Annotated in this window: 40 protein-coding genes, 2 tRNA genes and 1 pseudogene; 20 read left to right on the forward strand and 23 right to left on the reverse strand. The window is 62.8% G+C overall.

All coding sequences use genetic code 11. From position 1 onward, the window contains the following. Together argS and EOB59_RS19410 are read right to left on the reverse strand one after the other, a co-directional pair. Positions 1-1028 (reverse strand): arginine--tRNA ligase (gene argS, locus EOB59_RS19405; protein WP_128289031.1); only part of this gene is annotated, 1028 nt, incomplete at its 3' end. 75 nt (positions 1029-1103) lie between these two features. Then, positions 1104-2318 carry a deoxyguanosinetriphosphate triphosphohydrolase gene (locus tag EOB59_RS19410; RefSeq protein ID WP_128289032.1) on the reverse strand — a complete coding sequence of 405 codons (1215 nt, stop codon included), beginning with the start codon at positions 2316-2318 and terminating at the stop codon, positions 1104-1106. A gap of 90 nt (positions 2319-2408) precedes the next feature. Between EOB59_RS19410 and erpA the strand changes: the two genes are divergently transcribed. The 4 genes from erpA (at position 2409) to EOB59_RS19430 (ending at position 4345) form a co-directional block, all read left to right on the forward strand. After that, on the forward strand, positions 2409-2756 hold the full coding sequence (erpA, locus tag EOB59_RS19415; RefSeq protein ID WP_013531288.1) for an iron-sulfur cluster insertion protein ErpA: 348 nt from the start codon (positions 2409-2411) through the stop codon (positions 2754-2756). A 1-nt stretch (position 2757) separates the two neighbouring features. Continuing rightward, positions 2758-3153, forward strand: a complete 396-nt coding sequence (locus EOB59_RS19420; RefSeq protein WP_127323280.1) for a VOC family protein — start codon at positions 2758-2760, stop codon at positions 3151-3153. Between the two features lie 17 nt (positions 3154-3170). Further along, on the forward strand, positions 3171-3965 hold the full coding sequence (gene xth, locus EOB59_RS19425) for an exodeoxyribonuclease III (RefSeq protein ID WP_127270660.1): 795 nt from the start codon (positions 3171-3173) through the stop codon (positions 3963-3965). Positions 3966-4090: 125 nt separating this feature from the next. Beyond that, on the forward strand, positions 4091-4345 hold the full coding sequence (locus EOB59_RS19430) for a hypothetical protein (RefSeq protein ID WP_245482753.1): 255 nt from the start codon (positions 4091-4093) through the stop codon (positions 4343-4345). A gap of 49 nt (positions 4346-4394) precedes the next feature. On the opposite strand, the gene EOB59_RS19435 is transcribed toward EOB59_RS19430, so the two are convergent. The 8 genes from EOB59_RS19435 to EOB59_RS19470 all read right to left on the reverse strand — a co-directional run bounded on the left by EOB59_RS19435 (position 4395) and on the right by EOB59_RS19470 (position 15293). Then, positions 4395-5234 carry a tetratricopeptide repeat protein gene (locus EOB59_RS19435; protein WP_127270686.1) on the reverse strand — a complete coding sequence of 280 codons (840 nt, stop codon included), beginning with the start codon at positions 5232-5234 and terminating at the stop codon, positions 4395-4397. Further along, a complete protein-coding gene (gene ilvD, locus EOB59_RS19440; protein WP_127270685.1) occupies positions 5221-6945 on the reverse strand; it encodes a dihydroxy-acid dehydratase in 1725 nt (574 codons plus the stop codon). The genes EOB59_RS19435 and ilvD overlap by 14 nt, the downstream gene beginning before the upstream one ends. A 305-nt stretch (positions 6946-7250) precedes the next feature. Continuing rightward, positions 7251-8498 carry an OmpP1/FadL family transporter gene (locus EOB59_RS19445; RefSeq protein ID WP_128289033.1) on the reverse strand — a complete coding sequence of 416 codons (1248 nt, stop codon included), beginning with the start codon at positions 8496-8498 and terminating at the stop codon, positions 7251-7253. Positions 8499-8853: 355 nt separating this feature from the next. Continuing rightward, the gene (locus tag EOB59_RS19450) at positions 8854-11637 is read right to left on the reverse strand and encodes a valine--tRNA ligase (protein WP_128289034.1); all 2784 of its coding nucleotides are present in this window, start codon (positions 11635-11637) and stop codon (positions 8854-8856) included. Between the two features lie 220 nt (positions 11638-11857). Continuing rightward, a complete protein-coding gene (locus tag EOB59_RS19455) occupies positions 11858-12682 on the reverse strand; it encodes a PopZ family protein (RefSeq protein WP_128289035.1) in 825 nt (274 codons plus the stop codon). 205 nt (positions 12683-12887) lie between these two features. Further along, the gene (locus EOB59_RS19460) at positions 12888-14279 is read right to left on the reverse strand and encodes a TolC family outer membrane protein (protein WP_127322716.1); all 1392 of its coding nucleotides are present in this window, start codon (positions 14277-14279) and stop codon (positions 12888-12890) included. 181 nt (positions 14280-14460) lie between these two features. Then, entirely contained in the window at positions 14461-15129 is a 669-nt protein-coding gene (locus EOB59_RS19465) for a protein-L-isoaspartate O-methyltransferase (protein ID WP_127267806.1), read from the reverse strand. Positions 15130-15219: 90 nt separating this feature from the next. After that, positions 15220-15293 (reverse strand) — tRNA-Cys (locus EOB59_RS19470). Between the two features lie 221 nt (positions 15294-15514). On the opposite strand from EOB59_RS19470, the gene EOB59_RS19475 reads away from it, so the two are divergent. Then, positions 15515-15718 (forward strand): hypothetical protein, encoded by a 204-nt coding sequence (locus EOB59_RS19475; RefSeq protein WP_128289036.1) that lies wholly within the window; start codon positions 15515-15517, stop codon positions 15716-15718. Positions 15719-15742: 24 nt separating this feature from the next. On the opposite strand, the gene EOB59_RS19480 is transcribed toward EOB59_RS19475, so the two are convergent. Next, on the reverse strand, positions 15743-16000 hold the full coding sequence (locus EOB59_RS19480) for a hypothetical protein (protein ID WP_024503836.1): 258 nt from the start codon (positions 15998-16000) through the stop codon (positions 15743-15745). Positions 16001-16223: 223 nt separating this feature from the next. Between EOB59_RS19480 and EOB59_RS19485 the strand changes: the two genes are divergently transcribed. Together EOB59_RS19485 and EOB59_RS19490 are read left to right on the forward strand one after the other, a co-directional pair. Continuing rightward, positions 16224-16298: transfer RNA gene (locus EOB59_RS19485), tRNA-Asn, on the forward strand. A 443-nt stretch (positions 16299-16741) separates the two neighbouring features. Next, on the forward strand, positions 16742-16990 hold the full coding sequence (locus EOB59_RS19490; protein ID WP_127272210.1) for a hypothetical protein: 249 nt from the start codon (positions 16742-16744) through the stop codon (positions 16988-16990). A 381-nt stretch (positions 16991-17371) separates the two neighbouring features. On the opposite strand, the gene EOB59_RS19495 is transcribed toward EOB59_RS19490, so the two are convergent. The 4 genes from EOB59_RS19495 to EOB59_RS19510 all read right to left on the reverse strand — a co-directional run bounded on the left by EOB59_RS19495 (position 17372) and on the right by EOB59_RS19510 (position 19184). Further along, positions 17372-17617, reverse strand: a complete 246-nt coding sequence (locus EOB59_RS19495; RefSeq protein WP_127397527.1) for a hypothetical protein — start codon at positions 17615-17617, stop codon at positions 17372-17374. 209 nt (positions 17618-17826) lie between these two features. Beyond that, positions 17827-18126 carry a DUF982 domain-containing protein gene (locus EOB59_RS19500; RefSeq protein WP_128289047.1) on the reverse strand — a complete coding sequence of 100 codons (300 nt, stop codon included), beginning with the start codon at positions 18124-18126 and terminating at the stop codon, positions 17827-17829. 44 nt (positions 18127-18170) lie between these two features. Further along, positions 18171-18524 (reverse strand): hypothetical protein, encoded by a 354-nt coding sequence (locus tag EOB59_RS19505; protein ID WP_245486675.1) that lies wholly within the window; start codon positions 18522-18524, stop codon positions 18171-18173. Positions 18525-18695: 171 nt separating this feature from the next. Further along, entirely contained in the window at positions 18696-19184 is a 489-nt protein-coding gene (locus tag EOB59_RS19510) for an Hsp20 family protein (RefSeq protein WP_127397528.1), read from the reverse strand. 222 nt (positions 19185-19406) lie between these two features. On the opposite strand from EOB59_RS19510, the gene EOB59_RS19515 reads away from it, so the two are divergent. The 3 genes from EOB59_RS19515 (at position 19407) to EOB59_RS19525 (ending at position 21187) form a co-directional block, all read left to right on the forward strand. Continuing rightward, on the forward strand, positions 19407-19838 hold the full coding sequence (locus EOB59_RS19515) for a cupin domain-containing protein (RefSeq protein ID WP_127322303.1): 432 nt from the start codon (positions 19407-19409) through the stop codon (positions 19836-19838). Positions 19839-19934: 96 nt separating this feature from the next. After that, a complete protein-coding gene (locus EOB59_RS19520) occupies positions 19935-20693 on the forward strand; it encodes a copper homeostasis protein CutC (protein ID WP_245481722.1) in 759 nt (252 codons plus the stop codon). Continuing rightward, entirely contained in the window at positions 20690-21187 is a 498-nt protein-coding gene (locus EOB59_RS19525) for a GNAT family N-acetyltransferase (protein WP_127810251.1), read from the forward strand. Before EOB59_RS19520 ends, EOB59_RS19525 begins: the two co-directional genes overlap by 4 nt. Positions 21188-21229: 42 nt before the next feature. On the opposite strand, the gene EOB59_RS19530 is transcribed toward EOB59_RS19525, so the two are convergent. The 4 genes and pseudogenes from EOB59_RS19530 to EOB59_RS19545 all read right to left on the reverse strand — a co-directional run bounded on the left by EOB59_RS19530 (position 21230) and on the right by EOB59_RS19545 (position 26371). Further along, the gene (locus EOB59_RS19530) at positions 21230-22252 is read right to left on the reverse strand and encodes an acyltransferase (RefSeq protein WP_127399156.1); all 1023 of its coding nucleotides are present in this window, start codon (positions 22250-22252) and stop codon (positions 21230-21232) included. Positions 22253-22520: 268 nt separating this feature from the next. After that, positions 22521-23318, reverse strand: a complete 798-nt coding sequence (locus EOB59_RS19535; protein WP_128289037.1) for a xanthine dehydrogenase family protein subunit M — start codon at positions 23316-23318, stop codon at positions 22521-22523. An 85-nt stretch (positions 23319-23403) separates the two neighbouring features. Continuing rightward, positions 23404-25751 (reverse strand): annotated as a pseudogene (locus tag EOB59_RS19540) (xanthine dehydrogenase family protein molybdopterin-binding subunit). A 122-nt stretch (positions 25752-25873) separates the two neighbouring features. Further along, positions 25874-26371, reverse strand: coding sequence for a (2Fe-2S)-binding protein (locus tag EOB59_RS19545; RefSeq protein ID WP_127272058.1), 498 nt, complete (start codon positions 26369-26371; stop codon positions 25874-25876). A gap of 264 nt (positions 26372-26635) precedes the next feature. Here EOB59_RS19545 and EOB59_RS19550 point away from each other — a divergent pair, with 264 nt between their 5' ends. Both EOB59_RS19550 and EOB59_RS19555 read left to right on the forward strand, forming a co-directional pair. Next, entirely contained in the window at positions 26636-27820 is a 1185-nt protein-coding gene (locus tag EOB59_RS19550; RefSeq protein ID WP_127329575.1) for an FIST signal transduction protein, read from the forward strand. 14 nt (positions 27821-27834) lie between these two features. Next, a complete protein-coding gene (locus EOB59_RS19555) occupies positions 27835-29175 on the forward strand; it encodes a hybrid sensor histidine kinase/response regulator (protein ID WP_127396088.1) in 1341 nt (446 codons plus the stop codon). Between the two features lie 33 nt (positions 29176-29208). Here EOB59_RS19555 and EOB59_RS19560 read toward each other — a convergent pair whose 3' ends face one another. Next, the gene (locus tag EOB59_RS19560; RefSeq protein WP_027039066.1) at positions 29209-29892 is read right to left on the reverse strand and encodes a response regulator transcription factor; all 684 of its coding nucleotides are present in this window, start codon (positions 29890-29892) and stop codon (positions 29209-29211) included. Positions 29893-30066: 174 nt separating this feature from the next. Between EOB59_RS19560 and EOB59_RS19565 the strand changes: the two genes are divergently transcribed. From EOB59_RS19565 to EOB59_RS19575, 3 genes are read left to right on the forward strand one after another with little or no spacing between them, the layout of a single operon-like run. After that, positions 30067-30762: a fumarylacetoacetate hydrolase family protein gene (locus EOB59_RS19565; RefSeq protein ID WP_128289038.1), complete on the forward strand. Its 696-nt coding sequence runs from the start codon at positions 30067-30069 to the stop codon at positions 30760-30762. A 4-nt stretch (positions 30763-30766) separates the two neighbouring features. Beyond that, positions 30767-31417 carry a maleylacetoacetate isomerase gene (maiA, locus tag EOB59_RS19570; RefSeq protein ID WP_128289039.1) on the forward strand — a complete coding sequence of 217 codons (651 nt, stop codon included), beginning with the start codon at positions 30767-30769 and terminating at the stop codon, positions 31415-31417. Further along, complete coding sequence (locus EOB59_RS19575) at positions 31407-31880, forward strand: DUF4262 domain-containing protein (protein ID WP_128289040.1); 474 nt, start codon at positions 31407-31409, stop codon at positions 31878-31880. Before maiA ends, EOB59_RS19575 begins: the two co-directional genes overlap by 11 nt. Before the next feature lie 2 nt (positions 31881-31882). On the opposite strand, the gene EOB59_RS19580 is transcribed toward EOB59_RS19575, so the two are convergent. Then, a complete protein-coding gene (locus tag EOB59_RS19580) occupies positions 31883-33124 on the reverse strand; it encodes an MFS transporter (RefSeq protein WP_128289041.1) in 1242 nt (413 codons plus the stop codon). A 102-nt stretch (positions 33125-33226) separates the two neighbouring features. On the opposite strand from EOB59_RS19580, the gene EOB59_RS19585 reads away from it, so the two are divergent. Both EOB59_RS19585 and EOB59_RS19590 read left to right on the forward strand, forming a co-directional pair. Then, on the forward strand, positions 33227-33688 hold the full coding sequence (locus tag EOB59_RS19585; RefSeq protein ID WP_127271974.1) for a helix-turn-helix domain-containing protein: 462 nt from the start codon (positions 33227-33229) through the stop codon (positions 33686-33688). 98 nt (positions 33689-33786) lie between these two features. Then, entirely contained in the window at positions 33787-34827 is a 1041-nt protein-coding gene (locus tag EOB59_RS19590) for a zinc-dependent alcohol dehydrogenase family protein (RefSeq protein ID WP_127329585.1), read from the forward strand. 121 nt (positions 34828-34948) lie between these two features. On the opposite strand, the gene EOB59_RS19600 is transcribed toward EOB59_RS19590, so the two are convergent. After that, the gene (locus EOB59_RS19600; protein ID WP_128289042.1) at positions 34949-35839 is read right to left on the reverse strand and encodes a DMT family transporter; all 891 of its coding nucleotides are present in this window, start codon (positions 35837-35839) and stop codon (positions 34949-34951) included. Between the two features lie 104 nt (positions 35840-35943). Here EOB59_RS19600 and EOB59_RS19605 point away from each other — a divergent pair, with 104 nt between their 5' ends. Both EOB59_RS19605 and cml read left to right on the forward strand, forming a co-directional pair. Next, positions 35944-37353 (forward strand): PLP-dependent aminotransferase family protein, encoded by a 1410-nt coding sequence (locus tag EOB59_RS19605; RefSeq protein ID WP_128289043.1) that lies wholly within the window; start codon positions 35944-35946, stop codon positions 37351-37353. A 213-nt stretch (positions 37354-37566) separates the two neighbouring features. Further along, positions 37567-38763: a CmlA/FloR family chloramphenicol efflux MFS transporter gene (cml, locus tag EOB59_RS19610; RefSeq protein WP_128289044.1), complete on the forward strand. Its 1197-nt coding sequence runs from the start codon at positions 37567-37569 to the stop codon at positions 38761-38763. A gap of 49 nt (positions 38764-38812) precedes the next feature. On the opposite strand, the gene EOB59_RS19615 is transcribed toward cml, so the two are convergent. Next, positions 38813-39706, reverse strand: a complete 894-nt coding sequence (locus EOB59_RS19615) for a LysR family transcriptional regulator (RefSeq protein WP_128289045.1) — start codon at positions 39704-39706, stop codon at positions 38813-38815. A 128-nt stretch (positions 39707-39834) separates the two neighbouring features. Between EOB59_RS19615 and EOB59_RS19620 the strand changes: the two genes are divergently transcribed. Then, positions 39835-41200 (forward strand): MFS transporter (locus tag EOB59_RS19620; protein WP_128289046.1); only part of this gene is annotated, 1366 nt, incomplete at its 3' end.

A 41200-nucleotide genomic window follows, 5' to 3' on the forward strand; every position in this document is an offset into this window, starting at 1 on the left:
TCCTTGAGGTAAGCGACGTCGGCGGCGAAATAGGTGAACGAGCCATCGGACTTGACCAGCGCCCGGTCCATGTCGTCGCCGACCGCGGTCGAGCGGAACAGCGTCTGCTCGCGGTCCTCCCAATCGTCGGGTTTCTCGCCCTTGGGCGGCGGCAGCTTGCCCTTGTAGATATGGCCCTTCAGCGTCAGATCGTTGATCGCAGAGCGGATCTTCCTGGCTTTGTCGGCGTGCAGCGTGCGCTCGGAGAAGAACACGTCGTGATGCACGTTGAGCATCGCAAGGTCCTCGCGGATCATCGCCATCATCGCATCGATGGTGCGATCCTTGACGATGGCGAGCGCCTCGTCATCGGGCATCTGCAGAAGCGAGCGGCCGAATTCCGTGACCAGCGCCTGGCCGACAGGCACCAGGTAATCGCCGGGATAGAGACCGGCAGGTATTTCGCCGATGTCGTCGCCCAGCGCTTCGCGGTAACGCAGAAATGCGGAACGGCCGAGCACGTCGACCTGCGAGCCGGCGTCGTTGATGACATATTCCTTGGTCACGTCGTAGCCGGCGAAGGCCATCAGATTGGCAAGCGCGTCGCCGACGACAGCACCCCGGCAATGGCCGACATGCATCGGCCCGGTCGGATTGGCCGAGACATATTCGACATTGGTCATCCTGCCGCCGCCAACCGTCGAGCGGCCATAGTTGCGGCCCTCGCCGAGCAGTGCGGTTAGATGTGCCTGCCAGAAGCCGTCCTTCAGCCTGAGATTGACGAAACCGGGCCCGGCCACTTCCGTCGCCGCGACATCCTTGTCGTCACGCAGCGCCTGCGCCAGTCTTTCGGCCAGCGCGCGCGGTTTCTGGCCGGTCGGCTTGGCCAGCACCATCGCCGCATTGGTAGCCAGGTCGCCGTGGCTGGCGTCGCGCGGCGGCTCGACGGCAATGCGCGACAGGTCAGGCGAAACGCCGTCTTTGTCTTTCAGATCAAGCGCTTCGACGGCTTTTATGATTCGCGCGGTGAAATCGGCGAAGATGTTCATTTGTGTGACTCTGGGGTCTGGCTCTGGCGGCTTTGCAGCGAATCCGGCTCGTTGGCCGGCAAAATCGAGCCCGCCCTAGCCCAATTCAGGCGTATGGTCAAACAAACGCCGGTGTTCCTTGAGCGCGTAGGTGTCGGTCATACCCGCCAGGAAGTCGGCGACGCTGCGCGCCTTGATGCGGTCGTCGGCCCGATCCAGCCCCTCGCGCCAGCCGTCCGGCATGGCGCGCGGATCGGCGAAATAGGCGTCGAACAGATTTTTGGCGATCTGCTCGGCGTCCGCGCGCACCCGCATAACCTCCGCGTGCCGGTAGAGGTGCTTGTACAGGAAGGCCTTCAGTTCTTTCTCCAAGGCAGCCATTTCGGCCGAGAAAACCACCATCGTCTCGCCAGCTGCCCTCACCGCATCTGCGCTCCGCGGCCTGATGCGATCGAGATTGGCGGTCGTCGACTTGATCACGTCCTCGACCATGGCGGTGATCTGCCGCCGCATCAGCTCGTGGCCGGTGCGCACATCATCGAGGGAGGGATAGCGTGCCCGAACGCCTTTCAGGATCGTTCCCGGCAGCAAAACCGTCTCCAGCATGTCCAGCGTCAAGAGCCCTGCCCTCAAACCGTCATCGATGTCATGCGTGTTGTAGGCTATATCGTCGGCGATCGCCGCGCATTGCGCCTCGATGCCGGCGAACCGGTCGAGTTCGAGATCGTGCAGTTCAGAGTAATCACGGATCGCCTGCGGCACCGGCCCTTTCAGACCCTTGCCGTTGGCGTCCGTCAGCGGCCCGTTGTGCTTGACCAGGCCTTCCAGCGTTTCCCAGGTCAGGTTGAGCCCGTCGAATTCGGCGTAGCGCGCCTCCAGCCTCGTCACGATGCGAAGCGATTGCGCGTTGTGGTCGAAGCCGCCCCAGGTAACCATCTTCTCGTTCAGCGCGTCCTCGCCGGTGTGGCCGAAGGGCGTGTGGCCGAAATCATGCACCAGCGCCACCGCCTCGGCGAGATCCTCGTCGCCGCGCAGCGCCCGTGCCAGGGCGCGCGCGATCTGCGCCACTTCGATCGAATGGGTCAGCCGGGTGCGATAGTGGTCGCCTTCATGCGCGATGAAGACCTGCGTCTTGTGCTTGAGCCGCCGGAACGCCGTCGAATGGATGATGCGGTCACGGTCACGCTGGAATGGCGTGCGGGTCGGGCTTTCCACCTCGTCGAACAGCCGTCCGCGCGACTTTGCCGGATCGCAGGCATAGGCGGCGCGCGGCCGATAGCCGAATCCGATGTCGCCCAACTCGTTGGTCATGGCTGATGCTGCCGCAGTTGACTTAGCCAGGTTGACTTGGCCCCTCGCGCTTCATACCTATCATGTGAAACCGAAAGCAAGGTGACGCCCATGGGCGCTGATGCCAAGACTGCCATGAAAGTCGATATGACCGAGGCCGCCGCCAAGCGGATCGCCAGGATTGTCTCGAACGAGGCCGGCAAGACGGCGCTGCGCGTGTCGGTCGAAGGCGGCGGCTGCTCAGGCTTCTCCTACAAGTTCGATCTGGTCGATACGCGCAATGACGACGACGTCGCCATCGAGAAGGACGGCGCCACAGTGCTGATCGACGATCTGTCGCTGGTCTATATGGGCGGCTCTGTGATCGATTTCGTCGACGATCTGATGGGCCAGTCGTTCCAGATCCGCAACCCGAACGCCGTCGCCTCCTGCGGCTGCGGCACGAGTTTCTCCATATAGAATGCCTGCTATCGGTGCGGTCCGTCAGATCGCGCTGTCGGCTGGCCGTGATCTCGACACCACGCTGGCTTTCTGGCGCGACGTGCTCGGCATGGCGGTTCATGCGCGCTTCGATCCGCCGGGCATCGCCTTCATCATGGCCGGCGATATTAGGCTGCTGTTCACTGACGGCATACCGGCCGGAACCGTCTATCTCGACATATCCGGCCTCGATGACTTCCATGCCTCTGCGGTCGCGGCAGGCGTACCCTTCACCGCGCCGCCAACACTTGTCCATCGCGACACGGAGGGCCAGTTCGGTCCAGCGGGGGAAAGCGAATGGATGGCCTTCCTAAAGGACCCGGCTGGCAATACGATTGGCCTCGTCGAACGCCATCCGCCGCAAGAATCCAACTGAACAGCATCGAGACCGCCATGAAAATCGTCACCTGGAACATCAACGGTGTCCGCGCCCGCATTGGCAATCTCACCCATTGGCTGACCGAGAGCGCACCCGACATCGTCTGCCTGCAGGAGATCAAGACCGTCGACGAGCAATTCCCGCGCGCCGAGATCGAGGCGCTTGGCTACAATGTCGAAACCCATGGCCAAAAGGGTTTCAACGGCGTCGCCCTATTGTCGAAGCTGCGCTTCGACGAAGTCATCCGGGGCCTGCCCGGCGACGATGCCGATGAACAGGCGCGTTTCATCGAAGGCGTTTTCTCAACCGACAAGGGTGCCTTGCGCGTCGCCTCGCTCTATCTGCCGAACGGCAATCCAATCGATGATGAGAAGAAGTTTCCTTACAAGCTGTCCTGGATGGCGCGGCTGGAGCGCTGGGCCGAAGAACGGCTGAGACTTGAGGAGGCCCTGGTGCTCGCCGGCGACTACAACGTGATTCCCGAGCGGATCGACGCGCGGTTTCCGGAGAACTGGCTGGGCGACGCGCTGTTCCAGCCGCAGACGCGACAAGCCTTCCGCCGGCTGCTCAACCTTGGTTTCACCGAGGCGGTGCGCGCGGTCACCGACGCGCACGACACCTACACGTTCTGGGACTATCAGGCCGGCGCCTGGCAGAAGAACAACGGCATCCGCATCGACCACCTGCTTTTGTCGCCGGAAGCCGCCAACCGGTTTTCTTCCGCGTCGATCGAAAAGCACGTGCGCGCCTGGGAAAAACCGTCCGATCACGTCCCGGTGGCGATCGATCTCGCGCTTCAGCCGGCCTGAGAGAACCCTCGCCGGGCACGCAGGCGCTGGACCTCATATCGCCACATTTTGCGCCGTTCATTGCGGTCCTGGCGGCTGGGGTTGCATGAGCACACGATTTCATCTTTGTCGGCCTGGCATTTGCCATGGCCGCTCCCGGTGCGGCATTTGCCGACCAGGAATGCCTGGCCAATGGAAAATCCTACCAGCTTGGCCAGGTCGCCTGCCTGACGGTTGCCGACCGGAGCCATCTGGCCCGCTGCGACATGGTGCTCAACAACACATCGTGGACGAACATCGGGGATAGCTGCCCGGAAAACACGCTGGCGCCACACCACCATGTCACGCCGATCTCGATGCCGGCGCCCAGCATGGTGCCGACGGAGCCGATCGAGAACTGATCGCGATCGACAATCGAGTGCTGCTGGTGAAGCTGACGCAGCCGCGAGACTACTGGTCCGCGTTGTTGCCCTTGGTGAGGATATCATCGGCCAGCGAGATCGCGGTGCGGCGGTCGGCCTCGCCGGCGGTGGCGAATGCCTCTTCCTGCATGCCGCGGATCCAGGGCTGGTCAGCCGGCGAAGCGCGTTCGAGCGCTGCCGTCATCATCGCCAGGCCGCGAACGATCTTGCCGCTCTGGAACAACAAATGGCCCAGTGTCGCCTGGGCGCCGGCATGGCCTTTCTCGGCGGCGAGTTGGAACCAGCGCCCGGCCTGCTTGACACTGGCCTTCACGCCGCCCTCGCCCTTCAAGAACATCTGCCCCATCTCGAACTGCGCGTTCGGATTGCGGTAGTTGGCGGCGGCGCGCATGTAATATTCCTGGGCCGCCACCTCGTTCTCGGCGACCGGGCTGCCGGGAATGCCCGTGCGCAAATAGTCGCCAAGCGCCACCAGCGCGTCGGAGACATAGCTTTCCTCAGGCGAGCCGGGCTCGACGTCCTGGTCGACGATCTCGGAGAAGAACTTGAACGCCTCATAGTCGTCGCGCGCCACGCCGTCGCCCTCGGCATACATGCGGGCAAGCTTCCAGGTGGCACCGATCTGGCCATTTTCGGCAGCGTATTTGTAGGCCTCGGCAGCCTGTTCCTTGTGGCCGTTCTTGTAGGCGGAGAAGCCGAACTGGAAGACCGCCCAAGGGCTGGATTGCGGCTTCACCCCGGTCTTGTCGTCGAATACCTTGTCGTCGAAGGCCATGGCCTGGCCCACGGCGCCAAAGGTCGCGCCAAATGTGGCGGCCACGACCAGTGCCGAAAAGACAGACGACCTCAACAACTCAGATGTCCGCATAACAGTGTGTTTCTTTCGCACCGCCCGGATGGGTCACCGCGCCATCGCGCGCCGGCCCTACCGTCTGTGCATATTTCCATATCGCGCCCGACTGATAGTCGGTCGTGCGCGCCTTCCATGTCTTTGCCCTCGCCGCCAGTTCGCTATCGGACAACGCCACGTCGATCGTGCCGTTCACCGCGTCGATCGAGATCACGTCACCATCCCTGAGCAGCCCGATCGGGCCGCCCACGGCTGCCTCGGGGCCGACATGGCCGATGCAGAAACCGCGCGTCGCGCCCGAGAAGCGCCCGTCGGTGATCAGCGCCACCTTGCCGCCCATGCCCTGGCCGTACAGCGCTGCCGTCGTCGACAGCATCTCGCGCATGCCGGGGCCGCCGCGCGGTCCTTCGTAGCGAATGACGAGAACCTCGCCTTCCCTGTAGTTGCGATGCGTCACCGCCTCGAAACATTCCTCTTCCGAATCGAAGCAGCGTGCCGGGCCGGAGAACTTCAACTCCGCCATGCCCGCAACCTTCACGATCGCGCCTTCGGGGGCAAGGTTTCCCTTCAAGCCCACGACACCGCCGGTTTGGGTAATGGGTGTGTTGGCCGGGCGGACCACATCCTGATGCTCATTCCAGACAACGTGCTGCATGTTTTCGGCCAAAGTGCGGCCAGTCACGGTCATGCAATCACCATGCAGATAGCCGTGGTCGAGCAGCGTCTTCATCAGCAGCGGAATGCCGCCGGCCTCGAACATGTCCTTGGCAACATATTTGCCGCCCGGCTTGAGGTCGGCGATGTAAGGCGTCTTCTCGAAGATCTTGGCCACGTCGAACAGGTCGAACTTGATGCCGGCCTCGTGGGCGATCGCCGGCAGATGCAGTGCCGCGTTGGTCGAACCGCCGGTGGCCGAGACCACGGTCGCCGCATTCTCCAGCGCCTTCAGCGTGACGATGTCGCGCGGCCGGATGTTTTTCGCGATCAGTTCCATGATCTTTTCGCCGGAGGCGAAATTGAACCGGTCGCGCATTTCATAGGGTGCCGGCGCGCCGCAGGAATAGGGCAGCGCCAAGCCGATCGCCTCGGCAACGGTGGCCATGGTGTTGGCGGTGAACTGGGCGCCGCAGGAGCCGGCCGACGGGCAGGCCGCCTGCTCGATTTCGAGAAGTTCGGCATCGTCGATGGTGCCTACCGAGTGCTGACCGACCGCCTCGAACACATCCTGCACGGTGATCTGGCGGCCGCGATAGCTGCCGGGCAGGATCGAACCGCCATAGATGAAGATCGACGGCACGTTGAGCCGCACCATGGCCATCATCATGCCGGGCAGCGACTTGTCGCAGCCGGCCAGCCCGACCAGCGCATCGTAGCAATGGCCGCGCATGGTGAGTTCGACCGAATCGGCGATGACCTCGCGCGACACCAGCGACGACTTCATGCCCTGGTGACCCATGGCGATGCCGTCGGTGACGGTGATGGTGCAGAATTCGCGCGGCGTGCCGCTGGCGGACGCGACGCCCTTCTTGACCACCTGCGCCTGACGCATCAGCGAGATGTTGCAGGGCGCCGCCTCGTTCCAGCAGGAGGCGACCCCGACCAGCGGCTGCGCAATCTCGGCCGCCGACAAACCCATGGCATAGAGATAGGAACGATGCGGCGCACGCGCCGGACCGACGGTCACATAGCGGCTAGGGAGCTTAGCCTTGGAGATGACTTTGGCGTCCATATTCTTCCTTGCCCCATCTTCCCTGCAAATGGGGCGGAGCGGCTGCCCCCTCGCCGAGCCTTTTGGCGCGTGTCCCGAGACAAGATCGAGGTGCGCCGGGTTTATGGCGGGAAATAGGCAATTTCCTCAGCCCGGCTTCCAGCGCAGGGGTTGCTCAGAAACTGTTGCCAAAACATCACAATAGCAGGGGGCGAAAGCGGTACGGATAATATGCAACGCAGCTTGGATGAGACAAATCGGGGCGATGCGATCCCAAACAAAAAAGGCCGGGTAATCCCCGGCCTTTTGTTATAATTGTCAGAGACTTAGAACTTGATCTTAAGGCCACCTGAAATCGCCGTGACCAGATCGTTGCCGAAGTCGTAGCTGACATCCGTGCCGGCGACGTATCCGCTCTCACCAGCCAACGCTCCAGAATGGCCGCTGGTCAGCACCCCAACCGCGCCGGCCAGACGCACTTCGATGTTCGGCTTGGGCGTAAAGGCGACGCCGCCGCCCAGTGTCCAGGTATCGGTCTGCGAGCCATAGCCATGCGACGTGCCGCGATCCCAGGAAAGCTGGCCGGCAGCACTCCACTGATCGTTGAACTTGTGGCCAATGCCGCCGGTAACTGTCCAGCCGTCACGATACATCAGGTCCAGCGAGGTGATCTGGCCCGAATGGAGAGCATCACCAGTGACGCATGCCCCTGCGGGGGTACCTACGACGCAAATTGGAACGCTCTGCAGCAGGCTCCAATTGACCCACTTGAGCGAACCGAAGGCGAGCCAGCCTGGCGCAATGCCTGACTGCAATTTCAATTCGACTGTATCCGGCATGTATTGCGTTGAGCCGTAGATCGGAAGCACCACGCTGCCAACATGCGTCAAATCCAGCGTGCCCGAGATATTGTCGAGCTTGACCCGCGAATTGTAGACGAGGCTGGCGCGCAGTGCGATCTCGGGGATTTCATAGGCCAGGCCGGCGCGCCAGCCCCAGCCGGTCCCCTTGAGATCGACACGCCCGGTACCCTGGAAATCCGGCACCAGCGGCGATATCAGGTCCTGCTTGAAGCCATAGACTTCCTGGTAGTAGACGCCGCCGATGAAGCGAACCTGGCCTTTGCCGGCGTCCATCTTGTAGGAGCAGGTTGTGGCGTAGTTGTTGCTTTTGATGTCGGTTTCCATGTTGGACTGGGCACCGGCCCAAAGACCCGGATTTGTGTGCGCACCCCAAGGCTGGGAATAGTCGAACATACAGTCGACACCCTGGACGATCTGCGCCTTGACGCCGATCCGCGGCACCCAATAGCTCTCGCTGTCCTTCGCCGTGCTGCCCAGAGGCGTCAAATCGCCGTCGAGCGGGTTGGTGTCCACCGCATTCTTGAGCTTGCGTTGCGGCATCACATAGGTCGATTCGGCTTCGGTCGCGAACGGAGCCGGATCGAACAACAGGTCGATATCGTAGCCAGCACGCTCCAGGCCGCCGGCATGTGCCGGATTCATCGCCGTCCCGATCAAAGCCAGCGAAAAGCAGCCCGCCCCCAGCAGCGCCTTCAGTCGCAGAATAGTCATGAAATGTCCTCCCCGAATTCGAGTGCATCAAGCTAGAACCAATTCAGGTTAACGGTGCAACAACGAATTCGCGGGCGTACATGTACACATTGGCCAGGCGCATTTTCGAGGAAATGCAACCTAGTGCGGCAAAGCCGAAAAATGGTCTGTGAAGGCTGAGCGGCTCCCAAAAACAGAGAGAACCATCCAAAAGGGCTCGAAAACAGGCCTTTTTTGGGCTCCAGGAGCCCCATTGTTACATTATGGCAACAATGGGGCTAAAACTTCCGTTTACGTCAATATTAACGCAACGGCATGCAGATTTTCGAGGAAAAACCAGCACTTTAGAGAGGGCTAAAGTCTCGCGAATCTATCCTCAACCGGCGTCGCGAACCCTGGCCAACGCGACCGACAGCTTGTCCTGCGCATCGCGGTATTCAGCGAGCTTTTCACGCTCGGCATCCACGATCTCGGCCGGCGCGCTGGCGACGAACCTCTCGTTCGACAGCTTCTTGTGCAGCCGCGCGATCTCCTCGGTCACCTTGGCCAGTTCCTTCTGCAGCCGTGCTGCCTCGGCGACAAGGTCGATCAGGCTGCCAAGCGGCAGGCAGATCGTCGCCTCGTTGAGCACGATCTGCGCCGAACCCTTGGGCGCGACATCGGCAAGCGAGATGTCGCCGACCCGCGCCAGCCGCTTGATCGCCGATTCTTCGCGGACAAGTCGTTCGCGTGTCACAGCGTTGGCGCCGACCACGACGAGCGGTGCAATGGCTGCCGGCGGCACGTTCATCTCCGAGCGCACGGAGCGGATGCCGGAGACGAGATCGACCAGCCAATTGATGTCGGCTGCAGCCTCGGCGTCTTCGAAGTCCGGCGACGGCCACGCGGCGTGGCACAGCAGCGAGGGGCGTTGCTTGCCTTCGCCGGCGGTCTGCGCCCACAGTTCCTCGGTCATGAACGGCATCATCGGATGCAGCAGCTTGTAGATCTCGTCGAGCACGAAGGCGACGCAGGCACGGCTTTCGGCCTTGGCCGCCTCGTCGGTGCCCATGAACACCGGCTTCAGCAATTCCAGATACCAGTCGCAGAACAGGTTCCAGACGAAGCGGTAGGCGGCACCCGCCGCCTCGTTGAAGCGGTATGAGGTGATGCCGTCGGTGATCTCGCGCGCCGCGCGCGTCAGCTCGGTCAGGATCCAGCGGTTGACCGCCAGCCTGGCGTCGTTCAGCCAGAAATCGTCATTGCGCGCGACCTCGTTCATCTCGGCAAAACGCGTCGCGTTCCACAGCTTGGTGCCGAAATTGCGATAGCCGGCGATGCGCGCCGGATCGAGCTTCACGTCACGGCCTTGTGCCGCCATCACCGTCAGGGTGAAGCGCAGTGCATCCGCGCCATATTCGTCGATAAGGTCGAGCGGATCGATGACGTTGCCTTTCGACTTCGACATCTTCTGCCCGTTCTTGTCGCGCACCAGCGCATGGACATAGACGGTGTGGAATGGCTCCTCGTCCATGAAGTGCAGACCCATCATCATCATGCGGGCGACCCAGAAGAAGATAATGTCGAAGCCTGTCACCAGCACGTCGGTCTGGTAGTAGGTCTTCAGCTCGGGCGTCTCGTCGGGCCAACCCAGCGTCGAAAACGGCCACAGCGCCGATGAGAACCAGGTGTCCAGCACATCCTCGTCGCGGGTCAGGATCTCGCCCGGCTTGAAGTTCTCCAGCTTGTCCTCGACCCAGGCCTTCCACGGTCCTTCCAGCGCCAGATAGAATTCGATCGCGGCGCTCAGCGCCTCTTCCTCGGTCTTCTCGACGAAGACGCGCCCGTCCGGCCCGTACCAGGCCGGGATCTGATGACCCCACCACAGCTGGCGCGAGATGCACCAGGGCTGGATGTTCTCCATCCAGTCGAAATAGGTCTTCTCCCAGTTCTTCGGCACGAAGTTCGTGCGACCTTCGCGCACGGAAGCGATCGCCGGCTTGGCCAGTTCCGCCGCATTGGCATACCATTGCTCGGTCAGGAATGGCTCGATCGGCACGCCGCCGCGATCGCCATGCGGCACCGCGTGGCGATGCGGCTCTACCTTTTCGAGCAAGCCGCCCTCTTCCATCAGCTCGACGATCTTCTTGCGCGCGACGAAGCGATCGAGGCCGTCGAGTTCGTCCCAGACAACCTGGCGCTCCGGCGTCACCTCGAGACCGGCAAGGAAATCCTCATTGTCCCTGAGGCTTACCGCCGCCTCCGTGGTCAGGATATTGATCGCCGGCAGCTTGTGGCGCTTGCCGACCTCGAAGTCGTTGAAGTCATGCGCCGGCGTGATCTTGACCGCGCCCGAACCCTTTTCCGGATCGGAATACTCGTCCGCCACCACGGGAATCCTGCGACCGACGATCGGCAGGACAATGTTCTTGCCGACCAGATGCCGGAAGCGCTCGTCGTCGGGGTGCACGGCGACGGCCGTATCGCCCAGCATCGTCTCTGGGCGCGTCGTTGCCACGGTGATGAAGGTTTTCGGATTTTCCGGGTCGAAGGTTTCGCCCTCGATGGGATAGCGGAAGTGCCAGAGATTGCCGTTGACCTCCTGCTGCTCGACCTCGAGATCGGAGATCGCGGTGAGCAGCTTGGGGTCCCAGTTCACAAGGCGCTTATCCTTGTAGATCAGCCCTTCCTTGTAGAGCGTGACGAACACTTCGAGCACGGCTTTGGACAGGCCTTCGTCCATGGTGAAGCGTTCGCGTGACCAGTCGGCCGAGGCGCCGAGCCGCTTCAGCTGGTTGAAGATGGCGCCGCCGGATTCGGCCTTCCACTCCCACACTTTCTCGATAAACTGCTCGCGGGTCAGGTCGCGGCGATGGATCTGCTTTTCCATCAGCTGGCGCTCGACCACCATCTGCGTGGCGATACCGGCATGGTCCATGCCCGGCTGCCACAGGACGTTCTTGCCGCGCATGCGCTCGAAGCGCACCAATATATCCTGCAGCGTGTTGTTGAGCGCGTGGCCCATATGCAGCGAGCCGGTAACGTTCGGCGGCGGGATGACGATCGTAAATGCTTCCGCCCCCTCCTCGGCGCCGGCACCGGCGCGAAACGCGTCGGCCTCTTCCCAGACTTTGGCGATCTTCGGCTCGACGGTTTTGGCGTCGTAGGTCTTTTCAAGCATGGGAAAATGGTCCGCGCTTTCGGGAGTTTTGCTGGTCCGGTGTAAATCGGAAGGTTTTGGCCAAGTCAACCGCAAGGGCTGTCTCGGACCCTCACAACCAGATAGGCGCGGCCCTGGTCATTTCAACGGAACGCGATCCGTCGTCCTGCCAACAAGCTGACCCCACCAAAAGAAACGGCGCCACGAAGGCGCCGTTTCCTCTAGCAATCGGCATGGGGAGCTACTGCGCCCCGCGCGCCACGCGCTCGATCTCCTCGCGCACCAGCCTTTCGACCAGTGTCGGCAGATTGTTGTCCAGCCAATCCTGCAGCATCGGCCGCAGCATCTCTTCGGCCATCTCGTCGAATGTCTTCTTGCTGCGGCTGGCAAACGCATCGGAAAGCTCGCCAAAGGCAGCCGCGACCTGACGGCCGGTATGCTCGGAAACGATCGCCGGACGCGGCGCGGCGCTGGCCGCCACCGGCCGCACCACGCTTGCATCCGGACGAGACGGCTCGGGTTCGACGGCTACTTTCGCGGTCGGTTCGTCCCTTGGAGTCTCCACGGACGGCTGGGCAGCCGTCTTGCGTGCCTCGCTCCGGTCCGACACCGCCCTCGCCTGCTCACCGACCGCGGCGATCTCGCGACGCCAATCGGCGATGGAAGCGTCGGCGACAGGACGCGATCCCGGCGATTCAACCGTGATTGGCTCGGCGGCGACGCGGGCGCTAACTTCGGCAAGTGTCATCGATGGCTTTGCCGGGCTGGGATCGGGGCGCGCAGGCGTTTCCATGCGCGCGACCACCGGCTCGGCCGCCGGCAACTGTGCCTGGACTTCCGCCAGCGTCACCGGCTTCCTGCCTTCGGGGGCGGCATGCAGGTCGGCACGGAATGCTTCCACGTCGGGGGCCGCATAGGCGCTCGACGCGCGCTCCAGATCCTGGCTCAGCTCATCGGCGTCGCCCGGCTGCTTGCGGCCGCCGTCGCTGTCCTCGATGATCCGCCTGATGGAAGCCAGTATCTCTTCCATGGAAGGTTCGCGCTGTGCGCTGCTTGCCGTTGCCATCGTCACATCCGCCGCCTTTGTGACCCCTGTGGGTTTCCGCTCCGGCAGAGCCGGATCGAATCATGGCGACAGCGTAACCGACGGATCGCCGCACGAGAATCCCCAATCTGGGGACTTGTGGGATTTCAACAGATTAGCGCAATCTGAACCCGAGTGCGAAAGATCCTGCTCAAACGGGGAACACGGCCAGTCCTGGCCGAACGCCTCAGCGGCCGTCCGGCGTGCGCAGGCCGTACCACTTGTCCTTGACCGCGTTGTAATGCTCTTCAGGCTTGTACTTCGCTACCTGCAAGCCAAGGCGGTCGACGGACAGACGGCCGGTCGCCTGCAGGATGGCGTAGCTCGCCACCACCACATCATGTTCGTAACCGGCCTGGTTGATCTGGGCGGTGATGACCGTCGCCTGTGCGTTGAGGACGTCGAGCGTGGTGCGCTGGCCGACATTGCGTTCTTCGATGACACCGTTCAGTGCCAGCTTCGCGGCCTCAATCACTTGCCTGTTGGCCGTCAGCTGCTGCTGCGCGGCGGTATACTCGGTCCAGGCGGCGGTGACGGCCTGGCGCACCTGGTCGCGGCTGACGTCGACCTGGATGCGGGCCTGGCTGAGTGATTCCTTGTTCTGGCGCACGATCGCCGAGGTGCGGCCACCCGAATAGATCGGGATCGTCAGCGTTGCCCCGACACTGGCCGAATTGGTCGTGCCATCCTGCGAACCGACGCCTGGCAAAGGCGAGGTATTGCGATAGGCGCTCGAAACGCCGGCGGAAGCCGAGAGCTGCGGCAACAGCGCGCCTTCGGCCGACTTCACCGAAAACGCGGCGGCGTCGACCAGATGCTGCGTGGCAAGGATGGCCGGATGCTCGTTCGAGGCCACCCCGACGGCGGCGGCGAGGCTCGACGGCAACAGCTTTGCCACCGGCGAAGCGCCCTTGAGCTTGCCCGGCTCGTCGCCGACGATCTGGCGATAGAGCGCCGCACTTGCCAGCGCCTGCGCCCGGGCAGCACTCAGCGATGCCACCGCGGCGGCGCGTGAAGCGTCGGCCTGCGCGACATCGGTGCGCGTGCCTTCACCAACCTCGAAACGCGAACGCGCCGCGCGCGCCGTTTCGGTCAGGAACTGCAGGTTCTGCTCGGTCAGCACGGCGACCTGCCGGTCGCGAATCACGTTCATATAGGCCTGGGCCGCGCTGAACAGGATACCCTCTTCGGTGTTGCGCAGGCTTTCGACCGAAGCCCGAACCTGCGCTTCGGCGGCAGCGACATTGTTCCTGGTCTGAAAGCCGTCGAACAACGTCTGGTCGATCTGGACGCCAAAATTGCCGGTGGTCAGCCGCACGCTTGAATTGGTGCCGTTGAGATGGCTGCTCGAATAATCGATATTCGCCGAGCCGGTGACAACCGGACGGTAGCCCGACTTGGCGATGGCGACGCCCTCGTCGGTGACGCGAACGCCGGCGCGGGATGCATTCAGCGAAGAATTGTACTGGTAGGCCTTTGCAAGCGCGCCGGAGATGGTTTCGGCTGAAGCGGCCAGTGGGGACAGCATGGTCGCCGAAACGAGGACGGCGGTGAAAAGTGACTTGCGTAAAGACGGCACGGTTAAACCCTCATTCGTTTTCCATGGGAACCGCGCCGCGCCTGCTTCTCTCATAGATCAGCCGGCGCCGCGTGTTCGATGTTCCCTGCTGCTCACCCCAAAGTGCCCCCAGTTTGGCATCAGCAGCGATCGTTCAAATGCAAGCGACCATGACAAAGCCTCTGCTGCAAGGCCAAATCATTCAGAATTCGAAAGCACGAATGCGTTCAAACCCCGGTAGTGGCTTAATTGCCGCATTAAATGCCCGTCTTCCGGTTACAACCCCCCCGGCCTTGAAAAAGAGACGAGCCACGCCGGAATTGCCCTGCCCTTCGACGGCGACAAGGCGGCCGCCCTCGGCGAGCTGGTCCAGCAGCGTCACAGGGACTTCCGCGACGCTGCCGCCGACAAGGATGACGTCATAAGGCGCCTGGGCGGCATGCCCTTGCGGCAGCGCACCCTGGACGACGGTCACATTGCCGCAGCCCAGCGACGAAAGCGTCGATCTGGCGGTTTCCGCCAGCGCCGAATCACTCTCAAGCGCCACCACGGACCTGGCCAGCCGCGACAGGATGGCCGAGGCGTAGCCGGTTCCGCAACCGACATCGAGCGCCGAATCGGTCGGATTGATCTCGGCCAGTTGGATAAGCTTGGCCAACGGGGATGCTTCCATCAGGTAGCGTGCGCCGTCCGCGCCGGCGGCAATGCGGATGTCCTCGTCGATATAGGCGAGATCGCGCTGGGCGGCGCCGACAAACATCTCTCTTGGGATGACAAGCATTGCATCAAGCAGCGGCGCGCTGGTCACATCGGTGGTGCGGACCTGGCCGTCGACCATCTTGACGCGTAGTTCGGAGAAATCAGCGCTCATGTCCCAACCAATCCGCTTGCCGCGCCAGAACCGCGGTCCATTGTGTCAGGAACTTCAGGCCCCTGCGCTGCCGCGCGGGGGCCCGGGCATTGGAGGCCTCGCCCGGAATCGAACCGGGGTGCAAGGATTTGCAGTCCTCTGCGTAACCACTCCGCCACGAGGCCTCATTGCTCCCGGCGTTCCACCCGGTTCCAATAGGTTGCGGCGAAAATGCCGTCAAGCGGCCACCGTGCATTCCGAACGGTTTCCTCGCGTCAGTCCGGACGGCATCCGGCAAATAGTCGGACCGGGCCTGACCGCTCCATTAGCGGACAGTTAAGCATAGCCGCCCCGGAGAAGAAACTCATCGGCGGCCCGTGCGTTGGACAGGGCAGGAGGAAGAGCCATGCGCCGGACAATGGCCGCAAATACGAGTGCCTCGTCCGGCCTGTCCCTGCCACAATGCGGAGAGCTTCTGCACTGCGCCATCGACCGCCTGTCGATCGAAGGTGCGGACAGCCTGTCGCCGCACGACAGGGCAAGGCTTGCCTCGGCTGCGGCGATTCTCAAGCAGATCCGTGAGGCACTGGAAGAGCACGCCGCCAGCTGAACACCCACCTTGCGCTATCGGCGGTCAATCGGGCCGGCGACGCCGTTCCCACCAGACGACAAAGCGACGCCGGTGACGGCGAACCATGGCGAATTCATAGGACAGCACCAGCAGCCCGAGCGGAACCATCCAGAAGCCGAGGATCGGCAGGAAACCGAGGATACCGCCGATGGTCAGCAGGATGCCGATCGTGATTCTGAGCCCGCGCGAGCGCGGCATTTTGAACTCGCGCCCGAAAACGGAGATTTTCCGCGCCGGCATCTGGTTGTCTTGTGCTGTCATCGTCTCGAAAAATTGACCCGTTTGATTTTTCGCAAGCATGCTGGAACCAAAGCCGCCGCCGCGGTTTCGGTTCCATATCCCTGCCAAGACGGCTAATATGAGGGCAACCGTCGACGATTGCGAGAAAGGCCTGCGCGAAAAAGCCTCGGAAAAATGTGAAAAGCTTCTTTGCAAAGCCGAAAAGGGCAGCTATAGGCTGCGCCACTCACATAAGAGCATCCGTTCCCCGGTAGCTCAGTGGTAGAGCAACCGGCTGTTAACCGGTTGGTCGCTGGTTCGAATCCGGCCCGGGGAGCCAAATTTTTCAAGGCCTTGAGACGGTCAGGTCGCCCATAGGGGCTGATCTATGGCATGTCTGCAAAATCGTGGTCAGCAGGTTGATTCTCAACTTGACCTGGCGCCGCTGTCCAGCGCTCTCGATGACGCCTCGGCATCGGGAAGGTTCGCGCGAGCAGGCATAAGGCCTTGCTGCGATCTCGGCGATCTTATCTCTTGTCGCCGTTCGGGTTGGGTGCCGGTGCCTCTCGCACATCTCGGGGTGGCGGGTCGACATCCTCAAGCTCGGGCGGGGCTTCTTTGTCCCGGCGTTGCACAGGTACCTTCTCCGGTGCGGGCGTCGATGGTGGCTCTTTGATCTTGCTCGGCATAACCGAGTTAACCGCCCTGCCGGTCTCTTGTTCCGTAGCGAGCAGAAAACCTGAATGCGTGGGGAACCGGGAACATCGAAGAGCGTTTTCTCGCATGCTGAAGAAGATCGCCCTCGCCGCCGTGCTGGTCCAGGTTGCCGCAGTTTCCGCTCTCATCACCCAGACGGTGCTCTTCGCGTCCACGGCCACACAGGCCGCCAACGCGCAGCCCGATGACGCAGTTGCTGTGACCGCCGAGAACGAACGGGACAAGCCGGCGCAGCCTATTGTTGCCGGCCAATGCCCAACGCGGCTTGTGGCGAGCAAGGTCTTCACGGGGAACCTGATTACGGCGCAACAATAGCTCGCCATCGATGCCGGCCATCCGTCGATCCCCCCAATTTAAGTCAGGGCGATGTGCTTGAAAGCGCAATGATTCCTGTTACTTGCGGCACAGGGCGAGTGCGTTTGGGTTGGGCAAGAATTGGTATGATTTCATCGAATATGGAATGCCCGCGCTGTCATGGCAGCGGCAGGGTTTTCGACTGCTCCAAGTGGTATGCGTCAAACGGGCACTGCTGCCCGCATGGAACCCATCGGGGCGGCTGCCCCGGAAAGACGGGCGCCTGCGCGGAATGCGACGGCCTTGGGACGATGGCGGAGCCTCCGCTGAGAGCCGTGGCGTAATCTGCGAGAGCGGCCCACGCCGCTGATGACGGCGCGGAGGCGCCCGAACGAGCATATCTTACTCTGTTGGTGTTTCTACGGGTGGTGCGGTCAGAACCGTGATGTCCATCCTGGCGATCTTGGATGCCGCGCGGCCTTGCGCGCCAGCATCCATATCGCCGCCTGCGGCAACCATGATTTTGGCCAGATGTCCTACGGCGTCCGCGCTGCGGCCCGGCGAAAATCCTTCGCCGGCTTGCGGCTTCCCCACTGCCGTTTGTTTTTCCGGGACATGCGGATGTTGACTTGCGATAGCGGAAACCATTGAACCTCCTGTGGCGACGCTTCGAACATTATATTAGCGTTGACTGTTGCGAGGCTGACCTAGCCAGTCGCCAAAAACCGCACCAGGGAGTTCGAACAAACGATCGAGCCGCCCCACTACAAGGTGAGCTGGTACGGCAGTTCACCTTGTAGCGGATGTGAACGACGACCATGCAGCGGGCCATCCTGGCAGCGCCGCCCCTATCAAGGCTAAGCGGTGACCCCACCGCGACCTGACCTTGTGCCGTCCATCCAAGGAAATTGAGCAAGCGGTTCCTGCAGGATCTTGACGGATCTTGCGAAGCCGGTGACGGCATCGCGCGCCACCGTCAGCGGAACCTGGCCGTCGTGAGCACGCTGGCAGGCTCGAAAGGCCGTTTCGAAAATCGGACCCCGCCGTTCCCTTGGCCACTCGTCAAAGAAGTCGAACGCGTCGTCGAGGCAGCCCATTTCTTGAATGAACCCACCATTCTTGACCAGGACCGGTTGGTCGAACGTCCTGTCACTCATGTAATCCTCCATTCGGCACGGTGGGTTGTTGCTGGTTCGGGAAATCATGCGATTGCATGCTCCGGCTCGGCCAACATGCCGCCACCTCCACGCCCGGGCGGCACCGTTGCAAAGGCCGGGATTGGCGGCGGATCATCGTCGTCATCTCGCCAGGGGTGCCGCATCCAACCGAGACGGCTCTTCCTGCGGCGCCGGTCGAAAGACAGGCTGACGCTTGCCGACACCTTTGAAACACGCGTTTCCCGCCCGGATTCGTCCAGGAGGTGGAGCGCGCGAAGTATGTCGCTGACTTCCACGATGGCGCCGTTGTCCAATTGCCGCAACGCGGGATTGTCAGGAACCGCATGAATGTCGGAAGCCCAGAAAGCGAGCAAAGCCCGCTTTGCACCGATCGTCATCGTCTCCTCGTTCAGAACATCATCCGGCGTCCGCAACCCAGCGGGTTCCGCGGCAGAATTTTTCGGTTCGGGTTGGTGAAAACTGTAGGTTTCGGTTCTCATCTCCATTCTCCGCGATCTGTGCCTCCCGGCCGAACCGGGAGGCGGACCGTAGATCTAGGTTCCAGGGAATCAGGCGACCTCGCGTTGGGGCTCCGCATCCGAATCGATCGCCTGCGTCCTGTCGGGTCGCTTGAGCGAAACCGCTTTGGCTTCGGACCCTATCTCAATGCGCCGAGGCTTGAGTTCCTCGGGCACTTCGCGGATCAGGTCCACCGACAGCAAGCCATTCTCGAGGTTGGCCGCCTTGACCTTTACGTGGTCGGCAAGCTTGAACACCTGCTTGAAGTTGCCCGTCGCCAAGCCGCGATGAAGGACCTCCCGATTTTCCTGGTCGGGTTTCCTTTGGCCGATGACAGACAATTCGGGGCCGTTCTGCATGAGTTCGACCTCATCGAGAGCGAAGCCGGCGATAGCCATCGTAATGCGATAGTCGTGCTCGCCAATCTTCTCGATATTGTAGGGAGGCCAGTCAGAGCGCACGCTTTTTTCGAGCATATCGAAGAGACGGTCGAAGCCGACCGTTGTGCGGTAAAGAGGGGTATAATCAAAGCTTCTCATAGCCATATCCTCCGTGAAGCAACATGGGTTACGAGGCTGTCGCAGCGCCGCTGCGACGCCGGTATGTCGAGCCGAAGCCTCGACGGAAAACGATCTGGTAATCTTGGTTTTTTCCGTCAAGAGGGGCGTAAAAAATTTTCTGGCCGGCAGGCAGGTGCCCAAGGCGCTGCCTTGCGTGCTGCTGGCCGCTGCGCGATGTTGACGCCAGGGGTGGAGCGAATCATGCGAAAGATTTTGATGTCCGGACTACTGCTCGCGGTGGCCTTTTCCGCGAACCCGGCCCACGCGCTGGACAGCAGCGGCACGCCTGTGGTCGTGACCCCTCTTGCGTCGCGCACGACGACCGCGTCCGGCCAACCGATCACGTTGCCGCAGAAGAACGTGCAGGTGCTGGTCTCGACCTACGACATCGCGTCGGGCGCGACCTTGCCGGTCCACAGGCACCCCTTCCCGCGCTATGCGTATGTCCAAGCCGGCACGCTGAAGGTCACCAATGTCGAGACCGGCATCAGCAACACCTACAAGGCTGGCGATTTCATCATCGAAATGATCGGCCAGTGGCATCAGGCCACCAATATCGGGGATGTCGAGGTGAAGCTTCTGGTGATCGATCAGGTCGAGCAAGGCGCCAAGAATACGGAATTGCGCCAATAGCCGCCAAGTCTGTGGGCGAAGGCGGAAGGCTGTTCCCGCTTTCGCTGCGACCGGCCCGGTGCTAGGGCTGGCGAAAATCATGGACTGGATCTGCCCTTGACCAAAGCTCTCCGCCTGCCGCTGATCGAAATCTGTGTCGAAGGCATTGACGGCCTTCTCGCGGCGCAAGCCGCCGGCGCCGACCGGATCGAACTATGCGCCAGCCTCATCGAAGGCGGTATCACGCCGAGCCTCGGCACGGTCCGCGCCGCCCTCGAGCAGGCAAGTGTGCCGTTTCACGTCATGGTGCGGCCGCGCGGCGGCGATTTTCTCTACAGTGAGACCGAATACGCCTCGATGCTGGCCGATGTCTCGGCATTGCGCGAACTCGGCGTGCCCGGCGTGGTGTTTGGCTGCCTGAACGCCGATGGCACCATGGACGAGGCGCGCATGAGCGAACTGACGCAGGCGGCCGGCCCCTTGAACGTCACCTGTCATCGCGCCTTCGACATGACGCGCGACCCGGCCGAGGCGCTCGAATCGCTGATCCGCAGCAAGGTCGGCCGCGTGCTGACCAGCGGCCAGCGTGACACTGCTATCGAAGGCTTGCCGCTGTTGGCGGATCTGGTGCGGCAGGCCGGCGAGCGCATCGTCATCCTCGGCTGCGGCGGACTGGATTTGCACAACATTGCCGAAGTGCGCAGCAAAACCGGCCTGTCCGAAATGCATTTTGCCGCCCTCAAGGATGTGCCGAGTGCCATGGACTACCGCAATCCCCATGTCGGCATGGGTGGTTCCGATCTCGATCGCGAATACCGCAACACGCTCACCGACACACCGCTGGTGGCGGCAACGATCGCGGCAGCCAAGGCATGACCTCGACCCCTGCCCCGATAGCCCGTGTATCGGCCGCAGACGAAGCGGCGATCCTGGCGCTCAACAACGAGCATGCCGCAGAACTGTCGTGGCTGGAGGCTGAGCGGCTGTCCTTCCTGCTTGGCGAAGCGTTTTACACCAGGCGCATCGGCGATCTCGAAGCCTTCATCATGACCTTCGACCAGGACGCCCGCTACGACAGCCCGAATTTCCTCTGGTTTCGCGAACGCTACGAGCGCTTCGTCTATGTCGACCGCGTTGTCGTGGCGGCGCACGCGCGCGGCCGCGGCCATGCCCGCCGGCTCTATCAGGATCTGTTCGGCCATGTTGAGCGCGCCGGCTACAATCTGGTCACCTGCGAAGTCAACACCGACCCGCCGAACCCTGCCTCGGATGCCTTTCACGCCGCCCTTGGCTTCACTGAGGCCGGCGACGCAGTGATCCATGGCGGTAAGAAAGCAGTGCGCTATTACGTCAGATCGCTGCAGGCATAGAGAGGGCGGGCGCGCCGCAAGACGGCCTGAACGCCCTGTTGCTCACCAGTTGCGGTTGAGCCATTCGCGCGCCGGGCGCTCGATGAGGTAGTAGCTGCAGGCCGCACAAGCGAAGACTGCGGCCAGCATCGGCATCGGCATGACGCCTTGCTCATAGACGAATTTGTAGAACGGCTGCTGCCACAGATAGAGCGAGTACGACCACAGACCCAGCGTCGCCATCGGCCAGGAGGACAGCAATCCGGAAATATACCGTGGGCTGAAATCGAGTGCGTTGACGGCCAGAGCCAGCAGCGGCACCGCGAAGAGATAGTGGATCGGCGTCGGCACCTGATCCAGGAACAGGACAACGGCACAGAACGTCGCCACCAGGGCCACATGCTTGCCTCTCAAAAACGCCGGCAGCATGCCGTCGGCCTTCAGCAGGCAGATCGAAGCCGACAGCAGGATCGACGCGATGTGCACGTCGGTGCGCCAATAGGTGGTTTCGTAGTCCATCCCGAAGACCCAGTACGAAACCGCGCCATTGGCCATGGCCAGCAAGGCCAGCGCCAGGAGCAGCACGACCACGCGAGAGCGACTTGAGACGATGACGCTGATCAGCGCCAGGATGATGTAGGCGTGCTCCTCGATGCAGAGCGACCAGATATGGTCGAGCGCCCCTGCCCGCGTCACGAGAATGCCGGCATAGTTGTAGGTGAATGTCAGCGCCGTCAGCGCCGCCTTCCATTTGAAGGCGATGAATGTGCCGGACAGCGCAATCATCGCGACGACTACGAAGACCAAAAGAGCCGGATAGATGCGGGAGAAGCGGCGTTTGAAGAATTTTTTCAGCGGGTAGCGTTCGATGAACAGGATCTCGCCCATCAGCCGGCCGCTGAGCACGAAGAAGAATTCGACGCCCAGCACACCCAGATTGATTCCCGGAACCGGAAAGAAATGGCCGATCAGCACCAGTGCGATCGAAAGCCCGCGCCAGCCGTCGAGATAGGCCAGTCTTGTTCTGGTTGATTTGTCGGCGGCGGATCGGGACGGAACGACATGCGTCGCGGAAATGTCGGTCATGCCGATCCTCTCGCAAATAGGCATGCGAAAGGGCACGATATTTCGAACCCGGCTCGCATTCCCGCCCAAAACCATATTGCAGTGCAATATGGATTTGTGCAAGTGCGAGATTGCCGCCGGTGCAGTTCCAGGTGAAGTCTCGGCGAGACAAAATTGCTCAGGCAAACGATTGGTGCGGGGGCGATTCCATCAAAGTTTGGACAACTACAGGTCGCCACAAACGGAAAAGGGGCGCATGACCCCTTCTCCCTGTCCGCAACTGATCGTATCAGGCGTTGGCGGCAGCCACCGCGCGCTTGGCCATCACCGCGATCAGATTGGCGCGATAATCGGCCGAGGCATGAATGTCGGTCATCAAATTCTTCGCCGGCACTTTCACCCCTTCCAATGCCGAGGCCGCGAAGTTCCCGGCTAATGCTCCCTCAATCTCCTTCGAGCGGAAGACGCCGTCATCGCCGGCACCGGTGACTGCGACGCTGACGCCATCCTTGCCCTTGGCCACGAACACGCCGACGATGGCGTAGCGCGATGCCGGATTGCGGAATTTTTCATAGGCCGCCTTGCCCGGCGCGGTGAAGGTGACGGCGGTGACGATCTCGCCATCCTTCAACGAGGTCTCGAACAGGCCCTTGAAGAACTTGTCGGCAGCGATCTCGCGCTTGTTGGTGACGATGGTCGCGCCCAGCGCCAGCAGCGCCGCCGGATAATCGGCCGCCGGATCGTTGTTGGCGATCGAGCCGCCGATCGTTCCCTTGTGGCGCACCGCCGGATCGCCGATCAGCGATGCCAGATGGGAAAGCGCCGGACAGGCCTTCTTCAGCTTCTCGTCATTGGCAACAGCATTATGCGTGGTGGCAGCGCCGATGGTGACGGTCTTGCCCGACACCGTGACGCCCTGCAGCTCCGTGATCCGCGACAGGTCGACAAGGTCGGACGGCGCGGCAAGCCGCGTCTTCATCGCCGGGATCAGCGTCATACCGCCCGAAAGCAGCTTGGCGTCGCCGGTCTTGATCAGCTTGGCGGCATCGGCGACCGAGGCGGCGCGATGATAGTTGACTGCGTACATTTGTCTTTCTCCCCTGGGTGAAAGAGCGAGCAGGAAGTAGCGAACATTCTCTTCCCTATTCGCTACCCCTATTCGCCATTCGCGTTCAATGTTTCGTCGCGCGGATCGCGGCCCACACGGTGGACGGCGAAGCCGGCATGGCAAGATCGTTGCTGCCGATGGCGTCGGTGATAGCGTTGATCACCGCCGGCGGCGAGCCGATGGCGCCGGCCTCGCCGCAACCCTTGATCCCCAACGGATTGCCCGGGCAAGGGGTGTTCGAGGTCGATACCTTGAACGACGGCAGATCGCCGGCGCGCGCATGGTGTAGTCCATGTAGCTCGCGGTCAGCAATTGTCCGCTGTTGTCGTAATGGGCGCCTTCGAGCAGTGCCTGGCCAATGCCTTGCGCCAGCCCGCCATGCACCTGGCCCTCGACGATCATCGGATTGATGATGTTGCCGAAATCATCGGCGGCGACGAACTGGACGATCTCGGTCACGCCGGTTTCCGGGTCGACCTCGACCTCGCAGATGTAGCAGCCCGCGGGGAAGGTGAAATTGGACGGATCGTAGAACGCCGTCTCCTTCAGCCCGGGCTCCATGCCATCAGGCAGATTGTGGGCGGTGTAGGCGGCCAGCGCCATCTGGAACCACGGCACGTTCTTGTCGGTGCCGGCCACCTTCAGCGCGCCGTTCTCGATGATGATGTCGCCTTCGTCGGCCTCAAGCAGGTGCGCCGCGATCTTCTTGGCCTTGGCCTCGACCTTGTCGAGCGCCTTAACGATGGCTGACATGCCGACCGCACCCGAACGCGAGCCATAGGTGCCCATGCCCATCTGCACCTTGTCGGTATCGCCATGGACGATCGAGACCGAATCGAGCGGCACGCCGAAGCGCTCATTGACCAGTTGCGCGAAGGTCGTCTCATGGCCCTGGCCGTGGCTGTGGGAGCCGGTCAGCACCTCGATCGTGCCGACCGCGTTGACGCGCACTTCCGCCGATTCCCAAAGGCCGACACCGGCGCCGAGCGAGCCGACAGCCGCAGACGGCGCGATGCCGCAGGCCTCGATGTAGCAGCTCATGCCGATGCCGCGCAGCAACCCCTTGTTGGCGGCGGCGGCCTTGCGCTTGGCGAAGCCGGCATAGTCCGACGCCTGCATTGCCGCATCGAGCGAAGCGGCATAGTCGCCGGCGTCATAGCACATGATGACCGGCGTCTGATGCGGAAACGCTGTGACGAAGTTCTTGCGCCGCAGCTCGGCCGGCGAAACGCCGAACTGGCGGGCCGCCGTCTCCATCATGCGCTCCATGACGAAGGTCGCTTCCGGCCGCCCTGCCCCGCGATAGGCATCGACGGGCGCGGTGTTGGTGTAGATCGCCTTCACATTGGCGTGGATGGCCGGGATGTTGTACTGGCCCGACAGCAGCGTCGCATAGAGATAGGTCGGCGTCGCCGATGAAAACAGCGACATATAGGCGCCGAGATTGGCCTGGGTTTCCACCTTCAGGCCGAGGATCCTGTGGTCCTTGTCGAAGGCCATTTCAGCATGGGTGTGATGGTCGCGGCCATGCGCGTCGGTCAGAAAACTCTCGGTCCGGTCGGCCACCCATTTGACCGGCACGCCGGTCTTCTTCGACGCCCACAGGCAGACGATCTCTTCGGGATAGATGTAGATCTTCGAGCCGAAGCCGCCGCCGACATCGGGCGCGATCACGCGCAGCTTGTTTTCCGGCGCCACATTGTAGAAGGCGCTCATCACCAGCCGCGCCACATGCGGATTCTGCGAGGTCGTCCAGCAAGTATAGTGATCCTCGGCCTTGTCGTAATGGCCAAGTGCGGCGCGCGGCTCCATGGCATTAGGCACCAGCCGGTTGTTGATGATGTCCATCTTGACGACATGGGCCGCCTTCCCGAAGGCCGCCGCGGTGTCGTCGGCGTTGCCGATGTCCCAGTCGAAGATCAGATTGTTGTCCGCTTCGGGGTGGATCTGCGGCGCACCCTTGTCCATCGCCTTGGAGGCATCGACGACGGCCTTCAGCTCCTTGTAGGTGATCTCGACCGCCTCGGCGGCATCACGCGCCTGCCCCTTGGTCTCGGCGACGACGATGACGACGGCGTCGCCGACATAACGGACCCGGTCGAAGGCGAGTGGCGACCACGCTCCCATTTTCATCGGCGAGCCGTCCTTGGAGTGGATCATCCAGCCGCAGATGAGATTGCCGATGCCGTCGGCCTTGAGTTCCTTGCCGGTCAGCACGCCGATGACGCCGGGCATGCCTTGAGCCTTCTTCACATCGATCTTCTTGATCTGCGCATGCGCGTGCGGACTGCGCACAAAGGCGGCGTGCTTCATGCCGGGAACCACCATGTCGTCGACATAGCGGCCGGCGCCCGTGATGAACCGTTTGTCTTCCTTGCGCGCGACCCGAGCGCCAACACCTTCAATGCCCATCAGAAATTCCTCCGGAATTTATGGGAGTAGGGCAGTAGGGAGTAAGGGACTAGGGAAAAAGGGCCTCGTTGCGTTGGCCTTTTGCCCTACTCCCCTACTGCCCTACTCCCTTATTCCCTTGCCTAAGCAGCTTGTCTCGCCTTACCCTTGGACCCCTTCATCGTCGTCGATGCGGCGAGGATCGCCTTGACGATGTTGTGGTAGCCGGTGCAGCGGCAGATGTTGCCGTCGAGCTCGGCACGCACCGTCGCCTCGTCGAGCCCTTCGGGGTGGCGGCTGATCATGTCGGTCGCCGTCATGATCATGCCCGGCGTGCAGAAGCCGCATTGCAGCCCGTGATGTTCCTTGAAGGCGGCCTGCACCGGATGCAGGTCGGCGCCATTGGCCAGGCCCTCGATCGTCAGCACGGTGGAGCCGGAGGCCTGCACCGCGAGCATCGTACAGGATTTGACCGCCTTGCCATCGACGTGGACGACGCAGGCACCGCATTGCGAGGTGTCGCAACCGACATGCGTGCCGGTAAGGCCGAGATTTTCCCGCAGGAAGTGAACCAGAAGTGTTCGGTCCTCGGCAGCACCGCTGACCCGCTTTCCGTTCACCATCAACGAAACGTCCGACATGGTCCCTCCCTGGGTATCAACCTTGGTATCCACGCTGCCGACGCGGTATTCGCGCTTCGGTGGTGCATTATTCGTACACCGCACATCGGACAAAAAACAGCACGTCGCAAACGCGGAACATTGTACTTTCGGTCATGGCCGCGCCCAAACATGCGGTGCCGGTGGCCCCATTGCCAAACCGCCGATTGAAGGCAACAATGTCGGTCGACGCCCGCGCGCCAGAAGCATTTAAAAACAGCCGCGCACAAAAAAGCGTCGGAGGAAATGCGGAGAACATCGCTGGCCAATTCACAGACGCGCTATGCATGCGGCCTGTCGGCGCTCACCACGGACGAGCCCGACATGGAGGCGTTCGCCAAGGCGATCGCACTGGAAGCAGCCGCCATCGACGCAGGCTTTGCCCTGCTGTTCTTTTCGCAGAGCCTGGTCGAAGCCAGCGCCCTTTCCCAGGCGCTCATGACCCACGCACCGGCGCTCCACCACGCCGGCTGTTCGACTGCCGGCGAGATCACGCCGCAAGGTCTCGAGGATGGCCATGTGCTGGCCATGCTGCTTCCGTCCACCGCGTTCACCGCCGTCAGCGTGATGGTCGAAAATCTGTCCTCGTCGGGTATGGACAGGATCACCGGCGAGGTGGAGACCCTGCGGCGATCGCTGCGCGCGCGCCTTGGTTGCGATCGGACCAAAGGCACTTTCGCGCTCTGCTTCATCGACGGGCTCTCTTATGCCGAAGAAGCGGTGAGTTCAGCCATCCACTGGGGCCTCGATGACATTCCGCTGCTTGGCGGCTCCGCCGGCGACGATCTGAAATTCGAGACGACGCGCCTGATCTCGAACGGCAAGGTCACCTCCGACAGCGCCATCATCGTGCTGATATCGACCGAAATTCCCTTCCATGTCTTCAAGACCGACAATTTCGTTCCCACCGATGAAAAACTGGTGGTGACGGCTTCCGATCCCGATCACCGCATCGTGCGCGAGTTCAATGCCACCAATGCGGCGCAGGAATATTCCGCGTCCGTCGGCATCGTCGCGCAGATGCTGACGCCACTGAGCTTCGCCTCGCATCCCGTGGTGGTGAAGGTGGGCGGCCAATATTATTGCCGGTCGATCCAGAAGATGCATGCCGACGGCTCGCTGTCGTTCTTCTGCGCCATAGACGATGGCGTCGTGCTGTCGATCGCTCAACCCAAGGACATGGTCGAATCGACGCGCGCCGCCCTGCGCGATGTCGAGGAGAGGCTTGGCGGTATCGACATGATCCTCGGCTTCGACTGCGTGCTGCGCCGGCTGGACGCGCGCAATCGGCAGGTGTTTCGCGAGATCTCGGAACTCTACCGGGTCAACAATGTCATCGGCTTCGGCACCTATGGCGAACAGTACCGGTCGATGCATCTGAATCAGACTTTTACCGGCATCGCCTTTGGCGAGCGCCAGGCGGCGGAATAGGACGGCGCAACAAGATGCCGCTGAGGGACATAAACGATCTTGAAAAGCTGAAGAAGATCAACGCGGCACTGGTCAGCCGCGTCGAGCGCTCGATGGACCAGCAAGGCAACGCCTTTTCGCTGTTTCAGACCGCGATCTCGCTGGAAAACCGGGTGCGCACCCGCACCGAGGAACTGCACTCGACCTTGCGGCGGCTGGAGCAGTCGAACATCGACCTCAGCGCCGCCAAGGAAAACGCCGAATTGGCGAACCTGTCGAAAACCCGTTTCCTCGCCGCTGCCAGCCACGACGTGCTGCAGCCGCTGAACGCGGCCCATCTCTCGGTTTCGGCGCTCGCCGAAGTTCAGACCAGTGACGAGGGCAAGAAACTGGTGCGGCAGGTCGAGCGCTCGCTGGAGACGATGGAGGACCTGCTGCGAACCCTGCTCGACATATCAAAGCTCGATGCCGGCGTGGTGCAGCCCGACATGAGCGATGTCAGCTTGGAGGCGCTGTTCTCGTCGCTCCGCTCGGATTTCCTGCCGGTGGCGGAGATGAAAGGCCTGTCGCTGAAATTCCGGCCGGTCCATGCGGTGGTCCGCTCCGACCGCACGCTGCTGCGCCGCATCCTGCAGAACATTCTTTCCAACGCGCTGGGCTATACACGCTCGGGCGGCGTGCTTGTCGGCACCAGGCATCGCGGCGACACCATCCGCATCGACGTCGCCGATACTGGCTGCGGCATTCCCGACGACCAGCGCGAGGCGGTGTTCGAGGAGTTCCACCGCGGCACCTCGCCGGCCAATGCCGAACTGGACGGTGGCGGTCTCGGGCTCGGGCTTGCCATCGTGCGCCGCATGGCCAGCGCGCTCGGCCATCCCGTGACATTCTCGTCGAAGGTCGAACGCGGCACGATCTTCCACATCGATGTTCCCGTCGGCATCGGTGCGCCAACCGATGCCATCGCCAGGGTTGCCGACATGGAACGGCCGCGCGGCTATGGCCTGTTCGGCACCAAGGTGCTGCTGGTCGAGAACGATATCGAAGTGCTGCAGGCCATGACCTTCCTGCTCGAACGCTGGCAATGCCTGGTGCGGGCCGCGACCTCGACCGACGATGCGCTCGACATGCTTGGCGACACCGACTGGGTGCCCGACATCGTCATTGCCGACCAGCATCTCGACGGCGGCGATCTCGGCACCACGACCATCGCCGAAGTCCGCGACTATCTCGGCCGCGCCGTGCCGGCGCTGATCGTCACCGCCGACAGTTCGGAAGCAGTCGCCAAAGCCGCCCGCTCCGGCGGCATCGAACTGATGCGCAAGCCGCTGAAACCGGCGCAGCTAAGGGCCCTGCTGGCGCATTTGCTGGCTTAGCTTCATACCCTCCCATTGATGGGAGGGTTAAGTTCAAAACCCCGCCTGATCCCTGAAAAGCTCCGCATTGTCCAGCTTCGACACCTCGATCACCGCTTGCGTGCGGCTATACACATTGAGCTTGCGCAGTATCTCCGAGACATGCGCCTTCACGGTCGTCTCGCCCACCTGCAACTCGTAAGCGATCTGCTTGTTGAGCAGGCCCTGGCGCAGCATTTGCAGCACGCGCAGTTGCTGCGGCGTCAGCGTCGACAGGCGCTGCACCATGTCGGCGCGGTCGACGCTTTCGGCGTCCGGCGTGCGGCCCTCATAGGTTTCCGGCACATAGATCGCGCCTTCCATCACCGAGCGTATGGCGGCGGCGAGGTCGCTCTTGCGCGCCGATTTCGGGATGAAGCCGGCCGCGCCGTAGGACAGCGCCTCGGAAATGATCTTCGGCTCCTCATAGCCTGAGACGATGACCACGGGCAGGCGCGGATAGCGGGTCCGGAGTTGCAGCAGCCCGTCAAAACCGTGCACGTCGGGCATCGAGAGGTCGAGAAGCGCGAGGTCGAACGGCTTGGCATCGGCCAGAAGATCGAGCGCCTCGGTGATCGAGCGCGCCTCCACCGTGTCGACTTCCGGATAGGCCATCTGCACGGCGCTGTGCAGCGCCTCGCGAAACAGCGGATGGTCGTCGATGATCAGGAACCGGGCGCGATCGTGGGTTGCGGTCATGGGGTTCATTTCAGTTCGTGAGCGATTAGAATAACCTCTCCACCATGGCCAGATTATTGCCAAATAGTATATCGCCATCTCCGGCGGAAAGTGCCGCCGGCACTTTCTCGACCAAATCGCCTTGTCCAGGCCCCAAATCGGTCGGATGTTCCGGCAACCAAGCAGAGACCCTTGATGACAGAGTTCGTCCTTCCCCTGCCCGCAACCGCATCGGTGGCCGTTGCGGGTTCGTCCGATCGTTTCGCGGTGCGCCGTATCTACTGCGTCGGCCGCAACTACGCGGCGCATGCCCGCGAATTCGGCAATGACGAGCGTGATCCGCCCTTCTTCTTCACCAAGCCGGCCGACGCGGTGGTCGATTCCGGCACCGCTATCCCCTACCCGCCGCTGACGGCCAATCTGCACCACGAGATCGAGCTGGTGGCTGCGATCGGCAAAGCCGGCTTCCGCATTCCCCGCGACAAGGCACTGGACCATGTCTGGGGCTATGGTGTTGGCATCGACCTCACCCGCCGCGACCTGCAGGACGAGGCCAAGAAGGCCGCCCGGCCCTGGGACTGGTCGAAGGCCTTCGACCGCTCCGCCCCTTGCGGCCCGTTGGTGCAAGCGCAGGAATCCGGCCATCCACGGAAGGGCCGCATCTGGCTCGCCGTCAACGGCAAGATCAGGCAGGATGCCGACCTCGCCGAACTGATCTGGCCGATATCGGATATCGTGTCGATCTGCAGCGAGGCGATAGAACTCGAGCCCGGCGACCTGATCTTCACCGGTACGCCGGCAGGCGTCGGCGCGGTTGGCCCCGGCGACACGATGACCGGCGGCGTCGACGGCATCGGGACCATCGAAGTGACCATCGGCCAGCCGAAGTGAGGCCATGAGCGAACTCGTCCTGCACAACTACTACCGTTCCTCCACCTCCTATCGGGTGCGGATCGCGCTGGAGATGAAGGGGCTGAGCTACGACTACGTCCCGCATCATCTGCGCCATGGCGAGCATCTGGAACCAGCCTATCTCGCGGTCAATCCGCAAGGGCTGGTGCCGGCGCTGATCCTCGGCGACGGCGCGCTGCTGACGCAATCGCTGGCGATCATCGAATTCCTCGACGAGACCAGCCCGGAACCACCGCTGCTGCCGAAGGCCCCGGCCGGACGGGCTCGGGTCAGAATGCTGGCGCAGATGATCGCCTGCGACATCCACCCGGTGAACAATCTGCGCGTGCTGACCTCGCTGCGCACCCTGTTCGGCGCCGGCGACGAAGATATCACCAATTGGTTCCGTCACTGGGTGAACGAGGGCTTTCAGCCGCTTGAAAAGATCATGGCGTCGGCGGCGGAGACGGGTACATTCTGCCATGGCGACGCGCCGGGCCTGGCCGACATCTGCCTCGCCGCGCAGATTGCCAGCAACGCCCGCTTCGGCGTCGACTTGACCCCCTACCCGACGATCGCGCGCATCAACGCCGCCTGCATGGCGCTGCCGGCCTTCCAGAAAGCCGCGCCGCAGAATCAGATCGATGCCGAGTAGAAAAGCCACCGACCCAGGTGAAGCCAAGGCGCTGGCCGATATAGAGGCTTATGGCTGCCACATCTTGCATGTGCTGGAGGAAGGCGACGATCCGCCTTTCACCTATTCGGTTGGAATAGAGCACAACTTCAAGGCGCCGGAACTCATCGTCATCGGCCTGAAGCCGGAAATCTCCCAGTTCATCATCAACGAGTATTGCAGCCGCGTCCGCTCCGGCGAGGTTTTCCAACCAGGGCAGCGATCGTCCGGTTTTATCGAACGTTTCGACTGTCAATTCGGCGCCGTTCATATCGACCACTACCGCGAGCATTTCGGCTGGGACCTCCGGTTCTACGACGGCCTGGATTTCGGTGTTCTCCAGCTGATCTATCCCACTGTGGACGGCATCTGGCCGTGGCAGGCCCAGGCGAGCGACTGGTTCCGAGCCTGGCAGCCGCTTCTCGACACCGCGCCGTCGCCATAGGCCTATCTGCCGACGCGCAGCGTCAACGCCCAGAACAGCAACGCCAACAGGCCGATGCCGGCCCCAAGCACACAGACGCCGCTCCAGCCCATTGCACCATAAGCCATGGTCGAGGCGATCGAGCCCAGGGCGCTGCCGACCGAGTAGAAGATCATGTAGCCGCCAACCAGGCGGCTGCGCGCATCCGGGCGGCGGGCGAAGATCAAGCTCTGGTTGGTGACGTGGACGGCCTGGATCGCCAGATCCAGCATGACTATGCCGGCAATGAGCAGCCACAGCGACATGCCCATGAAGGCGATAGGCAGCCAGGCTGCCATCATCAGCAGCAGGCCGAGTCCCGTGACCAACTGGCCGTGGCCGCGATCGACGAGGCCGCCGGTCCAGCGCGCACCGAGCGCGCCGGCGACGCCCGCAAGGCCGAAAAGCCCGATCTCGGTATGCGAAAGTGAAAATGGCTCGGCGCTCAACGGCAGCACCAGCGGCGCCCACAGCACGTTGAAGCTGGCGAAGATCAGCATGGCCAGCACCGCCCGCACGCGCAGCAGCGGCTCCTGTACGAACAGCAGCAGCACCGAAGCGAGCAGGCGCGGATAGGATGTGCGTGGCCGCTCCGCCTCGTGGCGCGGCAGGATCAGGTAGAGAACCATCGCCATGACGAGCGTCAACATGGCCGAGACAAGATAAACCCAGCGCCAGCCGGCGAAATCGGCGACGACGCCCGAAGCGAAGCGGGCAAGCAGGATGCCCAGGATGACACCGCTGGTGACGGTGCCGACCGCCCGCCCCCGCTGCGACGCTACGGCGAGGTCGGCAGCGAAGGCGACCAGCACCTGCACCACCACCGCAAGCAGCCCGACCACCGCCAGGCTCGCCAGCAGCATCGCCGCGTTGGGCGCGACCCCAACCGCCACCAGCGCCACGGCAGACAGAATCGCCTGCCCGGCAATCAGCTTGCGGCGATCGAACAGGTCGCCCAGCGGCACGATGAAGAACAGGCCGAGCCCATAGCCGATCTGCGTTACCGTCACCACGATGCCAACCGAGGCCGGCGCGATAGCAAAATCATGCGCCATGGCGTCGAGCAGCGGATGGGCGAAATAGACATTGGCAACGCTCAGGCCGCAGGCGATGGCGAAGATCAGCGCGGTCAATCGTGACAATCCCGCAGGCGGCGGCGCCACCCGAGGCGGCCCATCGGATTGCTCAAGGCTTGTTGCACCGCTGTTCGCCACCTGCATGTTCATGTCTGCTCTCTCCATAAAAGGTTTCAACTTGAAACCTCTTGCTGGATAGGCAGAACAGTTTTATGTTGCAACCGAAAATCGAATGTTGGACCAACGACTGCCATGGTGAAACGAACGAGCCACCACGAAGCGGATTGCCTCATAGCGCGACCACTGGACGCGATTGGCGACTGGTGGTCGCTGCTCATCGTGCGCGACGCCTTCGACGGCTTGCGGCGCTTCGGGGAGTTCCAGAAGAGCCTCGGCGTCGCCAAGAACATCCTGTCGTCGCGGCTGCGCAATCTCGTCGCGCATGGCATCCTCGAAACGGTCCCGGCACCCGACGGCAGCGCGCACCATGAATATGTGCTGACGCAAAAGGGACGCGGCCTGTTCTATGTCCTGGTTGCCCTGCGGCAATGGGGCGAGACCTACTTCGCCGGACCGGGCGAACCCTATACCTTCATGGTCGACAATCTCACCGGCCGGCCGATCAAGCGCCTGGAAGTCCATGCCGAGGACGGGCGGCAGCTTGCCCCCGGCGAAACCCGGCTTGCCGACTTTCGCAACCGCGAAACCGGCTGAGAGCTGCTGCCTGCCAACAAGCGTGGCGGAATCGATTTCTGCTCGACCAGACAGGGAATCGGCTATCGTTTCCTGCAGCACAGAGGGTGGAGTGACCAATGAAAGCCGTCGTCTTCGAGAAATTCGGCGAAGCGCCGACGATCCAGACCGTTCCCGATCCGAAGCCGGCAGCCGATGGCGTCGTCATCAAGGTCGAGGCGACCGGTCTGTGCCGCAGCGACTGGCATGGCTGGATGGGTCATGACGACGGCATCACGCTGCCGCATGTGCCGGGCCACGAACTGGCCGGCATCGTCGTCGCCGCCGGCAAGCAGGTCACCCGCTGGAAGGCCGGCGAGCGCGTCACGGTGCCGTTCGCCGTTGGCTGCGGCCGCTGCTTCGAATGCAATTCGGGCAATCACCAGGTCTGTGAGCACCAGACGCAGCCTGGCTTCACCGGCTGGGGCTCGTTCGCCGAATATGTCGCCATCGAGCACGCCGACACCAATCTCGTGCGCTTGCCCGACGAGATGGAATTCGCCACCGCCGCCAGCCTCGGCTGCCGTTTTGTCACCTCGTTTCGAGCCATTGTCGACCAGGGCCGGGTGAAGCCGGGCGAATGGGTCGCGGTGCATGGCTGCGGCGGCGTCGGCCTGTCGGCTATCATGATCGCCAGTTCCATGGGCGCCAATGTCATCGCCATCGATCTCACGGACGAGAAACTGGATTTCGCCAAAAAGATCGGCGCCGTCGCCACCATCAATGCATCTACGACGCCGAACGTGGTCAAGGCGGTCAAGCAGATCACCAATGGCGGCGCGCATATGTCGATGGACGCGCTCGGCCACCCCACCACCTCGTTCAATTCGATATCCAATCTGCGCCGGCGCGGCCGCCATGTGCAGGTCGGCCTGATGCTGGGCGAGCATGCCCGGCCGCAGGTGCCGATGGACAAGGTGATCGCCTTCGAACTCGAAATCCTCGGCAGCCACGGCATGCAGGCCTACCGCTACCAGGCGATGATGGACATGATCCGCAACGGCAAGCTGAAGCCCGAACTGCTGGTCGGCAAGAGAATCAGTCTCGACGAGGCGCCCGCGGCCTTGATGGCGATGGGCGGCTTCGAGGGCATTGGTATTGGAGTGGTGACGAAGTTCTAAAGCGCGTCGCGTTTGAACGGATCCAGGCGACGCGCTTTAGGTCCTTGTTTTTATGCATGTCGTTCTCCCAAAACCGGGGCCACTTTTGGGCGACATGCATTGGGCGAGGACGGCACCGTCGTCAGGCGATCGCGCGTCGTGGCAATTCCTGCTTCGCGAATCGCTTGGCGCCTACGACGCAGAGCACGACGCCAAGCGTGACGACCACCATCAGCGGGCTGACCTGCTCGTGCAGCAGCGTCGCTGCGAGTGCCAATCCGAAAAATGGCTGCAGCAGCTGCAACTGCCCGACCGCGGCGATGCCGCCTTGCGCCAGCCCGCGATACCAGAACACGAAGCCGATCAGCATGCTGAACAGCGAGACATAGGCAAGCCCTATCCACGCACTGACGCCGACGCCGTCGAACGACGGCGGCATGGTCATCAGCGTCAGCACCAGCATGATCGGCAGCGACAGCACCAGCGCCCAGCAGATCACCTGCCAGCCGCCGAGCTTGCGTGACAGCGCGGCGCCCTCGGCATAGCCCAGGCCGCAGGCGATGATGGCAGCCAGCATCAGACCATCGCCGACCGGCGAGGCCGTCACGCCCTGCGTCAGGGCAAAACCCGCGACCAGCGCGCTGCCGATGCATGAAAACAGCCAGAACGCCGGGCGCGGACGGTCGCCGCCGCGCAGCACGCCGAAGATCGCGGTCGCCAACGGCAGCAGGCCGACGAAGATGATGGAATGGGCCGTGGTGACGTGCTTGAGCGCCAACGCGGTCAGCAAGGGAAAGCCCACAACCACGCCAAGTGCGACGATCACCAGCGACAGCAGATCGCCGCGCTCCGGGCGTTTCTGCCGGAACAGAAGCAGCAGCGCCAGGCCAAGCAGGCCGGCAATCGCCGCCCGGGCCGAGGTCAGGAATGTCGGATCGAAATCCCTGACCGCCACGCGCGTTGCCGGAAGCGAGCCGCTGAAGATCAACACGCCGATGAATCCATTCATCCAGCCGTTCGCGGTCTTGTCCATCGTATGCTCCGTTTGTCGGCTCCGTATCGCGCGGAGCCGGTGGTATCGCCAGAGACAATGCGGTACAATTATGCAAAACTGTCATGCTTAGCCGAGCAGTACGGATGGACAAACAGACCACAGGAAGCGAGAGCAGCGGAACGCTGGTCGAAGGTGTCATGGCGACGATCCGCCAGCGGATCGGGGCGCGCAGCCTGACGCCGGGAGCGCAATTGCCGTCGATCCGCGCCTTTGCCAAGTCCATGCGAGTGTCCAAATCCACCGTGGTCGAAGCCTATGAGCGGCTCGCCGCCGAAGGCGTGATCCGCTCGCGGCCGGGCTCGGGTTTCTATGCCGCCGGCTCGCTGGCGCCGCTGTCGCTGGCCGAGATTGGTCCCCGCCTCGACCGCGCGGTCGATCCACTCTGGATCTCACGCCAGTCCCTGGAGGCCGGTGACGACATGCTGAAGCCCGGCTGCGGCTGGCTGCCGGCCTCGTGGATGCCGCAGGCAGGTCTGCGCCGGGCACTGCGCACGGTAGCGCGTGCCGACGATGTCGCACTGGCCGATTACGGCACGCCGCTCGGCCTGCCGCCGCTGCGGCAATTGCTGGCGCGGCGTATGGCCGGGCACGGCATCGAGGCCTCTTCCGAGCAGATCATGCTGACGGAATCAGGCACGCAGGCCATCGACCTGTTGTGCCGGTTCCTGATCGAGCCCGGCGACACCGTGCTGGTCGACGACCCCTGCTACTTCAACTTCCACGCCTTGTTGCGCGCCCACCGGGCCAAGGTCGTCAGCGTTCCCTACACGCCGTCGGGGCCGGACATCGATCTGTTCGCGCAGGCGCTGGCCGAGCATCGGCCGCGCCTCTACATCACCAATTCCGCCATCCACAACCCGACCGGCGCGGTGCTGTCGCCAGTCACCGCCCATCGGCTGCTCAAGCTCGCCGACCAGTCGGAATTGACTATCGTCGAGGACGACATCTTCGCCGATTTCGAACATGCGCCCGCCCCCAGGCTGGCGGCGTTCGATGGCCTGAGCCGCGTCGTCCACATCGGCAGCTTCTCCAAGACGCTGTCGGCGTCGGTTCGCTGCGGCTTCATCGCAGCCCCCCGCGACTGGATCGAGCCCCTGACCGACCTGAAGATCGCCACCACCTTTGGCGGCGGCCGGCTTGCGGCCGAACTGGTGCTGACGCTGCTCAAAGACGGCAGCTACCGCAAGCACATGGATTTGCTGCGCGCACGGCTTGCGCGCGCCATGGGCGAGACCAGCGTTCGTCTGAAGGCGATCGGCATCTCACCCTGGATCGACCAGCCGGCCGGCCTGTTCCTGTGGTGCAGTCTGCCGGATGGCGTCGATGCGGCCGAAGTCGCCCGCCGCGCGCTGGCCGACAACATCGTGCTGGCGCCCGGCAACGCATTCAGCCTGTCCGGGACGGCTGGCCGCTTCCTGCGCTTCAACATCGCCCAATGCACGGACGAGCGGATTTTCAGGGTGATCGAGGCTGCGATGACGCGACCAAGCTGATCCTGTTGCCTGGACAAACTCCGGCTGCTAAGGGACGGATCTGCGCGTCGAGAGAATATCCGCGCGATCCGGGATAGCGACTATGGGAACCAGCAAGTCAGCAGACAAGTAGGCCGCAACAGCACTTCGTTGTTGCGGCGGCCCGTCATTTCCCATCTTCAGTGAGAACGGCAGATCGCCGCCAAATGTAGCCATTTGAGCGGATGTTCAATCATGCCTTTTCCAAAAAACCCGACATGGACCACTTCCCTGCCAGCAGCCATGGTGCTGATGGCGCCTTTCGACATCCTGGCCTCGCTGGCCATGGATATCTACCTCCCGATCGTCCCGGCGATGCCGGAGATCCTCAAGACATCGCCTGATGTCATCCAACTGACGCTGAGCCTCTACATGATCTGTCTTGGGCTCGGCCAAATCGTCTTCGGCCCGATTTCCGACAGGATCGGCAGGCGTCCGGTGCTGATCGGCGGCGCGCTTTTGTTTGCAGGCGCTTCCGTCCTGCTCGCCTGCACCTCGCTGGCCATGGTGTTCGTTGCCTTGCGGGTCGTGCAGGCCATCGGTGCATCCGCCGTTCTCGTTGCGACCTTTGCAACGGTTCGCGACGTCTATGCGCAGAGGCTTGAAAGTGCAGTCATCTACGGCCTGTTCAGTTCGATGCTGGCCTTCGTGCCGGCGTTAGGGCCGATTGCCGGTGCGTTGATCGCCGACAATCTCGGCTGGCGCGCGATCTTCCTGACGCTCGGCGGTCTGGCGGTAGCCGCCACCCTCAATGCATGGCCGAGATGGCATGAAACACGACTATTGAATGGCAACGACAGGCGAATGGCGTTTCGTCCCATTCTCTCCAGCTTCGCCTTCTGGGCGTATACGCTCGGCTTCAGTGCCGCCATGGGCGCCTTCTTCGTGTTCTTTTCGACGGCGCCCCGGGTGCTCATGGACCGCGCCGGCTTTTCACAGCTCGGTTTCAGCCTGGCCTTCGCCACCGCGGCGCTGGTGATGATCGTGACCACCCGCTTCGCCAAAAAGTTCATTGCACGTTGGGGCATTGCGGGCAGTGCTATCAGAGGCATGGCGATGTTGCTGCTCGGCGCGGCTCTGCTGGCGGCCGGGCAACTGTTCGCGGCGCCGTCCTTCGCGACATTCGTCTTACCGATGTGGGTCGTTGCCGCGGGTATCGTCTTCGCTGTCTCAGTCACCGCGAACGGTGCACTCGAGGCGTTCGGCGATGTCGCGGGAACCGCCGTCGCGCTCTACTTCTGCATCCAGAGCCTTGTCGTCGGCATCCTCGGCACGCTGTTCGTCATCCTGCTTGATGGAGACACGGCGTGGCCGCTGGTGGGCTACTGTTCGGTCATGGCGACGCTCACACTAGGCGCACTGAGGCATTTGCAGAAACGCCAAACCGAATAGACGGGACAGATGAGAAGCCTGGGCGGTTGGCGCAGGCTTCTCATCGTTGTCAGCGTGACGCCGCGCAGACCTCCCGCACGCGGTCGCGCAACCAGCGTTGCGCCGGATCGGCGTCGAGGCGCGGATGCCAGAGCATGGAGATGGTGACCTCGGCGGTGGCAACCGGCAGGGGAAAACTGTGCATGCCGGTGCGTGCACCCTCGGTATGCCGCTCCGGAACGCTTGCGATCAGGTCTGATGTGCGGGCCATGGCAAGGGCTGCCGAGAACCCGGAAACCATGCACACGACCGTCCGCTTCAGCCCGAGCCGGTTCAAAGCCTCGTCGATCGGCCCTTTCTCGCGGCCACGCCGTGAAACGCTGATGTGCCGGCCTGCGGCATAGCGCTCCGGCGTCACCGCGCCCTCGCTCAACGGATGGCCCATTCGCACGGCGCCGATGAAGCAGTCGCGAAGCAATGCCTGGATGCGCACCTCCGGTCCGGTCTCGCCAGCGACGCCTATGTCCAGGTCGATCGCCGCGTCGCGCAGCGACATGACGTCTCTATCGGACTTCGGCGCAAAGCGCAGCCGCACGCCGGGCGCATCGGCCTGGATACGGGCAACGAGACGAGGTGCGAATTCTTCGACGAAGCTCTCATTGGTGCGCAGCGTGAAGACCCTGTCCAGGCTCGGGAGATCGAGCAAGGTGGCAGGGCGCAGCAGCGCCTCCGCATCCTGGACGACACGGCCCACCTGTTGTCGCAGTTCTTCCGCACGCGGCGTCGCCACCAGGCCGCGACCGGCGCGAACCAGCAGCGGATCGCCCGTAGCCTCGCGCAACCGCGCCAGCGTCCGGCTCATCGCCGAGGGGCTGAGGCGCAGGCGGCTGGCGGCACGCGCCACGCTGCCTTCGGCCAGCAGGACGTCGAGAGCGAACAGTAAGTTGAGATCGGGTGACGTCATCGGCAGATCATGGCATGATATGGCGCCAAACGCACGAATAAGATGCAAATGCTGCGCCTTCCGCCACATTGGCCAACGAATTAGATCTCCAGCAGTTCCGGTTCTGGGGCTGATGGAAGGAGATCGCCGTGGCAATTGCCGAGCAAAATCTGGACGAGCGCGCATCGGCGCCGCCGCGGATGCAATCCGCCCAATGGGCGCTGGCAAGCCTGTCGCTCGCCACGCTGCTGTCGTCGCTGGGAACCAGCATTGCCAGCGTCGGGCTGCCGTCGCTGATGCAGAATTTCGGCGCGACGTTCCAGTCCGTGCAATGGGTTGTTCTGGCCTATCTGCTCGCCATCACCACACTGATCGTCAGCGCCGGCCGGCTGGCCGACATGTTTGGACGCCGGCCGTTGCTGCTTGGCGGCATTGCGCTGTTCACATCGGCATCGGTGCTCTGCGGCCTGGCGCCGACACTGTGGCTGCTGATCGCCGCACGCGCCGTGCAGGGACTTGGCGCGGCGCTGATGATGGCGCTGACGCTGGCCTTTGTCGCCGAAACCGTGACCAAAGACAGAATTGGCAGCGCCATGGGTCTGCTCGGCGCCATGTCCGCGATCGGCACGACACTTGGCCCCTCGCTCGGCGGCCTTTTGATCGCCGGCTTTGGCTGGCGCGCGATCTTCCTCGTCAATGTCCCGCTGGGTGTGCTCACCTTCGCTCTCGCCTGGCGTGCCTTGCCGACGCGCAGCAAGACAGCGCAGGCCGACCGAGGCACGTTCGATGTCATGGGCACTGCCCTGCTGGCCTTGACGCTGGCCGCCTATGCACTGGCCATGACGCTTGGCAGAGGCAATTTCGGACCGCTCAACGTTGGCCTGCTGGTCGCTGCCGGCATCGGTGTTTTTCTTTTCGCCGCCGCGCAGGCGAGTGTGAAAAACCCCTTGATCCAGCTTGCCAGCTTCCGCGACTTCCAACTGAGCGCCAGCCTCGCCATGAGCCTCGTTGTCGCGACGGTAATGATGGCGACTTTGGTGGTTGCCCCGTTCTATCTTTCGCGAGGACTTGGGCTCGATGCCGCAATGGTCGGCCTCGTGCTGTCGACCGGGCCGCTTGTCTCGGCCCTGTCGGCGCTGGTGGCTGGACGCCTGACCGATCGCTTCGGCGCCCACAAGATGATGGTCGCCGGCCTGCTCAGCCTCACGACAGGCACGTTCCTGCTGTCGCTCGCCATGGTGACGCTCGGCATTGCCGGCTATGTCGTTCCGATCACCGTCACCTGCATCGGCTACGCGCTGTTCCAGACATCCAACAATGCAGCCGTCATGGCCGGCATCAGTGCCGGCCAGCGCGGCGTCGTCTCCGGCCTGCTCAACCTTTCGCGCAATCTCGGGCTGATCACCGGCGCCTCGTTGATGGGTGCCATATTCGCCGTCGCATCGGCCGAAAAGCACCAAAGCATTGGTCTTCTGAGTTCCGAGGCCGCCCGGGGGATGCAGGTCACATTTCAGA

This window comes from Mesorhizobium sp. M7A.F.Ca.MR.176.00.0.0 (assembly GCF_004023165.1).
Taxonomy (GTDB): Bacteria; Pseudomonadota; Alphaproteobacteria; order Rhizobiales; family Rhizobiaceae; genus Mesorhizobium.

What these genes read in the sequence shown, in the direction of transcription:
- EOB59_RS19410 (WP_128289032.1), bottom strand. Translation starts at nt 2,318, where the DNA reads ATGACCAACGAGTTGGGCGACATCGGATTCGGCTATCGGCCGCGCGCC.
- erpA (WP_013531288.1), top strand. Translation starts at nt 2,409, where the DNA reads ATGGGCGCTGATGCCAAGACTGCCATGAAAGTCGATATGACCGAGGCC.
- EOB59_RS19420 (WP_127323280.1), top strand. Translation starts at nt 2,758, where the DNA reads ATGCCTGCTATCGGTGCGGTCCGTCAGATCGCGCTGTCGGCTGGCCGT.
- xth (WP_127270660.1), top strand. Translation starts at nt 3,171, where the DNA reads ATGAAAATCGTCACCTGGAACATCAACGGTGTCCGCGCCCGCATTGGC.
- EOB59_RS19430 (WP_245482753.1), top strand. Translation starts at nt 4,091, where the DNA reads ATGGCCGCTCCCGGTGCGGCATTTGCCGACCAGGAATGCCTGGCCAAT.
- EOB59_RS19435 (WP_127270686.1), bottom strand. Translation starts at nt 5,234, where the DNA reads ATGCGGACATCTGAGTTGTTGAGGTCGTCTGTCTTTTCGGCACTGGTC.
- ilvD (WP_127270685.1), bottom strand. Translation starts at nt 6,945, where the DNA reads ATGGACGCCAAAGTCATCTCCAAGGCTAAGCTCCCTAGCCGCTATGTG.
- EOB59_RS19445 (WP_128289033.1), bottom strand. Translation starts at nt 8,498, where the DNA reads ATGACTATTCTGCGACTGAAGGCGCTGCTGGGGGCGGGCTGCTTTTCG.
- EOB59_RS19450 (WP_128289034.1), bottom strand. Translation starts at nt 11,637, where the DNA reads ATGCTTGAAAAGACCTACGACGCCAAAACCGTCGAGCCGAAGATCGCC.
- EOB59_RS19455 (WP_128289035.1), bottom strand. Translation starts at nt 12,682, where the DNA reads ATGGCAACGGCAAGCAGCGCACAGCGCGAACCTTCCATGGAAGAGATA.
- EOB59_RS19465 (WP_127267806.1), bottom strand. Translation starts at nt 15,129, where the DNA reads ATGAGCGCTGATTTCTCCGAACTACGCGTCAAGATGGTCGACGGCCAG.
- EOB59_RS19475 (WP_128289036.1), top strand. Translation starts at nt 15,515, where the DNA reads ATGCGCCGGACAATGGCCGCAAATACGAGTGCCTCGTCCGGCCTGTCC.
- EOB59_RS19480 (WP_024503836.1), bottom strand. Translation starts at nt 16,000, where the DNA reads ATGACAGCACAAGACAACCAGATGCCGGCGCGGAAAATCTCCGTTTTC.
- EOB59_RS19490 (WP_127272210.1), top strand. Translation starts at nt 16,742, where the DNA reads ATGCTGAAGAAGATCGCCCTCGCCGCCGTGCTGGTCCAGGTTGCCGCA.
- EOB59_RS19495 (WP_127397527.1), bottom strand. Translation starts at nt 17,617, where the DNA reads ATGGTTTCCGCTATCGCAAGTCAACATCCGCATGTCCCGGAAAAACAA.
- EOB59_RS19500 (WP_128289047.1), bottom strand. Translation starts at nt 18,126, where the DNA reads ATGAGTGACAGGACGTTCGACCAACCGGTCCTGGTCAAGAATGGTGGG.
- EOB59_RS19505 (WP_245486675.1), bottom strand. Translation starts at nt 18,524, where the DNA reads ATGACGATCGGTGCAAAGCGGGCTTTGCTCGCTTTCTGGGCTTCCGAC.
- EOB59_RS19510 (WP_127397528.1), bottom strand. Translation starts at nt 19,184, where the DNA reads ATGAGAAGCTTTGATTATACCCCTCTTTACCGCACAACGGTCGGCTTC.
- EOB59_RS19515 (WP_127322303.1), top strand. Translation starts at nt 19,407, where the DNA reads ATGCGAAAGATTTTGATGTCCGGACTACTGCTCGCGGTGGCCTTTTCC.
- EOB59_RS19525 (WP_127810251.1), top strand. Translation starts at nt 20,690, where the DNA reads ATGACCTCGACCCCTGCCCCGATAGCCCGTGTATCGGCCGCAGACGAA.
- EOB59_RS19530 (WP_127399156.1), bottom strand. Translation starts at nt 22,252, where the DNA reads ATGACCGACATTTCCGCGACGCATGTCGTTCCGTCCCGATCCGCCGCC.
- EOB59_RS19535 (WP_128289037.1), bottom strand. Translation starts at nt 23,318, where the DNA reads ATGTACGCAGTCAACTATCATCGCGCCGCCTCGGTCGCCGATGCCGCC.
- EOB59_RS19545 (WP_127272058.1), bottom strand. Translation starts at nt 26,371, where the DNA reads ATGTCGGACGTTTCGTTGATGGTGAACGGAAAGCGGGTCAGCGGTGCT.
- EOB59_RS19550 (WP_127329575.1), top strand. Translation starts at nt 26,636, where the DNA reads ATGCGGAGAACATCGCTGGCCAATTCACAGACGCGCTATGCATGCGGC.
- EOB59_RS19555 (WP_127396088.1), top strand. Translation starts at nt 27,835, where the DNA reads ATGCCGCTGAGGGACATAAACGATCTTGAAAAGCTGAAGAAGATCAAC.
- EOB59_RS19560 (WP_027039066.1), bottom strand. Translation starts at nt 29,892, where the DNA reads ATGACCGCAACCCACGATCGCGCCCGGTTCCTGATCATCGACGACCAT.
- EOB59_RS19565 (WP_128289038.1), top strand. Translation starts at nt 30,067, where the DNA reads ATGACAGAGTTCGTCCTTCCCCTGCCCGCAACCGCATCGGTGGCCGTT.
- maiA (WP_128289039.1), top strand. Translation starts at nt 30,767, where the DNA reads ATGAGCGAACTCGTCCTGCACAACTACTACCGTTCCTCCACCTCCTAT.
- EOB59_RS19575 (WP_128289040.1), top strand. Translation starts at nt 31,407, where the DNA reads ATGCCGAGTAGAAAAGCCACCGACCCAGGTGAAGCCAAGGCGCTGGCC.
- EOB59_RS19580 (WP_128289041.1), bottom strand. Translation starts at nt 33,124, where the DNA reads ATGAACATGCAGGTGGCGAACAGCGGTGCAACAAGCCTTGAGCAATCC.
- EOB59_RS19585 (WP_127271974.1), top strand. Translation starts at nt 33,227, where the DNA reads ATGGTGAAACGAACGAGCCACCACGAAGCGGATTGCCTCATAGCGCGA.
- EOB59_RS19590 (WP_127329585.1), top strand. Translation starts at nt 33,787, where the DNA reads ATGAAAGCCGTCGTCTTCGAGAAATTCGGCGAAGCGCCGACGATCCAG.
- EOB59_RS19600 (WP_128289042.1), bottom strand. Translation starts at nt 35,839, where the DNA reads ATGGACAAGACCGCGAACGGCTGGATGAATGGATTCATCGGCGTGTTG.
- EOB59_RS19605 (WP_128289043.1), top strand. Translation starts at nt 35,944, where the DNA reads ATGGACAAACAGACCACAGGAAGCGAGAGCAGCGGAACGCTGGTCGAA.
- cml (WP_128289044.1), top strand. Translation starts at nt 37,567, where the DNA reads ATGCCTTTTCCAAAAAACCCGACATGGACCACTTCCCTGCCAGCAGCC.
- EOB59_RS19615 (WP_128289045.1), bottom strand. Translation starts at nt 39,706, where the DNA reads ATGACGTCACCCGATCTCAACTTACTGTTCGCTCTCGACGTCCTGCTG.